Origin of the sequence: Bradyrhizobium sp. STM 3843, from assembly GCF_000239815.1 — a bacterium.
Lineage (GTDB): Bacteria > Pseudomonadota > Alphaproteobacteria > Rhizobiales > Xanthobacteraceae > Bradyrhizobium.
This window is the reverse complement of sequence record NZ_CAFK01000012.1, coordinates 1-56488: the sequence shown is the minus strand read 5'-3', so window position 1 is coordinate 56488 and position 56488 is coordinate 1. Positions and strand designations below refer to the sequence as shown.

Annotated in this window: 54 protein-coding genes, 2 tRNA genes and 1 riboswitch (1 of these 57 cut by a window edge); of the genes, 22 read left to right on the top strand and 34 right to left on the bottom strand. The window is 63.1% G+C overall.

Annotation, left to right across the window (positions count from 1 at the left end; all coding sequences use genetic code 11):
* A protein-coding gene (locus BRAS3843_RS02575) for an MFS transporter (protein WP_008967141.1) crosses the window boundary here: on the bottom strand, positions 1 to 609 show its start. Its footprint begins 2136 nt before the window's first position; 609 of the gene's 2745 nt are visible here — the first part of the coding sequence; it begins with the start codon at positions 607 to 609; its stop codon lies off the left edge, out of view.
* Between the two features lie 211 nt (positions 610 to 820).
* Here BRAS3843_RS02575 and BRAS3843_RS02570 point away from each other — a divergent pair, with 211 nt between their 5' ends.
* Complete coding sequence (locus tag BRAS3843_RS02570; protein WP_035980624.1) at positions 821 to 1519, top strand: helix-turn-helix domain-containing protein; 699 nt, start codon at positions 821 to 823, stop codon at positions 1517 to 1519.
* 147 nt (positions 1520 to 1666) lie between these two features.
* On the opposite strand, the gene BRAS3843_RS02565 is transcribed toward BRAS3843_RS02570, so the two are convergent.
* A complete protein-coding gene (locus tag BRAS3843_RS02565) occupies positions 1667 to 2878 on the bottom strand; it encodes a DUF3047 domain-containing protein (RefSeq protein ID WP_008967139.1) in 1212 nt (403 codons plus the stop codon).
* 139 nt (positions 2879 to 3017) lie between these two features.
* Between BRAS3843_RS02565 and BRAS3843_RS02560 the strand changes: the two genes are divergently transcribed.
* On the top strand, positions 3018 to 4034 hold the full coding sequence (locus BRAS3843_RS02560; protein ID WP_008967138.1) for an AraC family transcriptional regulator: 1017 nt from the start codon (positions 3018 to 3020) through the stop codon (positions 4032 to 4034).
* Positions 4035 to 4475: 441 nt separating this feature from the next.
* On the opposite strand, the gene BRAS3843_RS02555 is transcribed toward BRAS3843_RS02560, so the two are convergent.
* The 3 genes from BRAS3843_RS02555 to BRAS3843_RS02550 form a co-directional block, all read right to left on the bottom strand.
* Positions 4476 to 5432, bottom strand: coding sequence for an MBL fold metallo-hydrolase (locus BRAS3843_RS02555; RefSeq protein WP_035980609.1), 957 nt, complete (start codon positions 5430 to 5432; stop codon positions 4476 to 4478).
* A gap of 90 nt (positions 5433 to 5522) precedes the next feature.
* A complete protein-coding gene (locus BRAS3843_RS41265; RefSeq protein ID WP_175361071.1) occupies positions 5523 to 5684 on the bottom strand; it encodes a hypothetical protein in 162 nt (53 codons plus the stop codon).
* A 27-nt stretch (positions 5685 to 5711) separates the two neighbouring features.
* Positions 5712 to 6461, bottom strand: a complete 750-nt coding sequence (locus BRAS3843_RS02550) for an SDR family oxidoreductase (protein WP_008967136.1) — start codon at positions 6459 to 6461, stop codon at positions 5712 to 5714.
* A gap of 146 nt (positions 6462 to 6607) precedes the next feature.
* Here BRAS3843_RS02550 and BRAS3843_RS02545 point away from each other — a divergent pair, with 146 nt between their 5' ends.
* Positions 6608 to 8185, top strand: a complete 1578-nt coding sequence (locus BRAS3843_RS02545; RefSeq protein WP_008967135.1) for a winged helix-turn-helix domain-containing protein — start codon at positions 6608 to 6610, stop codon at positions 8183 to 8185.
* A gap of 684 nt (positions 8186 to 8869) precedes the next feature.
* On the opposite strand, the gene BRAS3843_RS02540 is transcribed toward BRAS3843_RS02545, so the two are convergent.
* Both BRAS3843_RS02540 and BRAS3843_RS02525 read right to left on the bottom strand, forming a co-directional pair.
* Positions 8870 to 9265 carry a lysozyme inhibitor LprI family protein gene (locus tag BRAS3843_RS02540; protein WP_008967133.1) on the bottom strand — a complete coding sequence of 132 codons (396 nt, stop codon included), beginning with the start codon at positions 9263 to 9265 and terminating at the stop codon, positions 8870 to 8872.
* Positions 9266 to 10832: 1567 nt separating this feature from the next.
* Entirely contained in the window at positions 10833 to 11426 is a 594-nt protein-coding gene (locus BRAS3843_RS02525) for an XRE family transcriptional regulator (protein WP_050886332.1), read from the bottom strand.
* Positions 11427 to 11671: 245 nt separating this feature from the next.
* On the opposite strand from BRAS3843_RS02525, the gene BRAS3843_RS41260 reads away from it, so the two are divergent.
* The gene (locus BRAS3843_RS41260) at positions 11672 to 11959 is read left to right on the top strand and encodes a cupin domain-containing protein (protein WP_175361069.1); all 288 of its coding nucleotides are present in this window, start codon (positions 11672 to 11674) and stop codon (positions 11957 to 11959) included.
* A 25-nt stretch (positions 11960 to 11984) separates the two neighbouring features.
* Positions 11985 to 12079, top strand: a riboswitch (TPP riboswitch).
* Positions 12070 to 12765: a GNAT family N-acetyltransferase gene (locus BRAS3843_RS39300; RefSeq protein WP_244425100.1), complete on the top strand. Its 696-nt coding sequence runs from the start codon at positions 12070 to 12072 to the stop codon at positions 12763 to 12765. Its footprint overlaps the riboswitch before it by 10 nt.
* A 45-nt stretch (positions 12766 to 12810) precedes the next feature.
* Here BRAS3843_RS39300 and BRAS3843_RS02510 read toward each other — a convergent pair.
* The 11 genes from BRAS3843_RS02510 to BRAS3843_RS02460 form a co-directional block, all read right to left on the bottom strand.
* Positions 12811 to 12886: transfer RNA gene (locus BRAS3843_RS02510), tRNA-Phe, on the bottom strand.
* Positions 12887 to 13061: 175 nt separating this feature from the next.
* Complete coding sequence (gene yacG, locus BRAS3843_RS02505; protein WP_035980604.1) at positions 13062 to 13253, bottom strand: DNA gyrase inhibitor YacG; 192 nt, start codon at positions 13251 to 13253, stop codon at positions 13062 to 13064.
* Positions 13254 to 13357: 104 nt separating this feature from the next.
* Complete coding sequence (locus tag BRAS3843_RS02500) at positions 13358 to 13987, bottom strand: Maf-like protein (protein ID WP_008967125.1); 630 nt, start codon at positions 13985 to 13987, stop codon at positions 13358 to 13360.
* A gap of 193 nt (positions 13988 to 14180) precedes the next feature.
* A complete protein-coding gene (locus tag BRAS3843_RS02495) occupies positions 14181 to 14648 on the bottom strand; it encodes an arsenate reductase ArsC (RefSeq protein WP_008967124.1) in 468 nt (155 codons plus the stop codon).
* Between the two features lie 54 nt (positions 14649 to 14702).
* Positions 14703 to 15209 (bottom strand): UPF0262 family protein, encoded by a 507-nt coding sequence (locus BRAS3843_RS02490; protein ID WP_008967123.1) that lies wholly within the window; start codon positions 15207 to 15209, stop codon positions 14703 to 14705.
* Positions 15206 to 16501 (bottom strand): histidinol dehydrogenase, encoded by a 1296-nt coding sequence (hisD, locus tag BRAS3843_RS02485; RefSeq protein ID WP_008967122.1) that lies wholly within the window; start codon positions 16499 to 16501, stop codon positions 15206 to 15208. The genes BRAS3843_RS02490 and hisD overlap by 4 nt, the downstream gene beginning before the upstream one ends.
* Before the next feature lie 68 nt (positions 16502 to 16569).
* Positions 16570 to 17022 (bottom strand): DUF2948 family protein, encoded by a 453-nt coding sequence (locus BRAS3843_RS02480; RefSeq protein WP_008967121.1) that lies wholly within the window; start codon positions 17020 to 17022, stop codon positions 16570 to 16572.
* A gap of 19 nt (positions 17023 to 17041) precedes the next feature.
* Positions 17042 to 18331: a UDP-N-acetylglucosamine 1-carboxyvinyltransferase gene (gene murA, locus BRAS3843_RS02475; RefSeq protein ID WP_008967120.1), complete on the bottom strand. Its 1290-nt coding sequence runs from the start codon at positions 18329 to 18331 to the stop codon at positions 17042 to 17044.
* A 105-nt stretch (positions 18332 to 18436) separates the two neighbouring features.
* A complete protein-coding gene (locus BRAS3843_RS02470) occupies positions 18437 to 18940 on the bottom strand; it encodes a hypothetical protein (RefSeq protein WP_008967119.1) in 504 nt (167 codons plus the stop codon).
* Positions 18941 to 19076: 136 nt separating this feature from the next.
* On the bottom strand, positions 19077 to 20792 hold the full coding sequence (locus tag BRAS3843_RS02465) for an FAD-dependent oxidoreductase (protein WP_008967118.1): 1716 nt from the start codon (positions 20790 to 20792) through the stop codon (positions 19077 to 19079).
* Between the two features lie 13 nt (positions 20793 to 20805).
* Positions 20806 to 21018 (bottom strand): hypothetical protein, encoded by a 213-nt coding sequence (locus BRAS3843_RS02460; protein WP_008967117.1) that lies wholly within the window; start codon positions 21016 to 21018, stop codon positions 20806 to 20808.
* A gap of 393 nt (positions 21019 to 21411) precedes the next feature.
* Between BRAS3843_RS02460 and BRAS3843_RS02455 the strand changes: the two genes are divergently transcribed.
* Positions 21412 to 21486 (top strand) — tRNA-Thr (locus tag BRAS3843_RS02455).
* Between the two features lie 612 nt (positions 21487 to 22098).
* On the opposite strand, the gene BRAS3843_RS39295 is transcribed toward BRAS3843_RS02455, so the two are convergent.
* Positions 22099 to 22584, bottom strand: coding sequence for a DUF1566 domain-containing protein (locus tag BRAS3843_RS39295; protein ID WP_175361068.1), 486 nt, complete (start codon positions 22582 to 22584; stop codon positions 22099 to 22101).
* A 458-nt stretch (positions 22585 to 23042) separates the two neighbouring features.
* Here BRAS3843_RS39295 and BRAS3843_RS02445 point away from each other — a divergent pair, with 458 nt between their 5' ends.
* The 3 genes from BRAS3843_RS02445 to BRAS3843_RS02435 all read left to right on the top strand — a co-directional run bounded on the left by BRAS3843_RS02445 (position 23043) and on the right by BRAS3843_RS02435 (position 27276).
* Positions 23043 to 24410 carry an alpha/beta fold hydrolase gene (locus BRAS3843_RS02445; protein WP_008967114.1) on the top strand — a complete coding sequence of 456 codons (1368 nt, stop codon included), beginning with the start codon at positions 23043 to 23045 and terminating at the stop codon, positions 24408 to 24410.
* Positions 24411 to 24452: 42 nt separating this feature from the next.
* Entirely contained in the window at positions 24453 to 25673 is a 1221-nt protein-coding gene (locus tag BRAS3843_RS02440; protein ID WP_244425099.1) for an alpha/beta hydrolase, read from the top strand.
* A 244-nt stretch (positions 25674 to 25917) separates the two neighbouring features.
* On the top strand, positions 25918 to 27276 hold the full coding sequence (locus BRAS3843_RS02435) for an LLM class flavin-dependent oxidoreductase (RefSeq protein ID WP_008967112.1): 1359 nt from the start codon (positions 25918 to 25920) through the stop codon (positions 27274 to 27276).
* A gap of 102 nt (positions 27277 to 27378) precedes the next feature.
* Here BRAS3843_RS02435 and BRAS3843_RS41255 read toward each other — a convergent pair whose 3' ends face one another.
* Both BRAS3843_RS41255 and BRAS3843_RS02430 read right to left on the bottom strand, forming a co-directional pair.
* Positions 27379 to 27747, bottom strand: coding sequence for a hypothetical protein (locus BRAS3843_RS41255; protein WP_008967111.1), 369 nt, complete (start codon positions 27745 to 27747; stop codon positions 27379 to 27381).
* A 294-nt stretch (positions 27748 to 28041) separates the two neighbouring features.
* Complete coding sequence (locus tag BRAS3843_RS02430; protein WP_008967110.1) at positions 28042 to 28296, bottom strand: hypothetical protein; 255 nt, start codon at positions 28294 to 28296, stop codon at positions 28042 to 28044.
* A gap of 435 nt (positions 28297 to 28731) precedes the next feature.
* On the opposite strand from BRAS3843_RS02430, the gene BRAS3843_RS40450 reads away from it, so the two are divergent.
* Positions 28732 to 29022 (top strand): hypothetical protein, encoded by a 291-nt coding sequence (locus BRAS3843_RS40450; protein WP_139024700.1) that lies wholly within the window; start codon positions 28732 to 28734, stop codon positions 29020 to 29022.
* A 53-nt stretch (positions 29023 to 29075) separates the two neighbouring features.
* On the opposite strand, the gene BRAS3843_RS02420 is transcribed toward BRAS3843_RS40450, so the two are convergent.
* From BRAS3843_RS02420 to BRAS3843_RS02415, 3 genes are all read right to left on the bottom strand, one after another.
* Positions 29076 to 29999, bottom strand: a complete 924-nt coding sequence (locus BRAS3843_RS02420; RefSeq protein WP_008967107.1) for a hypothetical protein — start codon at positions 29997 to 29999, stop codon at positions 29076 to 29078.
* Positions 30000 to 30228: 229 nt separating this feature from the next.
* A complete protein-coding gene (locus BRAS3843_RS39285; protein ID WP_008967106.1) occupies positions 30229 to 30441 on the bottom strand; it encodes a hypothetical protein in 213 nt (70 codons plus the stop codon).
* A 283-nt stretch (positions 30442 to 30724) separates the two neighbouring features.
* Positions 30725 to 32554: an NACHT domain-containing protein gene (locus BRAS3843_RS02415; RefSeq protein ID WP_008967105.1), complete on the bottom strand. Its 1830-nt coding sequence runs from the start codon at positions 32552 to 32554 to the stop codon at positions 30725 to 30727.
* Between the two features lie 407 nt (positions 32555 to 32961).
* On the opposite strand from BRAS3843_RS02415, the gene BRAS3843_RS02410 reads away from it, so the two are divergent.
* The 3 genes from BRAS3843_RS02410 (at position 32962) to BRAS3843_RS02400 (ending at position 36322) form a co-directional block, all read left to right on the top strand.
* Complete coding sequence (locus BRAS3843_RS02410; RefSeq protein ID WP_008967104.1) at positions 32962 to 34488, top strand: ATPase domain-containing protein; 1527 nt, start codon at positions 32962 to 32964, stop codon at positions 34486 to 34488.
* Positions 34489 to 34555: 67 nt separating this feature from the next.
* Positions 34556 to 35932 (top strand): PAS domain S-box protein, encoded by a 1377-nt coding sequence (locus BRAS3843_RS02405; RefSeq protein WP_175361067.1) that lies wholly within the window; start codon positions 34556 to 34558, stop codon positions 35930 to 35932.
* A 9-nt stretch (positions 35933 to 35941) separates the two neighbouring features.
* Positions 35942 to 36322 (top strand): response regulator, encoded by a 381-nt coding sequence (locus BRAS3843_RS02400; RefSeq protein ID WP_008967102.1) that lies wholly within the window; start codon positions 35942 to 35944, stop codon positions 36320 to 36322.
* Between the two features lie 36 nt (positions 36323 to 36358).
* Here BRAS3843_RS02400 and BRAS3843_RS02395 read toward each other — a convergent pair whose 3' ends face one another.
* Both BRAS3843_RS02395 and BRAS3843_RS02390 read right to left on the bottom strand, forming a co-directional pair.
* Positions 36359 to 37822 carry an adenylate/guanylate cyclase domain-containing protein gene (locus tag BRAS3843_RS02395; protein WP_008967101.1) on the bottom strand — a complete coding sequence of 488 codons (1464 nt, stop codon included), beginning with the start codon at positions 37820 to 37822 and terminating at the stop codon, positions 36359 to 36361.
* Positions 37823 to 37920: 98 nt separating this feature from the next.
* A complete protein-coding gene (locus tag BRAS3843_RS02390) occupies positions 37921 to 39321 on the bottom strand; it encodes a hypothetical protein (RefSeq protein ID WP_008967100.1) in 1401 nt (466 codons plus the stop codon).
* A 356-nt stretch (positions 39322 to 39677) separates the two neighbouring features.
* Between BRAS3843_RS02390 and BRAS3843_RS02385 the strand changes: the two genes are divergently transcribed.
* From BRAS3843_RS02385 to BRAS3843_RS02375, 3 genes are all read left to right on the top strand, one after another.
* Complete coding sequence (locus BRAS3843_RS02385) at positions 39678 to 40505, top strand: EfeM/EfeO family lipoprotein (RefSeq protein WP_008967099.1); 828 nt, start codon at positions 39678 to 39680, stop codon at positions 40503 to 40505.
* A gap of 84 nt (positions 40506 to 40589) precedes the next feature.
* Complete coding sequence (locus BRAS3843_RS02380) at positions 40590 to 42029, top strand: cytochrome c peroxidase (protein ID WP_139024702.1); 1440 nt, start codon at positions 40590 to 40592, stop codon at positions 42027 to 42029.
* Between the two features lie 251 nt (positions 42030 to 42280).
* Positions 42281 to 44290, top strand: coding sequence for an alkaline phosphatase family protein (locus tag BRAS3843_RS02375; protein ID WP_008967097.1), 2010 nt, complete (start codon positions 42281 to 42283; stop codon positions 44288 to 44290).
* A gap of 90 nt (positions 44291 to 44380) precedes the next feature.
* Here the strand turns inward: BRAS3843_RS02375 and BRAS3843_RS02370 are convergent, their stop codons facing one another.
* From BRAS3843_RS02370 to BRAS3843_RS02355, 4 genes are all read right to left on the bottom strand, one after another.
* Positions 44381 to 44848 (bottom strand): metallophosphoesterase family protein, encoded by a 468-nt coding sequence (locus tag BRAS3843_RS02370; protein ID WP_008967096.1) that lies wholly within the window; start codon positions 44846 to 44848, stop codon positions 44381 to 44383.
* A 204-nt stretch (positions 44849 to 45052) separates the two neighbouring features.
* Positions 45053 to 46783, bottom strand: coding sequence for a ubiquinone-dependent pyruvate dehydrogenase (gene poxB, locus BRAS3843_RS02365; RefSeq protein WP_008967095.1), 1731 nt, complete (start codon positions 46781 to 46783; stop codon positions 45053 to 45055).
* Positions 46784 to 46983: 200 nt separating this feature from the next.
* Positions 46984 to 47490 (bottom strand): lipocalin-like domain-containing protein, encoded by a 507-nt coding sequence (locus BRAS3843_RS02360; RefSeq protein ID WP_008967094.1) that lies wholly within the window; start codon positions 47488 to 47490, stop codon positions 46984 to 46986.
* A gap of 33 nt (positions 47491 to 47523) precedes the next feature.
* A complete protein-coding gene (locus BRAS3843_RS02355; RefSeq protein ID WP_008967093.1) occupies positions 47524 to 48387 on the bottom strand; it encodes an SDR family oxidoreductase in 864 nt (287 codons plus the stop codon).
* 98 nt (positions 48388 to 48485) lie between these two features.
* On the opposite strand from BRAS3843_RS02355, the gene BRAS3843_RS02350 reads away from it, so the two are divergent.
* Positions 48486 to 49388, top strand: coding sequence for a LysR family transcriptional regulator (locus BRAS3843_RS02350; RefSeq protein ID WP_008967092.1), 903 nt, complete (start codon positions 48486 to 48488; stop codon positions 49386 to 49388).
* A gap of 36 nt (positions 49389 to 49424) precedes the next feature.
* On the opposite strand, the gene BRAS3843_RS02345 is transcribed toward BRAS3843_RS02350, so the two are convergent.
* Both BRAS3843_RS02345 and BRAS3843_RS02340 read right to left on the bottom strand, forming a co-directional pair.
* Positions 49425 to 51500 carry a HAMP domain-containing methyl-accepting chemotaxis protein gene (locus tag BRAS3843_RS02345; protein WP_008967091.1) on the bottom strand — a complete coding sequence of 692 codons (2076 nt, stop codon included), beginning with the start codon at positions 51498 to 51500 and terminating at the stop codon, positions 49425 to 49427.
* A gap of 141 nt (positions 51501 to 51641) precedes the next feature.
* Positions 51642 to 52499 (bottom strand): alpha/beta hydrolase, encoded by an 858-nt coding sequence (locus tag BRAS3843_RS02340; RefSeq protein ID WP_008967090.1) that lies wholly within the window; start codon positions 52497 to 52499, stop codon positions 51642 to 51644.
* Between the two features lie 167 nt (positions 52500 to 52666).
* Between BRAS3843_RS02340 and BRAS3843_RS02335 the strand changes: the two genes are divergently transcribed.
* Genes BRAS3843_RS02335 through BRAS3843_RS02325 form a run of 3 tightly spaced genes read left to right on the top strand, consistent with a single transcriptional unit; the run spans position 52667 to position 54241 of the window.
* Positions 52667 to 53368 (top strand): alpha/beta fold hydrolase, encoded by a 702-nt coding sequence (locus tag BRAS3843_RS02335; protein WP_008967089.1) that lies wholly within the window; start codon positions 52667 to 52669, stop codon positions 53366 to 53368.
* Between the two features lie 41 nt (positions 53369 to 53409).
* Positions 53410 to 53745 (top strand): hypothetical protein, encoded by a 336-nt coding sequence (locus tag BRAS3843_RS02330; RefSeq protein ID WP_244425098.1) that lies wholly within the window; start codon positions 53410 to 53412, stop codon positions 53743 to 53745.
* On the top strand, positions 53732 to 54241 hold the full coding sequence (locus BRAS3843_RS02325) for a hypothetical protein (protein WP_008967087.1): 510 nt from the start codon (positions 53732 to 53734) through the stop codon (positions 54239 to 54241). The genes BRAS3843_RS02330 and BRAS3843_RS02325 overlap by 14 nt, the downstream gene beginning before the upstream one ends.
* Positions 54242 to 54269: 28 nt before the next feature.
* On the opposite strand, the gene BRAS3843_RS40445 is transcribed toward BRAS3843_RS02325, so the two are convergent.
* Together BRAS3843_RS40445 and BRAS3843_RS02320 are read right to left on the bottom strand one after the other, a co-directional pair.
* A complete protein-coding gene (locus tag BRAS3843_RS40445; protein WP_139024698.1) occupies positions 54270 to 54581 on the bottom strand; it encodes a hypothetical protein in 312 nt (103 codons plus the stop codon).
* A gap of 33 nt (positions 54582 to 54614) precedes the next feature.
* Complete coding sequence (locus BRAS3843_RS02320) at positions 54615 to 55196, bottom strand: TetR/AcrR family transcriptional regulator (protein WP_008967085.1); 582 nt, start codon at positions 55194 to 55196, stop codon at positions 54615 to 54617.
* 191 nt (positions 55197 to 55387) lie between these two features.
* Between BRAS3843_RS02320 and BRAS3843_RS02315 the strand changes: the two genes are divergently transcribed.
* Both BRAS3843_RS02315 and BRAS3843_RS02310 read left to right on the top strand, forming a co-directional pair.
* Entirely contained in the window at positions 55388 to 55885 is a 498-nt protein-coding gene (locus tag BRAS3843_RS02315; RefSeq protein ID WP_008967084.1) for a (2Fe-2S)-binding protein, read from the top strand.
* A partial coding sequence (locus tag BRAS3843_RS02310; RefSeq protein WP_035980599.1) for an FAD binding domain-containing protein occupies positions 55882 to 56488 on the top strand: 607 nt, incomplete at its 3' end. The genes BRAS3843_RS02315 and BRAS3843_RS02310, both read left to right, overlap by 4 nt.

Genomic DNA, 56488 nt, shown 5'->3' with positions numbered 1-56488 from the left:
CTTCGGCTTCTGATTGTTCTCGCGCCGCGCGCGAACGACAGGGTCTTCTTCCGAGAAGATCCAGAAAATGATGCCCATTGCGCCGATGGCAAATGCCCAGACCTGCGCAACCGTCTGCCAGCCATAGGCGACGAGCACGAAGGGCGCCAGGAACTTGGTCACGGCAGCGCCGACGTTGCCAGCACCGAAAATGCCAAGCGCGGTGCCTTGCTTGCCCTGCGGGTAGAATCGGGACACGTAAGCGACCCCTACCGCGAACGACCCGCCCGCGACGCCCACGAAGAGGGCGGCAAGCAGGAACTGGGGATAGTTGTGAGCCCAGGTCAGCAGATATGTCGCAACCGCTGCAGCGAGCATGACGAAGGTGTAGACGCGTCGTCCGCCATATTGGTCGGTCCAGATCCCCAAGACGAGACGGATCAACGAACCGCTGAGGATGGGCGTGCCGACCAGCAGCCCGAACTCGGTGTCGTTGAGCCCGAGTTCCTGCCTTATTCGAATCCCGATGATCGAGAAGATGGTCCAGACGGCAAAGCAAATTGTGAACGCGATGGTCGAGAGCCAAAGGGCCCGACCTCTATGCGCGGCACTTGAACCGACAACGTCCATGATAGCCCCCGACAAACTGCTTCAGCTTCGGCTGGGGGACTGGATTGCCGACTCTGTCGAGTCCTGAATTGCGATGGATCAAGAAGGCCACATCAACCAGCCAGTTCTGTATTTTGCTGCAATGCAAATTGTTTGATCCAACACAAACAGTTGACATAAGACTGATGGTTATTTGACGAAAGTCACACGGTTCCATTCGGAGGCAAGACAGTTGCGCGCCCAAGAGCTCCTTCAAGTGAAAGCCCTCCCGCTGTTTTCGGAAATGGCCCCGCAGCACCTCGAAAGCCTGCTGGACGCCGCGCTGCTCCAGCAGTTCCCAAGCCACGTGGATCTCATTCACGAAGGACGGTCCGCCGATTTCCTGCATGTGCTTGTCGACGGGCTGGTCGAAATCTTTACTGAACAGGACGACGCCGAGTGGGGAATCACGCTCGTGAAGCCAGTCTCCACCTTCATTCTCGCTGCCGTGGTCAGCGACCAGCCCTATTTGAATTCGGCCCGGACGATCCGGGAGTCACGGATCCTGCTGATCCCAGCGGAGCGGGTTCGTGCCGTGTTCGACCGGGACGTTGCGTTCGCCCGGATCGTGGCAAGGGAGCTCGCCCTCGCCTACCGAGGCGCGGTCAAGAAATTGAAAGGCTACGTGGCACGGTCGAGTGTCGAACGACTTGCGAACTGGATATTGACCGAGGCCCACAAGGATGGCGCACCGGCCCACATCCTTCTTCCCTTCGATCGGGGCACGCTGGCGTCGCATATCGGCACAACCCGCGAGAATCTATCTCGCGGTCTGACCCAATTGACCGAGCATGGCGTTCGCGTCAGAGGCCGAGAAATCCTGATTGATCGTCACGACCTGCTGGAGACATTCGCCCGACCGCAACGGCTGATTGACGACCCGAGCGCATGATGAACCCGTTCAAGCGCGACGTCGTAGCATAGTGCCACCAGACGAATCCGCCCCGCGACCGATCATCGCGTCACCTGGAGGCGCAATATCCGATTCTTGCGATGAAATAGTTCCGGGGTTCGTGGCGTGAGCAACATCGGCACTCGTCTATAGCTTGCGCACCGCGCCATCGGCCGCACCGATCCTGATGTCGGCGTAGCGGCACGCTCCCCGGCCGCGCTGGAAAGGCGTGACCGCCAACAGCCAGATGTGAGAAATCGCCTTCGCCGCCCCTCCTATATGAGCAGCGTAGTCGGAAGCGATGTCGCGCTCAACCTCGTACCATGATCCGAGATCCTTCGCGCCGGAGTGGACGACCATATGAGTTTCGACTGCGCTCCAGCCGGCCAGCGGACAGCGAAAGACTTTGCCGGTCGGCAGTGCTGCGCTCCAGAAATAAGTGAGGTCCTGTCCATCCTCGAATTTCACGCCGATCGAGAGATAGTCGTGAAAGGGCGCTTGGTCCTCCGCGACCCTCGACGGGAGCTGGTCGATCTTCCAGCGCCAGCCGAGCGTCGGGCGGGAGGCGAACGGTGTCGACAGGGGCCGCTCGATGATGGAGACGCTCCCGGAGCTCTCGCAGACGATCTCGCCATTGGCGTCTCGGCTAAAGGTTTCCGCGCCGCCGCCCAACATGAAGAAATTGGACCAGCCTTCCGGCAGCTTGCGGTCGCGCCGCAGGCGCGCGATCTCGGCGGCGATGAGACCGCCGACATCGCCATGCGCGGAGAGGCTCGCAAGACCCGCGGCGGCCTCACCACGCCACATGAGCGCGACGCCCGTGATCTTCACGTCCTGCTTCCGGTAGGCATCTTCCGGCGTCGCGAGCCTGCCGTCCTCATCGGCGAATTGCGTAGCCGAGCGCGCTGCTTCGAGGGGGCCGTCATGCGAGGCAGTCATCGTGCCTGTATCGGCCCCCGGACTGTACATCGGCCGTCGGCCGCACGTGCGGGCATGGAAAACCAGCCCGGGATTGAACCAAAGATCAGCTTGCCGGGACACCCACATTCGCCCGGTGAGCAGAAAGGTGATCTGCTGACCTCTCGCGGCCGCAAGGCCGAGATCAATCCACGGCAGGTCATTGCCATTGATCTCGAACACGCGGTAGCCGGCAAGTTCGGGCGAACGCGCCCGCGCGAGCAGGTCCTCGATGCCTTTCACGAACTCTTCCGGCGGCGGACCGCTCTGTTCGGCAGCGAAGGCAGTTTTCGAGGCGCTGCCAGCGAATGGCAGCGCCAGGCCGAGAGTTGCCGCGCTCCGCAACATGTCACGCCTGGAGACGCCGCCGCCCGAAGACAGCTGCAGACAATAGAGACACATTCGCGTTCTCCGTGATTTTTTCCCGAACTGGCCTGTCAGTTCGCGGTTCATGAGCAGAGAGCCGAATGCTATTGTTCGTGCCGGATCTCTGCATGCCACGACATGCCAAAATCGGTGCTCTTGTGGCGCGCGAGGGCAGATGCGTCGAACAGGCTACACACGCGCGAGCACGCTCGGGCCGATCGCGGAGGTCGTCACTGCGACCGGCGGATCGATCGAGCGGGTGTTTCGCCGTGCCGAGCTTCCTATCCGCCTGTTGGAATCGCCGGATACGCTCTTGCCTTTGCGCGACCATTTCCGGCTGCTTGCGGCGTCGTCACGCGAGCTGCGCGATGAGGTCTTCGCGGCACGTCTCGGCCGCCAGACTTCGATCGCGGGCCTCGGCGTCTATGGCAAATGGGTCACTCAGGCCCCCACCCTGCTCGAAGCGATCCAGCGCGCAGGGACGAGTTTGCCGCACATGCTGCAGAGCGCGACAAGGCTCCTCGTCCGACGACATGGCAAAGAGGTGCACTGGTCCTACGAACTGGCCGACACCGCGACGGATGGGCGACCGCAGAACGAGATGCTCGCGATCTGGTACATGATCGCAGTCGTCCGGCATTTTGCCGGCGCCGGCTGGCTGCCGAGCCGGATCATGATCGGCGGCCTGACGGCGCGCGCCCAGCGTTCGATCGACGAGCAGATGGGCGCCGCCACGGTGATCTGCGACGCGCCCGGCACGATCATTTTCGACCGGCGGCTGCTCGTGGCCGTCAATCCGCATCTGGATCGAACGGAAGGGCTCGACGCCGACGAACTCGCTCGGATTTTCGATATACCCGCTCCGGACGACCTACCCGGCCATGTTGCGGCCCTGATCGATCTCGAGCTACTCGGCGCTCGTCCAACCCTTTCCGGCATTGTTCGCCGAGCGGGAGTCTCAAAACGAACGTTACAGCGCCGACTCGGCGAGATCGGACTGAGCTACTCCGACCTTTTGCGGAATGCGTTGCAGCGGCAGGCGATCAGGCTGCTGTGCCAGTCGGAGCGGCCGATCACCGATATCGCGGGGATGCTCGGCTATCGCGATCCCGCCCATTTCAGCCGGGCCTTCGAAAGCTGGAGCGGAATCGCGCCGAGTCGCTGGCGTGAATTGGTGAAATCCGCCGGATGAGCATTCGAAATCGCCGAAACTTCGCTCTTTCGCGTTGCCCCCTGCGCGTTGGTGCTCACAGATCGATAGTCGGACCTCGGAAACAACGACGCCGCAATCCCAGAAAATTGCTGGGTCATTGTTAGTTGGTTACGGGGCTGGATTTGAACGCATGTCAACTTAGCGAGCCCCGGAAAGAGAAAATCCGCGAACGCCCTTCGCGCCGATCATCCAGCGAACGCAATCGTACAAGATCGTGCTCTAGCGTGGAAAAGCGCAGTTATGATGCCCAGGGGGGACGCATACGCAACCACCGACACGAGGAACTGCTGTTTGTCCTTAGCATGGTGGCGTGAGGAGGGTAAATTGGGTCGGGACCCCAATCGGCGGCGCGGAAACCAGGGCGCGAACCCACAAACGCTATGAGTGCGCGCCCCAGTTGGTGCCTAATTCAGCACGCGGTCAGTAGTCCCAGAAGATCGGTACAAAGCGAAAGGCGTCGCCATCAACAGCGACCCGGCCGACGGACGGGAACGGCATATGAGTGGCCACGAGCATCTCGCCGGTCTCGGCAAGCTCCCGCAAGAGTCGGACCCGAACGCGGGCCGCCTCTTCGGGATCGTGTTCGAAGCCATTGTGCCAGTCGGGGTGGTCGAAACCGACCGTAAACACGGCGTCGCCGGCGAACGTCAGCGCGTCGGCGCCGGACGTCAGGCGGACCACGCTGTGGCCGGGGGTATGACCGCCGGTGCGACGCACGACCACGCCCGGCGCCACCTCGTGCACCTCGTCGAACTGCCGCAGGTGATTGTGGTACTCTTTCGTGAACCGCTTGGCGGCCGCCCGAAGCGCGTCCGGGAACCCCTGCGGCATGTTGGTTTGGGTGAAATCGGGCGACTCCCAGAATTTGACCTCGGCGGCTGCCACGTGAATCTGGAGGTCCGGACGCAGCCGCTCCTTCACCCCGTCGACGAGCAGCCCGCCAACGTGGTCCATGTGCATGTGGGTCAGCACCACGTCGGTCACGGACGCGAGATCGATGCCGGCGGCATCCAATCGTCTGATCAACTGCCCCGCCCGCGGCAAGTGCAAGTCCGGATCGGACCCAAGTCCAGCGTCAATAAGTATGGTTTTGCCGCCGCTACGCACCAAAACCGCGTTCAGCGCCCAATCGAAGGCATCCGGCGGCAGGAACATGTTGTCCAGCCAGGCCGCCCGGACGCGCGGGGCGGCATTGTGTGCCAACATCGCGGTTGGAAGCGGCAGCACCCCATCGCTTATCACCAGCACGTCAATCTCGCCGACCTTCAGTGCGTATCGCGACGGGACCAGCTCTTCGGGCCTCGATCCGACGGCGCGTGAGGTGTTGTGTAAATTCATGTTTATCTCCTGTTGAGTGTTGTGGATCATCTGATTCATCTTTGAAAACTTCTGCGCTCGTTGTTGGCGTTCGATCCCAGGCGGGGCGCGCTTCCCGCGGCGGAAACGTTGTCAATGCCGCTGAAGTGTTCAGAGATCGGTGACACGTTGCGGATCGGCCGACGCCAGCCGCGATCGTCCCTTTGCAAGTGATCTTCCCGACCGTCGCTCCATTCGCTGCATCGCGACGGTGTAAGTCGTGACGACGTGCTCGGTCATGGGCAAGGAATCGCGCAAGATCGGCTTGCTCATGGATCTGTCCTCGCAATGCGACAGCGTTTACGCTGCGGGCCGGGCCAGCCAGTCCTCGAAACGCACCAAGCCAAGTCGCGGATTGCTGCCGGGCGTGAGAGACCGATCGTCCAGTTCTGCGCCGAAATAGCGGGCGTGAACGTCGGCCACGACCTTGCGCGGGTCCTTTTTCGTGGTCAGATATTTTCGGCCGAACTCGTCGAGACTGAATCGGTCCGGTCCTGCCAATTCCACCACACCGTTGACCGGTGCGCCGAGCGTGACGCCCGCCAGCGCGGCGGCGACATCGTCCGAAGCCACGGGCTGAAACAAAGCGGGCGACAACCGGACGGTCTGCCCATCGGAAGAGGAATCGACGATCCCGCCGATGAACTCGAAGAACTGCGTGGCGCGCAGGATGGTGTAGGGAATCTTCGAGGTCCTGATCAGGTTCTCCTGTGCCAGCTTGGCGCGGAAGTAACCGCATTCCGGAAGCCGATCGGTCCCGACAACCGACAGAGCTACGTGATGTCGCACGCCGGCGGCGGCCTCGGCCGCCAGAAGATTACGGCCTGACGTTTCGAAGAATTTCAGGGCTGCGCTGTCCTCGAATGAAGGCGAATTCGCGACGTCCACGACAATCTCGGCACCGGAGAGGGCCATGCCGAGACCTTCACCCGTGATCGTGTTGACGCTTGTTCTGGGAGATGCTGGAACCACGTCGTGGCCCTTCTGACGGAGTTTGCCAGCAAGCTTCGTTCCGATGAGACCTGTACCGCCGATAATGACAATCTTCATGGCTTTTCCTCCATTGCTCGCCGCCGATGACCAGGCTGCGTCTGAAAGCAGCAGGGAGGGTGCGCCCATGCGAACCGAAAAGCCTTGCGGCTACGGTGAATCGGCATTGAATTTTTCTTGGCTTTTTGTCCAAGCGGAGCGCGGCAGTGCAATTCTCATTTGAAGATTATTGTCTGGATGTCGACCGGCGCGAACTCAGGCGAGGCGCCGAGCTCATCGCTATTGGACCGAAGGTATTCGATCTGTTGCTTTACCTGGTCCGCAACCGCGAACAGGTGGTGACGAGAGACGATCTCCTGCAAGCCGTGTGGGAAGGACGGATCGTCTCCGAATCGACGCTGACGAGCCACATCAACGCGGTACGCAGGGCGATCGGCGACACCGGCAAGGAGCAGCGCCTGATCCGGACGGTTGCGCGCAAAGGCATTCGATTTGTCGGCAAGATTGCAGAACAGGCGCTCACCGCGAGCGCGGTGGCGACCGACGCGGACATCATGGATGGAAAGCTGGCACCCAATCCGGCCCTGCCGGATTCTCCGTCGATCGCGGTCCTGCCATTTCGCAACCTTAGTGGCGACGTCGAGCAGGACTATTTTGCCGATGGCATCGTCGAGGACGTCATCACGGCCCTGTCACGGCTCCGCTGGCTGTTCGTGATCGGCCGCAACTCGAGCTTCACCTACAAGGGCAAGACGGTAGACGAGAAACAGGTGGGTCGCGAGCTTGGCGTGCGTTATGTCGTTGAAGGCAGTGTGCGACAGTCCGAAAACCGGATTCGTATCACAGGCCAGCTCATCGATGCCGCAAGCGGCACCCACCTTTGGGCCGAGAGGTTCGAAGGGACGCTTGAGGACATTTTCGAGCTCCAGGATCAGATCGCGACCAGCATCGTCGGAGCGATTGCCTCTCAACTCGAGCGAGCCGAGATCGAGCGCGCCCGCCGGAAACCGACCGGCAGCCTCAGCGCCTACGACAATTATCTGCGCGCCATGCCTCATTTGCATCGGGGGACGCGAGAGGCAATCGAACAGGCGCTGCCGCTGTTCTACAAGGCCATACAACTCGATCCGGAGTTTGCCGCTGCCCACGCCATGGCCGCGTGGTGTCATTTCTGGCGCAAGGTAAATGGCTGGATGGCCAATCGGGCGCAAGAAACCGTGGAAGGTGTTCGACTGGCCCGCCTCGCGGTGGAATTGGGCAAGGACGACGCCGTCGCGCTCACCAGGGGCGGGCATGCCCTCGCCCATCTCGCCGGCGACGTGGAGGGCGCAATCGCGCTGGTCGACAAAGCGCTGTTGCTGAATCCCAACCTGGCGTCGGCCTGGTTCCTGGGGGGCTTCCTCAGAGCGGAGCGCGGGGACGCCGACGCCGCGATCGAGTTCTTTGCGCGCGCGATGCGTTTCAGCCCGCTGGATCCGGAGATGTTCCGGATGCAGGCGGGCGTGGCCCTCTCGCATCTGTTTGCCGGACGCTTTGACATGGCCTCGACCTGGGCCGAACAATCCTTCAGACAATTGCCGAGCTTTTTGCTGGCCGTCGCCATCATCGCAGCGAGTCACGCGCTCGCCGACCGCACCGAGCAGGCGCGCATCGCGATCAAACATTTGCGGGTGCTAGACCCCACGTTTCGCGTCAGCAGTCTCGCAGACTGGATTCCGATCCGGCGGCCGGAGCATCTCGCCCGCTTCGAAACCGGCCTGCGGATGGCGGGCCTGCCCGAGTGATATTCCTTCGGACTCGCAGCTGGATTCGTCATTAGTTAATCGTCCGAGCCGCGCATCTCCGACCGCTATCTCCAAGAAGCCCTAAGCCGTATCCCCGTGCGAGAAATCCGCGCGCGCTCCCCGCCACGAACCCTCCAAGCGAATGTCAAATCCAAAGCCACACTAGAAAATTGATATTTTGCTAGTGTCGCTTTGGTTCTGACATTCGTAAACGAAGCTGCCGCACCAGGATACGAATGTCAGAACCGGGACACCTGCGGGTGCGCTTGAGCATTCGGCTTTCCCTGCGCCTCTGTTTTTCGAGGGACACCATGTTGGGCACAGCCCGGGCAAGAGTTGCCGCGGGAAGGAAGACGCGCGGGCGGTCCATCCTTCGAGACGCCCGCCGGGCCTAATTGATTCACACATTGCGAGCGATCCTCCAGCCGCTGAGCATGGCCCTAAGGGCCAGGAGGCCCTGGAGGATTACGATGGGCCCGGGTTTGCCGTAGCGATTGCATCCCGAAACCCAATCGCGGGAGCCCCGCTTCGCTATTGGCTGGCAGCCTGGCTCGCTGGGAAGCAACGCTTATGGCCAACCGGAACCCGCCGCTTGTTCGCCCCCTACGAGGTTCAAATCCTGGAGGCGCAACTACCGATACCGATATCCGCTTCAAGTGCTGATTTGACGAAGGTGTCGACCGCTCAAGGCTTCTCGTTGACGCACTTTTCGAGCGCCAACGTTCGCTCGACCAAGTCATCCAGTTCAAAAGACTGCGATTCGAGGAATGCGACGGACCCATTGTTGGGGTCGACAGCCAGACGGTGAGTCTCGCTCAAATGATGTTTGAGCCAGGCGCGCTGCTCTTGTTGCAATTGCGCTCGCTGCTTGCCCTCGGACCTATGCAGAAGCGTCTGATAGGCGGCATTCAGCCTCGGGTCCCACTTATCGATTTCGGCTTTGCCGCAATCCAACATTTTCGAGGAAACACCGTCGGCTTTGGCTATGCACGCGTCGATCTCCGCGCCCTGCTGCGCGCTTGCAGGAAATGCGGCGATATAGAAGGCGGCCCCCAAAACGCGAGATGATTTCCAGAACATCGTAGCAGTCCTATGCCTTTTCCGACCCGAGTAGAATTTGACCTACCTGTTGTGGCTATTTCGCGATGAGACCAGGAAGGTTGCTGGCGGCCACCACGGAAGATGCACAGCGAGGGAACCTCGAAAAAGCCGTAGGCGACCGGCGGCGGGGCTGCTGTCAGTTGGTGACGTGCTGATCAGTGAGAGAGACGTGACAGCGAGATCGAAACCCGTACCGCGCAATTTTGATCATCGCGACCCGAGCGCTTGCTCCCAGATGACTGGCACGAGGCAGTCTACGGCCGCTTGCCTGATCCACAGCGCGACGCCCGGGCCGTGACGGAGCGAATTGTGCACGAGGGTGAACGCGTTGGACAGATCGACCACCGCTTCGCCGGCTGCAATCATCCCGAAAGAGGCAGCGGCTAGCTCAAATGGAGCGCTTTTCGTCACGTGACAAGCGCTATTCGTCCCAGCACTCATTCTCTCATCCCTGTTTCCGTGCCGGTGATCCCCCAATACTTGTCCGCCCAGACGGTCCAATCATAGTCGGGCTTCACCCTCCGGGAAATGCCGGCGGTAAGACCAAACGGTTTGACCAACAATAAGCGGTCAGGTGTGAGACAGATGCAGAAGAGATGCATGCCCCGAATTGGGCGGGCCATCATGGTCATGCTCGCCACAGTCGTAGCCGCGCAGTCCTTGCGATACTACGCCGCGCTGGGAAATGTGTGGTTCGGCATCGATCCGAATATTAAGGCAGTCATACTGCAAGTGCCTCTGCAAGCGCTAATGCACATGCTCGTAGCTCCTGCCGCTTTGGTCCTAGGACCGCTCCAATTCTTTCCGGGGCTACGAGCGCGCCATCCAGCGCTGCATCGTTGTTCCGGCCGAGTTTACGTCCTAGCGTGCGTTATAGGTGGCACAGGAGCGTTGGCTACGTCACCATTTGCTTCGGGTGGCTGGGTAGCTGGTCTCGGCTTCGGGATTCTCGCGGGATTGTGGATCGGCACTACTATGGCCGCTTGGATTTCGGTCGTACGGGGAAGGCTTGAGTGGCATCGGCTACTTATGCGATTCAGCTACGCGATGACCTTCGGAGCCGTTGTCCTTCGCCTGCAGATTCCGATCGGTTTCGTGTTGGGGTACGGCAGCTATTCCAGCATGTCTCCGATTCTGGCGTTTACCTCGTGGATACCCAACGTCTTAATAGTTGCCCTGTATTCGACGTTAGAAGCTCGGTGGCGTTCTCGTGGATTCAATGAACCCTCTGTACCCAGCGCGCCGAACATGGCCGGTCAACGAGTCCGCAATTGTGGACGCTAATCGCCTAGCTTAGGAGGTCAATCTTGCAGGGCCGATGACAGAGAAGAGCACGGTCGGACACAGGACCACGGCGATCTGCACGCTTACGAGCGCGTCGGGAGAGAAATTCGCGAGCACCCTTCGCGCCGATCATCCAGCGAACGCAATCCTGCAAGATCGTGCTCTAGCGTGGAAAAACGCGGTTATGGTGCCCAGGGGCGGAATCACACGCAACCACCGACAAGAGGAACCCCTGTTTATCCTTCGTATGATGGCGTGAGCGTCATCGGCCTCTCTCGTGGCGCCTTCCCCGATCCGACATCGATGCGCGGGGCGGTTCGACGACGATGATGAGTTCGGCCGGCGTTTTACCGTCACGATTGTCAAAACCGTGCGGCAAATCGGCGTAGCATGAGCAGCTATCGCCTGCCTCTAGGTCTGCGACATCGTTGCCGAGGGTTATCTGAAGCGCACCCGACACCAGATAAACGTGCTCTATTGTGCCCGGCGCGTGAGCAGGAAATGGTCCCGCCAAGGTTCTTGGCGGCACCACATAACGCAGGAATTCGACTTCGCTGCCGGCAACGGCAGGCATGAAGCAATCACGCTTTGCGCCAGTGCCTGACTCGACGAGCCACTGCCGCTCTGTTGCCTTCAGGACGCGTAGTCGGGACGGCTCCCGGCTCTCAACCAGGGTTGAGAGCGGCATCTCGAGCGCCTCGGAAAGGGCGGCAAGCGTCGAAATCGTCGGTGACTTGGCGGCGCGCTCCACATCCGAGATCATCGAAGAGGAGACCCCGCTCCTGCCCGCGAGTGCGCGCACCGATAAACTCAACTCCTCCCGCCGCCTGCGGATCGTCAGGGCGATCCGGTTCAAAAGTTTGTCATCTATAGAGGACAAAAATCCAACTCCATATCTTTATAGTGGACAAGGCTTCTTTGTCCGCAATAGAGTACACACATTCGCTTTCGTGGACAAAAGCTGGAGTTCGATTTGTGGGTGTCAGAGATTGGCGAAACGACGGTGTGAAAGTCGTGCGTGCAGCCGCGACTTCGCAGGAGGGACGGGCGACAGCCTTTGAGTTTGCGGGTACGGGCGGTGCCAACATCTGGATAGGAACCGTGACCCTGCCGCCAAATGGGCGAACGGGCGCACATCACCACGGAACGCACGAAGTCGCGGTCTATGTCAGCAAGGGCCGCAGCCGGATCCGGTGGGGCGAACGGTTGGAGTTCACCGCGGACGTCGGCTCTGGCGATTTTGTCTATTTTGCTCCTAACGTGCCCCATCAAGAAATCAATCTCGACCCCGGTCAGCCCGTGCATTTCGTCGTCGTGCGCAACGACAACTCGGGAATTCGCATCGACCTCGACATCGAGCCTTTGGTGCAACCGGAAACGGTTTATTGACGGCCTCCATTCAGGGGCTTGTAACATCACCGAGCCGGGGTGTCCGCGACGGTCGGACCGAGATCAAACCCGTAGAACCTGCCTGGATCATGCCAGCGAAGGAGCGAGGCGTGAGTTCAATCGAAGATCCAATGCTGGATCGTCTCCATCGACCCGATCTGAATTCGCCCCCGAATGATCATCGAATGCGAGCACTCGAAATCAGACAATTCAGGTCAGCCGATCTTGAAGCTGTCTATGCGATCTCTCTTGCTACCGGCCACAACGGTGGCGATGCCTCGCACCTCTGTCAGGACGGCAAGCTGATCGGTCACATTTACTCTGCGCCATACACCGCTCTTGAAGCACGCCTGGCGCTCGTCATTGAAGATGATGAGGGAGTCGCCGGTTTCGTCGTTGGCACTTCCGACACCGAACGATGGCACAACAGGCTCGAGGCCGAATGGTGGCCGCAGCTTCGTCGAGAATACGACGACCCAAGTACTATACCGTCAGCCCAATGGTCAGCGGATCAGCGCCGGGCATTTGCGATTCATCATCCAGAACAACCTCCCAAAGAGGTCGTTGAAGCCTATCCGGCACACTTGCATCTGAACTTGTCCCCGAGGCTTCAGGGACGCGGAGCTGGAGTCTTGCTTTTCTCGGAGTGGGTGGCCCGGGCCTCACGGCTGGGCATCAAGGCCATGCATGTCGGCGTCAACCGCGCGAATGGACGAGCTGTTTGGTTCTGGGCAAAGCTAGGCTTCGAACAGTTGCAACTGGCGGATGACTGTCCGAGCAGAACCATCTGGATGGGCCGCTCTTGAGAGTGCTTCGTACGAGATCGTGCCCGAGCGTGGAAACGCAAAGCGTGGTGCCCAGGGGCGGAATCGAACCACCGACACTGCGATTTTCAGTCGCATGCTCTACCAACTGAGCTACCTGGGCGAGGTCTCTTAGGGGCGAAAAAGGCCCGACGAGCCGGCGGGTTATAGTGGGCCGGGACGGCGATGTCTACCGCCTGGAGGCGGATTGTTTCCACAATGCTGGGACTTCAGGTCCGACCGCATCGGGGCAGCCGGGCAGCGTGCCGCCATCGACCTTAAACCATTGAAAGGCTGAGTTATTCGACGTCATCCGCGTCGTCGGAGGCCGGGATGACATAGGCGCCGGCGAGCCAGCGATGGAGGTCGACATCGCGGCAGCGGGCTGAGCAGAACGGACGCAGGTCCTCCGCCGCGGCGCGGCCGCAGATCGGGCAACGGCGGACGGATTTGGCGGCGTCCTTGGGCCTGACGGGCGATTCGTTCGACATCGGCGCTTATCTAGGCACGATTGCCGGCCAGCGCACCCCCAGAACGGCCTTCGGCTGACAGGACAATCCCGCGAGAAACCGGTCCCGCGTTGCCGTGTCGAGCGTCACACGGCGACCGCGTTGAGCCAGCCAAAACGGATTGGAAACCCCTCGCCGGCGAGCAGGCTCACCGTCTCATAGAGCGGCAGCCCCACCACATTGGTGTAGGAGCCGACCAGCTTGACCACGAACGAGCCGGCAATGCCCTGCACCGCATAACCGCCGGCCTTCCCGCGCCATTCGCCGGAGCCGATATAGGCCTGAATGTCTTCCTCGCCCAAGCGCTTGAAGCGGACCCGGGTCTCGACCAGCCTTTGACGAAAGGCCTCCCGCGGCGTCACCAGGGTGATCGCGGTGTAGACGCGGTGGTTGCGGCCTGAGAGCAGCCGCAGGCACTGCGCCGCCTCATCAACCAGATTGGCCTTGGGCAGGATGCGGCGGCCAACCGCAACCACGGTATCGGCGGCGAGGATGAAGGAGCCGCGCAGCTCATCATCGAGCTGGATCGATTTCAGCGCCGCCTCGGCCTTGACCCGCGCCAGCCGATTGGCACATGCGCGCGGCAGCTCGCCGCGCTTGGGAGTCTCGTCGACATCAGCCGGACGCAGCGCGTCGGGCTCGATGCCGGCCTGATTGAGCAGCGCCAGACGCCGCGGCGAACCGGAAGCAAGAACGATTTTGGGGCGGCCGAGCATGCGTGAGGTGGCTGAGGGATTCGGAATGGGAAGGGCGCGCGGAACCTATCGGATGGGCTGTCATTCCACAACCCGAAGCCGGCGCTGCGGGTGGGGCGGTCGGCGGTTCGTCTAAGACGGTAACGTGAGCAGGACGCGACGGGGATGTTTCGGTTCGATGACAGCTGTGCGCAACTTGGCATCTCCAGCGCCCTCATAGCCCCGCGGGACCAGGCTTGGCAAAGCGTTTCCGGATCCGGGCATAGAGCGCGTCACAGACCTCGCGATAGGCGGCGAGCTTCTGCTCGCGATTGCCGTCGGTGCCGGTCGGATCCGGCGTCGGCCAATATTCGACATCGGCGGCGACCGTCCGGGTCAGCTCCAGCGCCTTGTGATGCGCCTCCGGCGACAGGGTGATGATGAGGTCGAAATTCAGCCCCTCCCAGTCCTCCAGCTCCGCGAAAGTGGTCGGCTTATGGCCGGATATGTCCTGGCCGAGCTCGGCCATGACAGAAACCGCGAACGGGTCGAGCTCGCCCTTCTTGACCCCGGCGGAGCGGACATAAAGGGCTTGCGGGAACATATGCTGCAGGAGGCTCTCGGCCATCGGCGAGCGAACGCTGTTCTGGCCACAGGCGAACAGCACCGCCTGCGGATTGCGCGCACGCGGAGCCTCCGCCATGCGCTTACGGGCCCTCGGCCCGGAGGGCGGCCGCGATATGCGGAATCACATGCCTCATGCGCCCTCACCTTTCCAGTGCAGGACGGTGATCAGGGTGAACAGCCGCCGCGCGGTCTCGAAATCGATCCGCACCTTGCCCTTGAGCCGCTCCTGCAGCGTCCGCGAGCCCTCATCGTGAATGCCGCGGCGGCCCATGTCGATCGCCTCGATCTTGTCGGGGGTCGCGGTGCGGATCGCCTGGTAATAGCTGTCGCAGATCATGAAATAGTCCTTCACGATCCGGCGGAACGGCGTCAGTGACAACAGATGCGTCACCACCGGCGTGCCGTCCTGGCGTTTGATGTCGAACATCAGCCGGTTGGCGGTGATGCCGAGGTGCAGCGTGAACGGGCCGGTGCCTTCAGCGCCTTCGGGCGCGAACACGTTCTGCTCGATCAGGTCGTAGATCGCGATCGCCCGCTCGTGCTCGATATCGGGGCCTGACCGGCCGATCGACTCCTCGTCGAGCGTCACCGCGACGATCTGGTTGGTCGCATCATCGCCTGGCGGGTGCTGGGTCATGGCAAATTGAGGCGTAATCCCACCGAGCGTGAATGGGCCTCCAGGCCTTCCGCCTGGCCAAGCGTCATCGCCGCGGGGCCGAGCGCGCGCAGCTGCTCAGGCCCGCATTTCAGCAGCGAGGTCCGCTTCATGAAGTCGAGCACCCCGAGGCCGGACGAGAACCGCGCCGAACGCGCGGTCGGCAGCACGTGATTGGAGCCGCCGACATAGTCGCCGATCGCCTCCGGCGTATGGGCGCCAAGGAAGATCGCCCCGGCATTGCGGACCTTGGCGGCGAAGGCGTCGGGATCGCGCGTCATGATCTCCAGGTGCTCGGCGGCGATGGCGTCCGCCAGCGGCACCGCCTGATCCAGATGCTCGACCTCGATGATGGCGCCGAAATCGGCCCAGGAGGCGCCGGCGATCTGAGCGCGCGGCAGCGTCTTGAGCTGACCTTCGACCGCCCGGGCGACGTCGTCCGCGAGCCGCCGGCTATCGGTGATCAGGATCGATTGCGCGCTGGTATCATGCTCGGCCTGAGCCAGCAGGTCGGCCGCGATCCAGTCGGCGTTGCCGGTGTCGTCGGCGATCACTAGCACCTCGGAGGGGCCGGCGATCATGTCGATGCCGACCCTGCCGAACACGAGCCGTTTGGCGGCGGCGACATAGGCGTTACCGGGGCCGACGATCTTGGCGACCGCCGCGATGGTCGCGGTGCCATGGGCCAGCGCGGCCACGGCCTGAGCGCCGCCGACGCGGTAGATCTCGGAGACGCCGCCGAGCTGAGCCGCGGCCAGCACCAGCGGATTGAGCTTGCCGTCCGGAGCCGGCACCACCATCACCAGGCGCGCAACGCCTGCCACCTTGGCCGGGACAGCATTCATCAGCACCGAGGACGGATAGGCGGCGGTCCCGCCCGGGACATAGAGGCCGGCGGATTCGATCGCGCTCCAGCGCCAGCCGAGCTCGACGCCGGCGTCGTCGACGAACAGCTGGTCTTTCGGCAGCTGCTTCAGGTGAAAAGTCTCTATGCGGTCGCGGGCGAATCGCAATGCGTCGACCGTTGCGGGATCACACGCCTTCACGGCCGCGTCGATCTCCGCAGGGGTGACCCGCAGACCGGCGGCATCGAGCGCGAGCCGGTCGAACTTTTTCGTCGCCTCGATCAGCGCCGTATCACCGCGCCTGGCGACGTCGTCGACGATTGCGCGGGCGGCGGCCTCGACATCGGCGGAGACCTCGCGTTTGGCGGCGAGAAACTGCCGGAACGTCTCGTCAAAATCGGCGCTGCTGCGGGTCAGTCGAATCGGCATCTGGAGCTTTCCGGCGTGCTTCGGGCATACCGCCCATGCCTGCTCAATGGCGCGGCCGCGAGAGGCCGTCAACCCTTCGCGCCCGGCCCTGCCTCCTCGCCAAGATCAGCGGCGCCCAGATCGTCCGGCCCCAGATCGGTCAGCTCGCATTCCAGGCATTCGAGGTCGAGCCGGAGCGCACCGCCGTGGGAAAACAACAACAGCGCGCTCCCTCCGGGCGGCTCGGAGGAATGGAATTCGATCCCGATCAGCTCCAGCACCGCATCGGGTGCCTCAAGATCGATCTTGCGGGATTTGCAGGCCAGCACCCGGTCGAACCGAAGCGCCGCCACCAGCCGGCGCGGCTTGGCCTCGCCAGCCAGGGTCTGCTCCCAATCCAGCCGGTTCATGCCGATCACCAGCCGCTTCTCGGCCTGCCGCCAGAGGATGTCGGCGATCTGCACCCGCGCGTCCTGCACATGGGTGGAGATGACGGCGAGATCGTCGGCGTCGAGCGCGATCAGTTTGAGCGGGTCGGTCACAGCATCCCGTCCTCATTCCCTAATCGCGGATGCGCTCAATCGCAGCGCCGCAGGCCTTGAGCTTCTCCTCGAGCCGCTCGAAGCCGCGGTCGAGATGGTAGACGCGATTGACCATGGTTTCGCCTTCGGCGGCAAGTCCGGCAATGACAAGGGATACGGACGCCCGCAGATCGGTCGCCATGACCGGCGCCCCGCGCAAGGTCGAAATCCCCTCGATCCGGGCCGTCTCGCCGTCGAGGCTGATCCTGGCGCCGAATCGGGCGAGCTCCTGCACATGCATGAAGCGGTTCTCGAAGATGGTTTCGGTGATCGCGGATGCCCCTTGCGCCCGCACCATCAAGGCCATCAGTTGCGCCTGCAGATCGGTCGGAAAGCCGGGAAATGGTGCGGTCGTGACCTGAACCGGCTTGATGCCATTGCCATTGCGGGCGATGCGAATGCCCTCGTGGTTGACCGTGATCTCGGCGCCGGCTTCCGCCAGCACGTCTAGCGCGGATTGCAGCAATTCGGGCCGGGCGCCCGCGAGCTGAACATTGCCGCCGGTCATCGCGGTCGCAATCGCATAGGTCCCGGCCTCGATCCGGTCGGGCAGCACTGTGTGGCGCGCGCCATGCAGCGCCGCGACGCCCTCCACGACGATGCGCGGCGTGCCCGCGCCCTCGATCCGCGCCCCCATCTTGTTGAGGCACTCAGCCAGATCCTTGACCTCGGGCTCACAGGCCGCGTTGCTGATCACGCTCGTGCCCTTGGCGAGGGTCGCGGCCATGAGTGCGACATGGGTGCCTCCCACGGTCACCTTGGGAAAGATGATCTCCGCCCCGCGCAGGCCGCCGGGCGCCTTGGCCACCGCATAGCCGCCGTCGATCTCGATTTGCGCGCCGAGCCGTTCCAGCGCCATGATCAAGAGATCGACCGGCCGGGTCCCGATCGCGCATCCGCCGGGTAAGGACACGCGCGCCTCGTGCATCCGCGCCACCAGCGGCGCGATCACCCAGAAGCTGGCCCGCATCCGCGACACCAGCTCGTAGGGCGCCGTGGTGTCGATGATCTCGGCGGCCGAGATCTGCAGCGTCTGGCCCTGATATTCGCCGTCGCCGAGCCGCTTGCCGACCGCGGTGATGTCGACGCCGTGATTGCCGAGGATGCGCTGCAGCTGCGCGACGTCGGCCAGCCGCGGCACATTGTCCAGAATCAGCGTCTCCGGGGTCAAAAGACCTGCGATCATCAACGGCAGCGCGGCGTTCTTCGCCCCCGAAATCGGAATGGTGCCATTGAGCGGGTTGCCGCCGACGATGCGAATGCGATCCATGCTGATCCTGCTGAGACTGCCGGAAAGGGAGAAGAGGTTCCGGCAACAGTCCCGAGATTACGGCGATTTCATGGGATCGCAAACTGGCCCGGCGACGCGCCCCCGTCACGCCGCCAACGGCTTCGGCCTGAACCGCCACAAGACGCCGGCGACCAGGCCGACGAAGAACAGCAAGAGAATCCCCTGGACGATGAGAAAGACGGTGCCATCCGGCGGATTGCCCGGCGCCAGCGCATGCAGGGTCGGAACCTTCAGGAAGCCCTGAACCACCAGCACGACCACGTTGAGATAGAGCGCGAGCAGCGCGGTCAACAGATAGATCGGACGCCACAGGCCGTTCAGCTTCATCGCATAGAGCGCGACGCAGGCCACCGCGAGCAGCACCAGCGAGGCGATGCCGAACATGTGCGACAGCAGGAGCTGAGTGAACGGAAACATGAAGCCCGTCACGCTGGTCAGAATCGTAGTTAACAGGAAGATCGCCGTCAGCACGGGCAGCCGCGCGGATGTGAGCATGCCGAACATCACGACCAATCCGGTGACGATCGCGATCAGGCTGACGACGACATGAAGGGTAGTGAAAGCAGATAGACTCAAACCCAACATCATGGCGCAGGCTCCCCCCTTTTAAGAGCGCGCCACAATGCCACAACTGATGTGGCGAAATTACCGACGAAGCGTGGAACCCAGAGCAGTTCCACATGGTACGTCACCACCTCATTCGCCTAGCTAATCAGTTCCCAAGCTAACTCGCCGGCTTCAACGTGTCGGAGAGGAACCCATGCAGTGCAGCGACGACCTGCGCGCCTTCGCCGATCGCGCCGCCCACCCGCTTGACGGAACCCGACCTCACATCGCCGACGGCGTAGACGCCGGGAACCGAGGTCTCCAGCTGTGACACCATCCGTCCGGCGTTCTGCTCTGATTGCGCGCCGGTCACGACGAAACCCGCGCGATCGAGCGTGACGCCGCAGCCGTCGAGCCAGCCCGTCGCGGGATCGGCGCCGACGAACAGGAACATATTGCGGATCTCGGCCGTGGTCTGCTCGGCCGACAGCCGGCTCTTCCAGGTGATTCGCTCCAGTCCCGTCTCGGCACCGCCGTCGAGCGCGGTGATCTCGGTGTTGAACATCAGCTCGATGTTCGGCGTCGCCTCGATGCGCTCGATCAGATAGCGCGACATGCTGGCGGCAAGCCCGCCGCCGCGGATGATCATCCGCACCTTCTTGACGTGGCCCGACAAAAAGACCGCCGCCTGGCCTGCCGAGTTGCCGCCGCCGACCAGCGCGACCTCCTGTCCCGCGCACAGCCGCGCCTCGATCGGCGAGGCCCAGTACCAGACGCCGCGGCCCTCGAAATCCTTCAGGCGGTCGATGTCGGGACGCCGGTAGCGCGCCCCGCTCGCCACCACGATCGAGCGCGCCCGCACCTCGTCGCCGCAATCGAGCGACAGCACGAAAGCGCCGTTCTTGCGCTCGCAGTCGAGCGCAGTCACCGAAACCGGGATCATGATTTCGGCGCCGAATTTCTGCGCCTGGTTGAAGGCGCGCGCCGTAAGCGCCAGCCCGGTGATCCCGGTGGGAAAGCCGAAATAGTTTTCGATGCGCGCGCTGGCGCCGGCCTGGCCGCCGAAGGCGCGGGAATCCAGCACCGTGACCGACAGCCCTTCCGAAGCGCCATACACGGCGGTGGCCAGCCCCGCCGGCCCACAGCCGACGATCGCGACGTCGTAGATCTTCTCGCCGCGCGGCCCGCCGATCATGCCGATGGCATGCGCAAGCTCGGTCTCGCTCGGATTGCGCAGCACGCTGCCGTCGGAGACGACGACCAGGGGCAGGTCGGACGGTTGCGGCGAATAGCGCGCGATCAGCTCGGCGGCGTCGTGATCGGTGGCGGGATCGATCAGATGGTGCGGAAAACCGTTGCGGGTGAGAAAGCTCTGCAGCCGCGCCGTCGCGGCCGATTGCGGCGGCCCGATCATCACCGGTCCGCCGGCGCCGCCCTGGATCAGGTTGACCCGGCGCAGGATCAGCGCGCGCATGATCCGCTCGCCAAGCTCAGCCTCGGCGATCAGGAGCGCGCGCAGCCGCTCCGGCGGAATCAGAATCACCTCGACATCACCCTCGGCATGGCCATCGACCAGCGCGACGCGGCCGGAGAGCTGGGCGATCTCGGCCAGGAACTGGCCGGGGCCCTGGTCGATGACGGGCGTGACCCGGCCAAGGCCATCGCGCTGGGTGATCGCGACCTGGCCGGACAGGATCACGAACATGCCGGGACCCGGCTTGCCGGTCGCAAACAGCTGCTCGCCGTCGCGATAGGACCGGAGCTCGCCAAAGCCGCGCAGCCGCTCGATCTCCTGGACGGTCAGCTCCGGAAAGGTCTGCTCGAAGCGCGGCATGGTCTTGGCGAGCTCGGCACGCCTCGTGGCGGCATTGTCCAAACCGTTGTCCGCACTCATCGCTGTCCCCTCGTCACTCAATGTCCACACCTCCCGCGGGACCGTCCGGCCCGCCGTCGGCGGTATCATCTAATGCAGCTTCGTGAAGGTTGGTAGGCACCGCCGACCCCGGCTTGCGCCCCCGCTCCTGCGCCTTGCGACGCTTCAGATTCTCGCGCAGCGCCTGCTTCAGCCGGTCCTGCCGCGATCCCTTGGCCGGCGTGGCGTCCCTCTTCTGCTCCGTCATCCCCAATCCCCGCGCTTCCGGGTCCTCGCGAATCCAGGACCCGCGCTCTCGGGTCCCGTCGGGTCGTTTCACGGCACAATTGGGGGCCAATCCGTCGAAAGCCAAGGCCGAAACAGGCGGCGAACGTAAGTTCCGTCAGGCCTCCGGTCTCCTGCCCGGATGGGGAGGGTGCAGCCGGCCACAGATCGCCCCGTTTCGGCAGCAAAGCCGGCAGCAGGCCGAAGCTGGGCTTTTGGTCCGGCAAGGCAGTGATTTTCGTCGATTTGCCCCCAACAGCTCGGCCTTTCCTGGCCCGAACACCCCGCCGCGCGCTTGCGCCTGGGAAGACCTTGTGGCAAGAACCGCCCGCGCTTGGTCGCGGCCCCGAGGGCCGATTCTCGCGACGTCCCGTCTGCTGCCGTAGCTCAGTGGTAGAGCACTCCCTTGGTAAGGGAGAGGTCGACAGTTCAATCCTGTCCGGCAGCACCATGGGAGCCAAGTTTTCCTCCTTCAGGGCTCCTTTCCTTTCGCGATATCGAATTGGATGGAGCGCGCAGCTTCGCGTTCTCGCGGCGCGTGTTGCGCCCGAGCTGTGCTGGTCGATCACCCTCGCGAAACGGAGGGCGCAGGGAAGGCCGGGCGCTGGCCGCGCCCGTGGCCCGCCTGCAGAAAGAAAAGCAGGCGGCAGTCACCACAGGTCTGGCCGAAAACACCCGGCCCTCCCTGCGCGATGGGTTTACGACTTATACGTGATCTCCCCGGGGACCGGCTGTCTTGCCCCCGTCCCGCGCGAAGCGAAGCTTCGTCGCGTCAGCGACAACGCGCAGGCGCGTTGCGCTGGGCGCCAGCACCGGGGCGCCAGGACCACACGATTTCGCCGTCCGCACGAGCCCGTTCGTCCGCATCCAATAAAGAATGCTGCGCGCCCACACGGCCACCGCTCCCCGCCTCCACGTTCGTGACGACCGCGATACGCCCCTCGCACCGAGGCGGGATGTGAGGGTTATAACATGATTTCTGAAAAAACGAAAGATGAATTTTGCCGTCGCGGCGAATGTTATTTCCTCAGTCTCGCGATACTCTCCGTCCGGAGCGCCGCAGTCATCGGCCGGTTCGCACCATGCGAACGGCAAACCGGGACGTCTTCAGAAAATTCCACGTTGGCATTCCGGTTCGGAAGAACACGACCCATGCATAGGAGGGGCCGCTTGCGGTGCTTGTCCAGAACTGCATCGACGGTGTCGCTGGAAACACCGTCTCGTCGATCGCCGGTCTCTTGCAGTTCTGCGCCACGATGCTCTGCAGTTCGTCTCGCTCCGGAAGCCGCCAGTTTGCGTCATCCGGCAAATGAAGTCCCACTGCGCTTTCCCAGTCCAACAGTTCGACCGATCCAAGACAGCCACCGGCTTCTGTCCACTGCTGGCCATAGCTGCACCGCATCCAGGTAAGATCGGTGCTGGTGTCATAGGCTGTTTCACCGTGGACCTCAAAGCGTGAAACCAACGGCTGAACTGGCTTAGCTCGGTCGCATTCGGCCCGAGCGATATCGGGTGTGGCAACAAGACTGGCGCCGAACACTGCAGCCACCACAACGCACCTGCGTCGTCCCATCTGCCACCTCCATGTTCCAGGATCGGGCTGGCCGACCGCGCCCCAGGGGATGCAGCGACGTATTACCACGACAGCAGATTTAATTCGATTGCAGCACCGATGGGACACGCGCGCTATACGATCTGCGCTCAGCTAGGCGGCTACCGCGCCTCCGCTATTGCACAGTGGACCAAGGCCAATCCACGACGGCCGGAATGACCAGCCGACCGAGAATGAGTTGAAAGCACCTCATCTCCGGGGTGTCACGCCCGATCAGACGCGCGAGATCGGCCGATTATCCGGTAAGCTGCCTGCGAACGGTGAAACGTTTTGAATCGTCATCTCAAACACAAGCATTGATCGCGCCGTTGTCGCTTTAGGCGCGAGCCGCCGAAACTTGTCGGCATTGCCCAGTTCGGGCAGATTGAGCCACTGCGGGAACGGAGGGCTTGAGGATGCTGTCGCGGAAGGTCACCATCCGGACGTGGACTACAGCGCGCTGTGTCTTTCTCTTTTTTGTTCTGTCCTGCGTTTCGGCGACTGCCGCGCGCGACTTGCCGCGGCGCCCGTTTCTGGGCGTGACTGGCCAGCCTGCGCCCGACAAGCACGTACGTGTCGGCAAGATCTTTCCTGAGAGCCCTGCCGCGCGATCCGAGCTCGCGGTCGGCGACATTCTGCTTGCACTCAACGGCGCCCCGATCACGTCTGTCGACGACTTCCTAGCCGGGGTGAAATCCCTCAAATCCAAGGACCGCGCCGTTTATCAGGTGCAGCGAGGCGGCAATGAATTGGATGTCGAGGTGACGGCGGGGGAATTTCCTCGCGAACAGCCGAGCGGCATTCAAGTCCTCTACGACTCCGTCGAAACGCCCAAGGCCGAGGTGCGAAGCATCCTGACGCTGCCAATCGGCAACACGGGCAAGCTGCCGACCATCTTCTACGTCCAAGGGTGGGACTGTTCTTCGGTTGACTGGCCGTTACCCGATCCAAATCTTGCCCGTGAGCTGGTCTACGGGCTGACAAGGGCCGGATTTGCCGTCATGCGGGCCGAAAAGAGCGGCACTGGCGACAGCACAGGCACGCCTTGTCGCGACGTAGATTTTCACGACGAAGTTGCGCTGTTCACGAGCGCGCTGAAAAAGCTGAAGACATATGATTTCGTGGACACCGGAAATGTCTTCATCTTCGGACACAGCGCCGGTGGCTGGGTTGCCCCGTTGATGGCGGAACAGGAGCCGGTCAAGGGCATCGTTGTCTACGGCACGGTGGTGCGGCCCTTCGCGGAGTATCTCGTCGAAAATTGGCGACGCAATCGTTGGCTCAGATCGCAATCTGACTTGTCGCAATTTGACTTGGCCAAGGTCGAGGACGAACAGCGTCTTTACGCACAACTTCTCCACTACCTTCTCGTGGAGAAGAGCTCCGTGCACAACGCCACAATCAAGCACCCTGAGCTCTCGGCAATGGCAAAGAGGCTGTTCCCGCAGGACGATGAGCACTTCGACAATCTGAGAACGTTGCAGCACGTACGGCAACTGAATGACCAGAACGTCGCACGCGTCTGGGCATCCTTGGACGCTCACGTGCTCGCCCTCTTTGGCGAATACGACATCAGGACGCTCGCGATGGATCACGAATACATTGCGGCCATCATCAACGCTCGGCACCCGAGCATGGGGTCCTGGCGGCTGCTGCCGAAGATGGACCACGGTTTTGCCCTGCATGATTCACTGCACGACAGCGCTGTGCACGAATTTGCAGGACCATTTGGCGATCAGGTCCTGCAGGAAACCGTGACTTGGATACGCGGTATCGTCGGATAAGCTATGCGCAGAGCTCTTGCGATCTTTTCGATAGTGTCCTTGATGTCCATGTCGAATGCTCAGAGCCAGCCGCTCACGGTCGACCCCGAATCGATCGTTCCGTTACCCGACAAGTTCGATATGGAGACGCCGGCGACGGACGTTCCGCCCAACATCGCCCGCTTTCAGGGCGCGTGGATCGGCACCTGGCACGACGATAGGCATATTCTTGTCGTTGAGCGAGTCTCAGCCGACGGGCATGCAAACGTCGTTTTCGCACAGTCGGACTCATCCTTCTACGGCATGAACCGGGAGTGGTGGCGGGACGAAGCGCAAGTGGTCGACGGCGTTCTGACCATGACGGGCTTTCGGATCTTCCGCTACGCCTTTGATGGTCCAGACCGGTTGTATCTGACTGCTACGCTCAAGTCCGGCGATGTCAGCTCCGGCGTTCTGATCCGGACCGATGCCGCACGACTTGCGGCGGGCGATCGACCGGTCGAATGGCCTTGGCCCGGCGAGCGGGTGTGGATTCCGCATCTGACGCTTCGGACTCCCGACGGCACGCGGCCGATCATGCTTGAAGGGACCTTCTATCCGCCTGCTGGCCCTGGGCTTGCTCCGCTCGCGATCTTCACCCACGGCTCCGACGTTGGCCGCAGCCAATTGAGGAGCTGGTCGTTCTCGACCGAGGCGCACTGGCTTCGCGACAACGGCTTTGCCGTACTGGCGCTGATGCGCCGAGGGCGCGGCAGGTCTGAGGGAATCAATGGAGAGGAGGATTTCGGGCGCGCTCACGATGGGAGCCTCATCGATGTTTCGGCGGGAATAGCTCAGGCGGTCGATGACCTGGACTCCGCAATTGCCTATGGCCGGACACTGCCCGGCATACGGCCGGGGCCGGTGCTGCTCGCCGGTCAGTCACGCGGCGGGTTTCTCGGTGTGCACTATGCCGGCCTGAAGCCCGGCGAGGTGATGGGCGTGGTGAATTTCTCCGGCGGGTGGTACCCCTACGGACCGGTGACGACGCCTTACTACGCGAACGCGGGCCACGGCGCGGCCGACAAGGTCCCGCAGCTCTGGCTCTATGCGGATAACGACCACCTTTATAGCGAGGCCTTGATCCGTGAATATGACCAAGCGTTCACTGCGGCCGGCGGCCGCGCGCATTTCGAGCTGCTCCACGGCGTCCCTGGCGACGGCCATTTGCTTCGGCTCTACCCCGAGCGGTGGCGAGCGATCGCCGACGAATTCTTGGCCTCACTCATTCGGCAACATCCGTGATGCGCTCAATCGCGCCGGTGGAAGCCTGACATGGGTCAATTCGCGACTGAGCAATCGCTGGTGTCGTCAGGCCCAGAGCATCGGCATCTCGAGATTCCGGGTTCAGCCCTGATGGGCTGCCCCGGAATGACGGCGGTTAGGTCTGAGGCTGAGCGCGCCTTAAGCGACCGTGCGCGCATGCGCGATTGAAAACCACCGCCGAAGCATGCCATCTGAGCGGCCTGGACGTATCGAGGGAAGCACCATGGCTGCGGACATCCGGCTGAATGCGTTTGCGATGAACTGCGTCGGGCACCAGTCGCCCGGCCTGTGGCGGCATCCGCGCGACCGCTCCAGCGAATATCATCGCCTGCCCTACTGGCTCGATCTCGCCAGGACGCTAGAGCGCGGCCGCTTCGACGGGCTTTTTTTGGCCGACGTGCTCGGCGTCTACGACGTCTATGGCGGCAATCCGGACGCGGCGCTGCGCCACGCGATACAGGTGCCGGTCAATGATCCGATGATGCTGATCTCGGCGATGGCCGCGGTCACGGAGCATCTCGGCTTCGGCGTCACCTGCACCCTGTCCTACGAGCCGCCCTACCCGTTCGCGCGGCGCATGTCGACGCTCGATCACCTGACGGAGGGACGGATCGGCTGGAACATCGTGACCGGCTATCTCGACAGCGCGGCGCGCGGCATGGGCCGCGACCGGCAGGCGGCGCATGACGACCGCTACGACGTGGCCGACGAGTACATGGAGGTGGTCTACAAATTGTGGGAAGGCAGCTGGGAGGACGACGCGGTCAAGCGCGACCGCATCAGCGGCATCTTCACCGATCCGGCCAAGGTGCACCGCGTCACGCACCAGGGCCCGAACTATCAGCTCGACGCCATTCATCTGTGCGAGCCGTCGCCGCAGCGGACGCCGGTGCTGTATCAGGCCGGCACCTCGCCGCGCGGCCGCGTGTTCGCCGGCCGCCATGCCGAATGCGTGTTCATGTCCGGCCCCTCGGCCAGGATCATCGCGCCGCGCGTCGCCGCGATCCGCCAGGCTGCGCTCGAGGCCGGGCGCGCGGGTGACGACATCATCATCTTCAGCATCGCCACCGTCGTGCTCGGCGCGACCGATGCGGAAGCGGAAGCCAAGTTTGCCGACGATCGGCGCTACATCGATCACGAGGCTTCGCTGACCCTGATGTCGGGCTGGACCGGCGTCGACTTCTCGACCTACGACCTCGACCAGCAGGTCCGCCACGTGCTCAACGATGCCGGCCGCAGCGCCATGGACAACGTCACCCGCGCCGATCCGGACCGGGTGTGGACCGTGCGCGAGGTCGCCGAGCATGTGGGCATCGGCGGGATCGGCCCGGTGTTCGTCGGCTCGCCGGCGAAGGTCGCCGACGCTATCGAGAGCTGGATCGCGCAGACCGGCGTCGACGGCCTCAATCTCGCCTTTGCTTTGTCGCCCGAGAGCTTTGCCGACGTCGCCGACATGCTGGTGCCGGAGCTGACGCGGCGCGGCCGCTATAAGAAGGCCTATCAGCCCGGCACCTTGCGCGAGAAGATGTTCGGCCGTGCGCGACTCGCCGCGCCGCATCCGGCCGCGCGCTATCGGCCGTGACGGACGATCTCGCTCCGTCGCGGCGCGCTCATAAGTCTACGGCCTCACTGACTCTCAATTGGTAGCGTCGGGCCGGACGTCGCCGGCCCGATCATGCGGCTGCTACCAGCACGCGTTCACCCGCACCAGGCGCCAACCCCAGCCGGTCCAGACCCGGCGCCATCGCGTGCAGTCATCCCAGCCGGCATATCCCCACCCCGGCCCACCCCATCCCCAGCCGGGAGCGCCCCAGCCTGGACCCCAGGCCGCGGCGCTGGCGAGCCCCAATCCGAGGCCGATCCCGACCGCGGGTGCGCCCCAGCCCCAGCCGCCGCCCCGCCAGCCGCCACCACGCCAACCACCGCCACCCCAACCGCCCCCAAATCCGCGGCTGAACCCGCCGCCGTGAAAGCCGCGCTGCGCGGAAGCAACGCTCGGTGCGAGCGCGAGGACCGCGGCAACGCCGAGGGCGAAAAGCGTCTTTCTGACCATGAAGAATTCCTCCTTTGGATGGACCGCTCATGAGAGCCGCAGTGCCATCCCCCAAGAGCCACCGGGTTCGAGCTATCTATTGGGGTAATTGCCCTTGCTCAGGAACAACATCCGACGAAACCCTGAGCAGCAGGCGGAGATATCCCCCCGGCTCGCGGGGTGGATTCTCGGGCGCGAATTTTGCGCTGGGTTAGCAACACCGCGCCGCGAACCTACCCCCCGGGCCTGCGCGAAACGTAGCAGCGGCCTTCCGACGCCATCGGCAGGTGTTGCATTTGACGATGGACGAGCAGTTCAGCTTGGCCTCTGCCGCGGTCTCGCGCGCACAGGCTTGGCAGCCGGCCAAGTGCTGGAACCGGCGAGATCATCTGCCAGCTTCTGCAATTCGCGCGTCGCGCGGCGCTTGGTGGTGTTTGATACAAAGCGAACCTGGCCCCTGCCCTTGCGGAACGGAAACACCACGAGAACGAAGCCAAACTTGCGGCGCTTCGGTCCGTCAATCGCCTTGCCGTTGAACAACTGGTCGACCCCGTCAGCGACCGCCTTCATCTCTCTTTGGAACCACGACTCATTGAGCATCTCGGCCGACCTTGTTGTCTCGACAGAGTCCCCCGAAAGTGCAGCGACGCGATCAGGCGCAGGGGACAGGACGGATTGCGCCGGGATCGCTCAGTCGCCGAAACCATTGGCTCGCCGCAAGGACGTAGCCCCATCCTCCCGAATTGCATCTATGCTGTCGCACAACCTCAACGGATGCAAGAGAATCGCGGTTGAATCGCGGTTGATATGTCGAGCGACGGTTAACCCTGAAAAATTGCGGCCAATCGTATCGATGCGGAACAAACTCACCGCAGCCCGCATCGCGGTTATCTAACTTCACGTGATGTTGTTGGATTAAGACGACGACAATTCGATCTCCGAAGATGAGCGAGCCCGTCAGCGCCGCATCATCGTATGCCGCGCCCCTCGGCACGGAGACCTGCAATGACAGCTGATAGATTACGACGTGCTATTCTCGTCTATGCACTGCTTGCGACAAGGACGATCGCACTTGGCGCGCCCACCGCACTTGCGGCTGAGGCGCCCCCACCGCTTCACAGCGGACCCTGGCCGATCCACAACGGTCGGACTCATCAGCCAACCGAGGATGAGCTGAGAGCGCTGCACCTGCAGGATGTCACGCCCGATCAGACGCGCGAGATCGACAGATTGTACGACCAGCTGCTGGCTGACAGCCAGAAAGGTCTGAACCGGCATCTCACGCGCAAACGCTAGACCGCGGTGTTGCCCAACAGCATATGGCCGTTGCCCAGCGAGTCGACGTCAGTTCAGAGAACAGCGGCCACGACCTTGGCCCGCTCGGCAGCGAAACGCGCCTTCAAGTCCGTTGCGGCCAGCTTGGCTGCGGTAACCTCGGCATCGCCGATTGCGCGCGCCGCGCCGTCGGCATCGCCCAAGGCGGCAAGCGACACCGCCCGCGCCAAATGAAGCAGCGCGGCATCGAGCGGGCGCTCGCCATTGGCAGCGATGATCGCGAGCGCCGTGTCAGCATGCACCAGACCCGGCTCGGGATTGCCGGTGACATTGGCGACCAGCGCGTTGAGATAGTGCCCGCGCTCGGCATTGGTCCAGTTGCCGCATTTGAGCCAGAACTTGAGACTGGTCTCGGCCGAGAGTTGCATCAAGGCGCTCTCATCCGCCGTGCGCGGCGACATCTCATAGAGCTCCCAAGCGAGATTATTGCTGGCGACCGCGATGGTGCGGTCCAAACGCGCCGACGGCTGGACTTGGCCGACGACATCCAGCGCGCGACGATAAAGTCGTGCGCCTTCACCAACGCGTTTCGAGCCGATTAAGGCCTCGGCCAGCATGAAGCGCAGCTCCAGCAAGGCTGCACCGAAATCGTCCCCGGCGGCTTTGAGATAAGAAAGTTCGACGTCCGCCGCTTCGACCAAATCGCCGCTGAGGACGGCGGCAACATAGAGCCACCCCCAGGCCTTCATCGTTTCGAGGTCGGGCGCATGGCCTGCGGCAATACGTTTGCCCAGGATGAGCGCGCGCGGCCAATCGCCCAAATGCGTCCCGAGCGTGTGGATGGAGAGATGGATGAAGGGCGCAAGCAGGCGGGGTAATACGGCCGCCGGGCTCACCGCTTCGAGCTCGCACGCAAGACGTGCACTCTCCTGGTCGTGATAGTTCCAGCTGTCATTGAGCAGCTGTTCCAGCAAGCGGGATTCGTCACTTTCAATCATCTGAAGTCCTTCGCAGGGCTCCCGAGCACGGGCGAGTTTGGGGCTGGGTTGGCGCGCGAAATTTAGCCGCGCCCTCAGCTCGGCCGGAAGTGAAGGCGCGTGATTGTGCGCCATCCGTGCAGGCCGGTGGCCGCAGTCGAGCATCCCGCGGAGGGTCGATCGTATGGCCGGTTGCGCTACAACTACGTAATCGGGCTGGCAATGTATGCCAGCCCGATCGTCGTAATTATCAGTTGGAACTGGCGGGCATGCAAGGAGGTTCGGTGTAGGGAGCCGTGGCATACGCGCCCACATTCGGAGCCCGCACGCAATCGGTGGTGATGGTATGGCTCTTGTTCGTGGCGTGCCGCGCCGCGGCATTGCTGCTGCGGGCGGCCTGAGCTTGAGTGGTGACTGCGAGTGCCGCGATCAGCGCGACCGATGCAAAGGTAACTCTGGTCATTTGTCTTCTCCCTATGACAGGAGCCGAGCGGGCTCAGCTCCATGCTGTCTGGAGCGTCGGGCCATGAGAGAAATGTCATCACGAGCTATCAACAAAGCGCGACCAACGAGCGATGATCGATCAATCGAGCGGGCGCGCCCCTTCACCGAATCATGATCGTGCCATTGGCGAAAAAGGTCTGGCCGGACTGTCGGGCATTGTGACGAGATGACAATATCGCCGTGACTCTGGGACGGCATCACACCGATCAAGCTTCATCACACTGACCCGAACGACTCAAAACTCACTTAAGTAGCAGCAAGGTTTTTCCGGACTTTTCGGCTTCCTTCACCGATCTCTCAACGTGCCGACCAACGGCCAAAAGGGCTCTCCTGAACCGTTCGAAGTGGTGGCCGATACTCGTTTCCGCAAGCCACTCATCATCTTCGCCGGAAAGGTTAAGAGTCCCATTACCGAAAATCTGTTGCGCCTCTCCCTTCGCCTTCTTGCGGCGCGGTCGCAAACTTATTCGCCGCTGCACTTCCTCCACATCAATAAAGTCGTTTGACATCAGCGGATCAAATACACCCTTGAAGAATTCCGGATAAAGTTGTCCCACCAAGATCGGAAACCGATTGAACCGTTCATTTCGCACGCTCAATACAGGACGCAAACGGCTCTTGTTTCCCATTGTAGAGAGAAAGAAATCGCCAATCGCCTCGGAAGCGAAAGTAATAGGCTGTTTAGCATTGTATTTCTGCGCGATGAGTAAGATATTTCTGAGCCTCGGAGCAATCCAGGTTCGCTCGATCAGCGGGCGGTTGATGTCCAGAACCATCGAGATAACGTTGTCCTGAGGCTGAAGCGATAGCTTATCGAGGAGATCTGCAAGATCAATCGAAGGACTTCTCGATATGAAGCAAGCACTGAAGTACTCTTGAAACGAACGGTGCGTAAATGTTATCAGCGTGCCATCGCGCTGCATAATGCAGACGGATTCTATGAGGTCACGGAGAAAGTCCGCCGGCCTGACATCCAACTTCTCATGGCGACAAGCTGCAGTGATTGCATCTAGAACTTCCGATTCCGTGAACTGGTATTTTGCCTTCACATAAGTGGAGATACAAAAGGCCGAAAGGCAATTCTTAAACTCATTGATAGCCAAATCGACGTAGCGCTTTCGCTCAAATCCCGCCTCCTTCAAAGTATCGTGACGAAAGAAGAGCGTTTCAAAAGCTTGCTCATAAAAGATGTGAATCTTGTCAGGGATTTGCGCGAACTGCTCATATGTGATGAGCATCATCGTCGCCAGGAGCGGGTTTGAGAGAAAACTCTCGTGTTTGTCGTACAGCGATGTACGCACCGCCTCCGCAAACTTATTACGTATTACTTTCTGGTACGGCAACTTCCGTAGCAGCTCAACCACCTCCTTCTTGGCCATTGGAAGAACCGAAAAGCGAACAAAGTTCTGCCACGAAGAGAAGCGTTCATCTTCTCGACTAGTAACAATCAGAACCATATTTGGATTGTTGCGCTGCAGTTCGATCAGCTCCTTCTCAAGTGATGAGCGGATTTCGGGGGCAACCTCGTCGAAGCCGTCTAGAATTAGGTATATGGCGCCAGTCTTCACCGCAGCTTCGAACTGTCTTTCGGAGATAACTGAACCCGGTCCCAGCACAAGCGAGTGATAGACGTACGGGAGTATCTTCGAGCTAACAAGAGTATTGATGCCACGCAGTTCAACGAGAATCGGAAGAGCGGCATGCGTGCCATGCGCCAAAGCTAGGAACAAACGGCGCATGAAGACAGATTTACCGGAACCACCGCTGCCGCACACAATAATGGCTTTGTCGCGCGGGATTCGTTCGATGAATTCGTCCTCGTTTATGGTCTTGCGCTCGGCCGATAGATAAGTTGGAACGTAGATCAAATCGATAGGAATGGATTGGTCGCGGCTGATCAGCGTTCTAATGTTCGAGCAGCGCGCAATTGTAGTCTCGTAATACGGCGCCAGATTTAGACTGAGCGTTTCGGCAAGCCTCACTTTTGCTCGACCGGCAAGTCCAAAAATGGGTTCAGCGAATTTCTCTGCAAATTTGGCAAGTAAGGTGGCAGTCTGAGGCTCTATCGTCATCTGTTCTCTAATCCGAACAAAATATGGAGTCTCTGATTAAGAGATTGAACCAAATCGAGTCTACACCTTATACGAGCCATCCCCTTGATTTTGGTCGGATACGCAGTGACCTGATGCACTGCAGCAGACGGGAAGCCCTTCCGCGCAAGGCAACTTCTGTCGAGCTGCCCCGCTATGCGCGTTTCGAGCGTTCGGAAATCGAGATCCGCGATTTACCTATGAGAATGCGACGCTAGCCAAGCGGGTGCCAAGGTCTTGCGCCACCTGGATGAATCCCTGGTCCCCGATGCAAGACTTGGCGGGACGTGTTCCAATGAGATGCGGGCGTGAGGCTCGGGTGGCCTGTTCGCAGCCTGGGCGGAACGACGTCACCGGCTCTTGTGAGCCCGGGCATCGGGAGTGGCGAGATGGCAAGCGACGACCTGGGGAGCGACCCGGAAGAAACCGGTTTCGAACGCGTATCCACCGGCAGTGAGGGCCTGGACGACATCCTGGGCGGCGGGTTCGATCCCAATCGGATGTATCTGTATGAAGGCCGTCCCGGCACCGGCAAGACCACGATCGCGCTTCAGTTCCTGCTCGCGGGCGTACGGCGCGGTGAGCGGGTGCTCTACATCACCCTTTCGGAAACCCGTCGCGAATTGGCCCTGGTCGCGAAGCGCCATGGCTGGACGCTCGACGGCATCGAGGTCTTCGAGCTGGTGCCGCCGGAAACCTCCCTCGATCCTGACCAGCAACTGACGATCCTGCACCCCGCCGAGATCGAGCTCAGCGAGACCACCAACCTCGTGTTCGAGAAGGTCACGGCGCTCGACCCCTCCAGGGTGGTGTTCGACAGCCTCTCCGAGCTGCGGCTCTTGGCACAGAATCCGCTGCGATACCGCCGCCAGGTCCTTGCGCTCAAGCATTTCTTCGCCGCACGCAACTGCACCGTGGTCGTCTTGGACGACCTCTCATCGGCGGACACCGACCTTCAACTGCACTCGATCGCGCACGGGGTCATCAGTCTCGAGCAGCTGGCCATCGACTATGGCGCCGAGCGCCGACGTATTCGCGTGGTGAAGATGCGGGGCATCAAGTTCCGCGGCGGCTATCACGACTTCACGATTCGGACAGGTGGGCTCAAGATCTTCCCGCGCCTGATCGCCGCCGAGCATCATACGGACTTCCGTGGCGACTTCACGCCGAGTGGTAATTCCGAACTGGACAGGCTGCTGGGTGGCGGCCTCGAGCGCGGCACCAATGCCTTGTTCATCGGGGCGGCGGGCGTCGGCAAATCATCGGTCGCATTGTCCTTTGCACTGGCGGCAGCGGATCGCGGCGAGCACGCGGTCTATTTCGCCTTCGACGAGGGCCGCGGCACGCTGGAGGCGCGCGCCCGCACGCTCGGCCTGCCGCTCGACCGGGCGATGGCATCGGGCAAGTTGCGGTTCCAGCAGATCGATCCCGCCGAGCTCTCGCCCGGAGAATTCGCCGCCAACGTGCGTTCCAGCGTCGAGAGCGATGGTGCGCGGGTCATCGTCATCGACAGTCTCAACGGCTATCTCGCCGCCATGCCGGACGAACGTTTTCTGGTTCTGCAGATGCATGAACTGCTGACTTATCTCGGGCAGAAGGGTGTGCTGACCATTCTCGTGCTGGCACAGCACGGCCTGGTCGGCCCGATGGATACGCCGCTCGACATCAGCTACCTGAGTGATGCCGTGGTGATGCTCAGATATTTCGAAGTTGGCGGTTCGGTTCGGCGCGCGCTTTCGGTGGTCAAGAAGCGGAGCGGGAACCATGAGCACACGATACGTGAGTTCCAGCTCACCAGGAGTGGCATCGCGCTCGGTCCGCCGCTGACCCAATTCTCCGGGATATTCTCAGGCACGCCGGTCTACCGCGGCGAGCAGGAACTACCAACGATACCTGAGCCGGGCAAGCGGGGCTGACATGGATGGCGGCACAGTCTTGATCCTCGCTCCGGTCGGCCGAGATGGGCCGGCCACGGCAGACCTATTGGCGCGGATCGGCATCACCGCGACGATATGCGCCGACCATGCGACACTGGTCGATCGACTGAGCGCGGACTGCCTGGCCGTGGTCGCGACCGAAGAGGGACTGTTCGGCCGCGATCTCGCGCCCTTGACCGCGTGGGTCCGGAACCAGCCGGCGTGGTCGGATCTGCCCTTCGTCATTCTCACAAGTCATCTGCCGCAGCGGCGCGTCGCCGTCTGGCGGACGGAGCTGGTGGCATCGCTCCACAACGTGACGCTGCTCGAGCGGCCGGTTCAAGTGATCACCTTGACCAGCTCGATCCGCGCGGCGGTGCGTGCACGAAACCGGCAGTATGAGCTTCAGGCGCTGCTCGGCGAGTTGGAGACCGGCAACGAGCGCCTCCGTCTCATCGCCGAGAACGCCAGCGACTATGCGATCATGTTCAGCGATGCCGAGGACAACATCGTCAGCTGGCTGCCTGGCGCGGCCGCCGTCTTCGGCTGGGACCAGCAGGAGATGCTGGGGAAGCCGGCCTCCACGATCTTCACGCCTGAAGATCGCGCGAAGGGCGTGCCGGAACAGGAGCTGAGCCGCGCCCGCGCGGACGGCGAGGCGCCCAACACGCGCTGGCACGTGCGGAAGGACGGCGGGCTCGTCTTTCTCGACGGGAAAACGGTGGCCTTGCGCAACGTTGACGGCACCATCCGCGGCTTCCTCAAGATCGGGCAGGATGTGACCGAGCGGCAACGCAATGAGGAGCGCCAGGCGGTGCTGCTCGCCGAATTGCAGCACCGGGTCCGCAACGTTCTCGCGATGGTCGGATCATTGGTCAACCGCGGCGACAGCGGCAGCACAACGCGGGAGTTCCGCGAACGGCTGGGTGGCCGAATTGCCGCCCTGGCGCGAACCCAGGCGCTGCTCACGCGTGGAGCAGGGGTCGGCGTGGACCTGGAGAGCTTGATCCATGACGAACTGCTGAGTCAGGCGGCCGACGCAGCACGCGTGACGATCGGCGGCCCCCGGCTCACGCTCGCGCCCAAGGCCGCTGAGGTGCTGACGCTCGCCATCCATGAACTCGCGACCAATGCCGCGAAATATGGCGCACTCCGCGTCCCCACCGGCCGGATTGCCTCGCGGTGGAAAGTTGAGCCGGTCAACGGCCAGAGCTGGCTCGAACTGGATTGGCAGGAGAGCGGCGTTGAGATCGCGCCACAGCAGAACCGCCGTAAGGGTTTCGGGACCGAGCTGATCACCCGACGCGTTCCCTACGAGCTGAAAGGCCGGGGTGCGTTGGATCTCGATGCCGGCGGACTTCGTTGTCATATTGCGTTCCCGCTCAAGGCCGGGGAAAGCATCCTGCAAACTGATCGTCCCCCCCCCCCCCGCCAGCGCAGATAGGAAACCCGCATGAGCAGTATGCTGCTAGCCGGCCGATCCGTGCTCGTGATCGAGGATGATTATTACCTCGCCGATGATGCACGGCAGACGCTGGAGGACGCCGGCGCGAGCGTCTTGGGACCGGTCAGCAGCATGGAGGATGCGCTGGGCCTGCTCGATCAGACCAGCCCTGACTGTGCACTGGTGGACATCAACCTCGGCGCCGGTCCCAGCTTTGCGTCGGCCCAGGCGATCAGGTCCCGGAACATCCCGCTGATCTTCCTGACCGGCTATGACGCGAGCACCATTCCGTCTGAGTTCGCCGACGCGCCACGCCTGCAGAAGCCCGTGGAAGCGCGAAAGCTCCTGGCTGCCGTCGCCGCACTTGTGGCCTCACTCGACCGGCGATGAATTCATCGTCCCCCGACAACAGCGGCAGGGTTCCGACTAGGATGTCCGCCGCGCCAGACGATAGACCGACATCGGCTTGCTGACGCCCTTGAGCTCGGCCTCGCTCCTTGTCACCGGATATGGCGCGATGATCTCGGCCACATCAGGCGCACGAAAGACGTCTTCGGTGAGGCAGATCTCGTCGCCATCGGCAAGGTTCTGCACCCGCGCCGCGATGTTCACCGTCTGACCGAAATAATCCAGCCGCTCGTTGAGCGTGACCGCGATCGAGGCGCCGCGATGCACGCCGATCTTGAGGATGAAATCGCGCTGCGGACGGTCGCGATTGAGCTGATCCACCGCCTCCTGCATCTCGAGCGCCGCCCGCACCGCATCGGCCGAGGTCGAAAACGCGGCCATCACGGCGTCACCGATCGTCTTGGTGACGGCGCCATTGTGCCGCACGGTGACGTCGAGCAGATGCTGGAAATGCCGCTGTACCTGGATGTAGGCATTGAGATCGCCGATCCGCTCGTAGAGCGCCGTCGAGCCCTTCAGATCGGTGAAGACCAGGGTGACGTCGAGCACCGCGATGCCCTCGGTCGCGCTGATCACCTCCGAGCGGAAGAAATCGCGGAAGGTCTGCGTCATCAACAGCCGCTTGCCGGACAAAGACGGCGTGAAGCGGAGCTTCGGGCGCTGATCCGTCGCCGACGGAAGCTGCAGGATGCCGAACACGACCGGCAGCTTGTTCGAGTTGCTGATCTCGAACACGACCTTGCCGGGCGCGATGTTCGCCACGGCGAGCACGCATGTGCCGGGGTCGAGCATGACCGGCACATGGGACGGCGTGACACTCGCCTCTCGCGTGACCGGGACAACAAACTGCGCGTCGCTGTCGAAATCCTGGCCAAGCAGCGCGCCTTCGCTCGCATCGATCTCAAGACTGGCTGCAGCGCCCGGCTCGATGCGGACGAGCGACCGCACCAACCCTTTGGCGGTCTCGCTCCAGGGCACGCCGTCGGGCATCAGGCCGCCCGGTGTCATCTTATAATGAAAGACGTAATCCCAGGCCGACAGCGTGTCGGGTTCATGGAAACGGATGCGGCGCACGGCAGGCGAAACCGTAAACGTCACCGTGATGTAGTCGTCGAGCGCGGCATCGTAGTCGCTTTGGCAGAGATGGCAGTGGAAATGGGTGTGCAGTTTGCGAAGAGTGCGGAAGCTCTCGACCACGTCGGAGCACATCGGACAGACCAGCAGCCAGTCCATGTCGAACAGCCCGGCCACGCAGGCATGGAGGAAAAGATCGATCGCTTCAGCCTCGGCAATCGATTTCTCGGTGGCGAACTGGATCGGATTGATGCGGTAGAGCGCCTCGTCCGCGCCCGAGCGCAGCAGCGTCTCCAGCCGCGAGACGACGCGCGGGCTCCAGGATTTGGCCGCTTCGAGCGCGACCAGGCGCTCCTCGAGCTTCTTCTCGTCGATCATCGCATGGGCGCCGCGACAAAGACCCAGCATTTTGAGTCCGAAGTTCGCATCATATCGCGGCAAGGTTCGTAAACAAGAGGGCGGCCAGCGCTTTGCCGGCCGCCCCCGCTTGCTGATCGTCTCGCGCGTTACTTCTGCGTCACCACGGCGGTGTTGTGCGAGCCGTATTGTGCGGTGAACGAGGCGTTGGACACGTTGGCGCCGGTGGCCTGGGAGATCGTGGCCATGTTGCCGTAACCGGCCTGGAGCGCGACCTGGGTGTTGTTGCCGGCCACCGCCTGCTGGCCGGTGGTCTGGGCGGCGTTGACCACGTTCGAACCGCCGATCTGGCTGATGAACGAGTTGTTCGTACCGACCGACAGCGGCACCGCCATGGCCTGCGCAACGCTGGCCTTGTTGTCGGCGCCGTGCTGGAAGGTCAGCGCGTTGTTGCTGCCATTGCCGGTGCCGAGCGGCTGCGTCTTCTGCGCGACGGTCACCTGGTTGTCATAGCCGGTCTGGAACGTCGCCTGGGTGTTGCCGCCGTTCTTCTGGTTGATGTCGGCGTTGTTCAGCGCGCCGCGCTGTCCCACGAACGAGGCGTTGGTGTCGTTGGCGGCCTGGTCGGCGGGGGTCGCACCGAAGTTTCCAGCGGTGCTGCCGCCCTGCTTCACCGTGACCGAGTTGGCCTCGCCGATCTGGACCGTCGCGGAGGCGTTGAACACGCCGGGGCTCGCCGAGAAGTCGCCCGCTTTCGCCGAGCCCTTCTGGTCGATCGTGGCGATGTTGTCGGCACCACGTTGCAGCGCCGCCGACGCGTTGCCGTAACCATTGGCGAAGCCGCCATAGGTGCCGCTCGCATCCGCGGTCTTCTGCGACGCCGTGATCATGTTGTTGTCACCGAACTGCGCGGTGAAGGAGGTGTTGGCGCCGCCGACCACCGGCGCTGACGCGGGCGTGATCGCCTTGTTCGATTGCGTCACGACCGCCATGTTGCCGCTGCCGCCCTGAACCGCGGCCTGGTTGTTCTGACCGCCGGTCTGCGTGGCGTAGGTGCTGTTGCCGGCTCCGAACTGCGCGCTGAACGCATTGTTGGCGTAGGCGACGCCGGTCGCCTGCGGATTCGGGGCCGAATTGGTCTGGGTGGTGACGGCGGAGTTGTAGTCGCCGACCTGGACGTTACGCGAGTTGTTTTGGCCGTTGGCGAGGTGGCTCACCTGGGTGGTGACCACGCCGTTGGCGTGACCAACCTGGAAGGTGCCCTGGGTGTTGTTGCCGTTGGTCTGCGTGATCAGCGCGGTGTTGTCGGTGCCGGTCTGGACGTTGGCCGAATTGTTGCTGCCCGGCTTGCCGCCGGTCTGCGTGCTCAGGACCGAATTGTACTGGCCGGCCTGCAGCGTCGCCTGGTTATTGTTGCCTTTCTTCTGCGAGACTGTCGCGCTGTTGTAGGAGCCGACCTGCTTGATGAACGACTCATTGTCGAGATTGCCTGCGGCATAGGCCGCCGGCGCGCTCGCCAGCACGAGCGCGAGGGCAGTAAGTGTTTTCATGGGAAGGATGTACTCTCGTTGTCCAAGGCGGGACGGCGACAATCGCCGCCCTCGGGCGGCGTTTAAACATCGTTAACCTATCGGCCAGATGACAGATCGGTCTTTCATCGCGACGGGATCTGCGGCCGTGCGTCGACGCGTCCGGCAACCGGACAAGCCCCTTTGTCTGACCAACTCATGCAAGTGGTTCCATGCAGCCGCACTTGGCCGCATGTCGTGCCGCACCGGACGACAAAAGGTCGCAGTCGACATAATAGTGATAAGGTCCGCGAAGTAGTTTGCCGCGCGTTATCGATCGTTCGCGAGGTGCCCCATGCGCCGGCCGGCGATGCGAGAGGCAGCTGGGAACATTGACGATGCGCGGTCATCGCCTTCACGCCATCCGATCCATCCACGTGCTTTCGGTCTTGAGCGCCGCCGTGCTGTGCACGGCAGTGGCCGGGCCCGGCCCGGTCGCAGCCGACACCACGCCGACCGCCTCGTTCGATGCGGCGGTCGAGCGCTATCGCACGCAGCTCGTCGCAGATGTCGATGGCAGCATCGCCAGCGTCGAGAAGCTGCGTGACAGCGTCGCCGGCGGTGATCTCGCCCTGGCGAAACAAGCCTGGATCGAAGCCCGGGTCGGGTGGGAACGTGCCGAGGTCTTCACCAGCGGCTTTGCGCCCGAGCTCGACCGCGACATCGATGCCTGGCCGAACGGCCCCACCGGATTTCACGCCATCGAAGTCACGCTGTTCGGCGCCGGCCGCGCCGACGTCTCGCCGCAGATCGAGGCGCTGCTGCGCGACCTGACGGCGATGGCGGCCAAGGCCCGCCAGACCCGATTGACGCCGCAGGGACTGCTCGACGGCCTCTCCCGCCTGGCTTACGAAGTCGGCGAAAGCAAGCTCGACGGCGGCGAGTCGCGTGTCAGCGGCACCTCCCTCAACGACATCAGGCACAACGTCGAGGGCATCGAACAGGCCTACACCACGATCTTCGCCGGCGTGATCGAAAGCCGCGACCCCAAGCTCGACGGAACGGTGCACGGCCGGATCGACGAGCTGAAGCGCATGCTGGTGGCGAGCGATCTCCGGCAGATCGATCAGGATCGGCTTCGCGTCGTCAGCGAAGAGCTCGTGATGACGCTGCAAGCCGCGGCGCCCGAGATCGGCCTGACGCCGCCGACGCTTGAACTCCAATAGAGGCGCCGACGGCCTGCCGGACACAGCGGCGGCGCTGCCCGCAAAAACATGGCCAATCGACATAATTCAGGGACCGGTCTGGTGATGGTACGACGAGCGATGTTCGCGGTTGCGATCAATCTGGTCCTGGCGTCGGGAATTGGCCCGGTAGCCGCGTTTCCGCTCAGCGGTGATCAGAGCGTGCTGCCGGCCGGCACCGAGCTGAACGAAGACGCGATGTATCGGCCGACCGAGGTGTTTCACTCCGAAGCCAGCGGCGGCTTCAAGTCCTACCAAGTCGACCTTGGCGATCTCGCCTTCAACTCCCCGACCCTGCTGGGCGGTCCGGCGCGACGCACGGGCATGAGCTGCGGCACCTGCCACGTCAACGGTGCCGGCAATGCCAGACTCTATGTACCGGGGATGTCGACCCGGCCGGGCAACTTCGACACCACGGGTCCGCTGTTCAATCCCAAGGCCCATAATGGTGTGCTCGACCCGGTCCGGATTCCGAGCCTGCGTGGCGCGCGCTATCTCGCCCCTTACGGCCATGACGGGCGGATCGCCTCGCTGCGCGAGTTCGTCCGCAACGTCATCGTCAACGAATTTGCCGGCGACGAGCCCTCGCCCGCCGTCCTCGACGCCGTGGTCGCCTATATCGAGGACATCGATTTCCTGCGCAACACGAGCCTCGACGCGCGCGGCCGCCTGACCTCGCAATCGAGCGAAGCGGAACGGCGCGGCGAGGCGATCTTCGCGCGGCCGTTTCCGCATGACCCGAACATGAGCTGCGCAACCTGCCATGTTCCATCCGAAGGCTTCGTCGATCACAAGCAGCACAACGTCGGCTCCGGCGGCCTGTTCAAGACCCCGACGCTGCTGAACGCCGATTTCAATGCGCCCTACTTCCACGATGGCCGCTTCGACCGGCTGGACCAGGTCGTCGGGCATTTCGAACGGACCTATGAGCTGGCGCTGACGCCGCAGGATCGCTCCGACCTCATCGCCTATCTCGTCGCCGTCGGCGATGGCTTGGTTCCGCTGGACAGAGAGGGCGTGACGGCGCGGCTCAAGGAGATCAATGATTTCGCGACCGTGCTGGACACCGCCATTCCGGCCCATGATGTCGCCGTCATCGATCTTGCGGTGGACACCATCGGCCGCGAACTGCGCGATCTGACCGAACAGTTTCCGGATCGCCGCGACCCCACGGTGAGCGATGGCCTGCACGAACGCCTCGCCGCGCGCGCGATCCTCAAGGACACGGTGATCCTGTTCCGGCGCATCGGCACCGCTGCTGCAGCCGGACGTTTCGACGACGCCGCGGCGGAATTCGCCAGATATCGCAAACTATCCGTCGTGGCATTGCCGCAGCTGCTCTCCAACGCGCAGCAATGGTCGCTGTTCAATCCCATGGTCCACCGGGCGCATTATGCGGCGCTCTGGCAGAATCTCAGGCAGGCCGGAAAGCCGGCGCCAGTGCCGACCGCTCTTGCTGTTCCGATTGCCGAGACCACAGCGAAGCCGGCTCCGGCGGAACGCTGAGCGCAACTACAACTTAATCGAAAGATCGTGCGCGTGACACGCGCAATCGACGATGCGCAAGATCGACGCTGACACGAACTAAGTAGTCCGGAGCGTTACGTCCGCCCGGTTGAAGTGCTGCGCGATTTCGACCGAATGTGTCTGAATGCATAAAAATGTATTTCAAGTGTTACATATCTCCAGGGCGTGCGTCATAATGTCCTGCAATGAAGGTATTCCTGAACGATTTGCGTTCACGGAGAAGACCTTCAATGAGTTACGCGCATTCAGGTCGTCGTCGCAGCTGGCGATCGACCACAGCTCTCTATGTCACGGTGGCAACATCGATTCTTGCCATCGCAAATGGTGCAATTGCAGCCACGACGGACCCGGCCGACGCGGTGCGGACCACGAGCCCGATCAAGCATGTCATCATCCTGATCGGTGAAAACCGCGGCTTCGACCACACCTTTGCGACCTACACGCCGAAGGGCAAAGGGCAGACCATCAGCAACCTGCTGTCGAAGGGCATCGTCAATGCCGACGGCAGCCCAGGTCCGAACTACGCGCTGGCTCAGCAATATTCGGTCACACCGCAGCCGAGCTACTACATCGGCGCGCCGAAGATCGCCAAGATTCCCTACAACAAGTCGCTGCATCCGATGCCGCAGCCGACCACCGGCGGCGCGCCCTCGGGACCGAATGCGTTCTATCCTTACGGCGTCGGCTACTCCGCTCCGTTCTACGGGCCCGATGGCGATCCGAATTGGGCCCAGGAGGCGCAGCTGGTCCATTCCGAGGATCCGGACATCCAGGTCAGCCAGTTCGGTCTGTTGAGCGAAGGCTGGAGCAACCTGCCGCAGGGCGTGCTTGATACCCGCATTCCCGGCGCCGGCTCGCTCGCCGGCCCGTTCCCGTTCCAGGGTCCGGATATCAGCGAGCACGACTACACCGGTGACCAGACGCATCGCTTCTTCCAGGCTGCCCAGCAGCAGGATTGCAGCCTGGAGAACGCGACCCAGGCCAATCCGACCGGCTGCCTGAACGACCTGTTCCCGTTCACGATGCTGGCGACCAACCAGACCTGGGCGCTCGGCAACCCGATGGGCTTCTACAACATGGCCCAGGGACAGGTTCCGTATTTCAAGACGCTGGCCGATCGCTTCACCTTGAGCGACAACTTCCATCAGTCGTTCCTCGGCGGCACCTATCCGAACCACATGATGCTCGCCACCGGCGACGCCCTGTATTTTTCCGACGGCCAGGGCCACGCGACGGCGCCGAATCCGTCCTGGGTTGCCAATCCGAACCCCTCGCCGACGCTGCCGGATCCGAACGCGATCAACAACTTCACCAATGACCAGAATTTCGTGAACTGCGCCGACAGCACCCAGCCGGGCGTGGCGCCGATCGTGAACTATCTGGCCAGGCTGCCTTATCCCGCCAAGTCGAACTGCGAAGCCGGTCACTACTACCTGATCAACAACTCGAACCCCGGCTATAACCCGAACGGCGCGTTGAGCGGCAGCGTGCCGCCGTCGTCGCTGCGCAGCATCGGCGACGAGCTCAACGAGCACCAGATCACCTGGGCCTGGTTCGGCGCGGGCCTGAAGGATGCCGCCGTCGCGGCGGACAAGAACGAATGGGCCGGCAGCGATCCCGATCATGCTTGGGGCGCCGTCTACTGCGCGATCTGCAACCCATTCCAGTATCTCAGCGCGATCATGGGCGATGCCACCCAGCGCGCGGCACACATGAAGGACACCCGCGACCTGATCGCCGGGATCCAGAACGACACGCTGCCCTCGGTGTCGTTCGGCAAGCCCGACGGCTATATGGACGGTCATCCGCAGTCCTCGAAGATCGACCTGTTCGAGGCCTATGTGCAGAACATCCTGACCGAGTTGCAGAAGAACCCCCGCCTCGCCGCGGAAACCGCCGTGTTCATCACCTTCGACGAGGCCGGCGGCTACTACGATTCCGGCTTCGTGCAGCCGATCGACTTCTTCGGCGACGGACCGCGGATTCCGCTGCTGGTGCTGTCGGCCTATTCGAACGGCGGCAAGATTCACCATTCCTACGGTGACCACGTGTCGCTGCTGAAGTTCATCGAGCGCAATTGGATGTTGAGGCCGCTGACCAACCGCAGCCGCGACAACCTGCCGAACCCGCTGAGCATGCCGGCCAATCCCTATGTGCCGGTCAACATGCCCGCGATCGACGATCTGTTCGATGCGTTCGACTTCACGCATGGGCCGACGGCGCCGAACTATCTTCCCTAAACCGCATCATCGCGAGCCCGACGGGACGACTGCCGTCCCGTCGGAGCCGCCGCGCGGAGCGGCGGAATCTTGCAGAATGGACTTCCGGCCTCAGCCAGCACCGAGATCGTGGATCACGGGCTGCAGATCGCCGGGCCCAAGGTCGAGTGTCGCCAGCGTAATCGGAAGCCGAAACCGGCGCGGGCCGGCGCTGCCGGGATTCAGATAGAGCACACCGCCGATCGTCTCGATCCTGACCTTGTGCGAATGGCCTGAAATCACGGCGTCGATACCGAGCGCCATGGGATCGATGCCGAGCGCGCCGAGATCGTGCAAGACATAGAACGACCGCCCCTCAAGCTGCACTGTCGTCGTCTCGGGATAGTCCCTTGCCCATTCGCCGACATCGACATTGCCCCTGATCGCCGTGACCGGCGCGAACCGGCGCAGTCCGTCCAGCACGTCGGCGCGTCCGATATCGCCGGCGTGAATGATGTGATCGACACCTGCGAGACGATGCACCGCCTCCGGCCTCAGCAGACCGTGCGTATCGGAGATGATGCCTAGTTTGAAGACCATCCCTAAATCACCTCAGAGGCTGTGCGGGAAGAACGCCGGGCCTCATGGTTCGAGACGCGCGGCCTTGCCGCGCCCTCACCATGAGGGTCTACAATCTTGCAGCTGAAAATGCCTCATCCTGAGGAGCCCGCCGGAGGCGGGCGTCTCGAAGGATGGCCACAAAAGATGCTGCCCATGTTCTCTTCATTATGCGCTCGCTCCGCATCACCGCGGCAGCAGGTTCTCCTTGGCGAGATCGATCACCTCGTCGCCGCGACCGCTCATGACGGCGCGGATCACCCAGACGGAAAAGCCCTTGACCTGCTCAAGCCCAATGGTCGGCGGCATCGACAGCTCCTGCTTGGCGGTGACCACGTCCAGCACCGCCGGGCCGTTATGGTTGAGAAACTCGGAGACAGCGCCCGGCAGATCGCCGGGATCCTCGACCCGCCGCCCGTGAATGCCCATCGCGTTCGCCATGGCGGCGAAATCGGGGTTCTCCAAATCGGTGCCACTCTCGACGAAGCCCGCCGCCTTCATCTCCAGCGCGACGAAGCCGAGCGTGCCGTTGTTGTAGATCACCACCTTCACCGGCAGCTTCATCTGCTTCAGGGTGATGAGATCGCCCATCAGCATCGCAAAGCCACCATCGCCGGACAGCGAGATCACTTGGCGGCCGGCCTGCGCGGCCTGGATGCCGATCGCCTGCGACATCGCGTTCGCCATCGAGCCATGCACCAGCGATCCGACCAGGCGGCGCTTACCGTTGACCGCGACATAGCGCGCCGCCCAGATGGTGGGCATGCCGACATCGAAGGTGAAGACCGCATCGTCCGTGGCGGCCTCGCTGAGCAGGCGCGTCAGGTATTGCGGATGGATCGGCGGCCGGCCGGGCGTGCCCACCGCGAGGTCGTCCAACCCGCGCCGCGCCGATTTGTAGCGCGCAAGACCCTCGTCGAGATGGCGGCGGTCGGATTTGTTGCTGAGCTTCGGCAGCAGCGCGCGAATGGTCTCGCCGACATCGCCGACCACGCCGAGGTCGAGCCTGGCGCGGCGCCCGAGCTGGCTCGGCCGGATGTCGACCTGGGCGATGCGCACATCGGTCGGGAAGAACTGCTTGTAGGGAAAATCAGTGCCGAGCATCAGCAGCATGTCGCAGGCATGCATCGCCGCGTAGCCGGAGGAGAAGCCGATGAAGCCGGTGAGCCCGACATCGTAAGGATTCTCGTATTCGACATATTCCTTGCCACCGAGCGCGTGCACGATCGGGCTCTGCAGCGCGCCGGCCAGCGCCATCAGCTCGGCATGGGCGCCGGCGCAGCCGCGGCCGCAGAACAACGTCACGCGCTGCGCGCTGTTCAACAGCTTGGCCAACGCATCGAGCTCGGCTTCGGCCGGACGCACCACCGGTTTCGGCGGTAGCAGGCCGGCTGCGGCCGCGGCCGGGCGCTTCGGCGCTGGTTTCAACGCAACATCGCCGGGAATGACGATCACGGCCACACCACGCTCGCCGAGCGCTGAGCGGATCGCATTCTCCAGCACGAACGGCATCTGCGAGGCATCGGAGATCAGCTCGCAATAGACGCTGCATTCCCGGAACAGGTTTTGCGGATGCGTCTCCTGGAAATAGCCGCCGCCGATCTCGCTGGACGGGATATGCGCCGCGATCGCCAGCACCGGCGTGCGGCTGCGCTGCGCGTCGTAAAGGCCGTTGATCAGATGCAGATTGCCGGGACCGCAGGAGCCGGCGCACACCGCCAGCCGCCCGGTGATCTGCGACTCGCCCGAGGCCGCGAACGCCGCGGCCTCCTCGTGACGGACGTGAATCCAGTCGATGGTCTGCCGCCGGCGCAGCGACTCCGTCAGCCCATTCAGGCTATCGCCGACGACGCCATAGATCCGCTCGACGCCGGCAAGCTCCAGGGTCTCGACGATATGGTCTGCTATCGTGGCCATCGCGCGGGGTCCTTCTGAATGGGGGTAAAGCTGCGGCAATCGAGATAGTTCGTGAAATCGTAGCTACCGCCGCTGAAACGCCCTAGTCAAAATCCCGTGCCGCACAAAGTTCCTGGACTGCAATGGTCAAAACGTGAGCAGAGCGTTCAATTCCGATTTCGGAGCACGCGATGTGTGCAGCCCTGTGATGTCTCGAAGTCTCACCGCACCCGCTGCCAGGTGATGACGATCCTGGTCCCTTCCGGCCGCAGGAAATTCTCAGACATGCGATCGCCGTCCACGTCGAGCCGCAGCTGCTTGCGCGTCCTGATGTCACCGACCCAGTTTGGGAAGGTCGAACCCTCGACACGATTGCCACTGAACTCGCCGTTCTCGTCCACCTCATAGGTGCCGAAAAAGCCGATGCTTCCCGCCATCGCCGCCTGGTTCTCCTCCGCGGTGCCGTGGCCGCGGGCATTCGACGCGAATTTCGGAATCGTGGAGTCGGTGAGGACCTCCACGAAATGCATGTCGGCGGTGAAAACCAGCAGGCCGTTCGGCACAGGGCCATAGGCCGGCACGTTGCGGCCATCCGGATCGATCTGCGCCGATATCATCCGCCACGTGCCCAGCACCTTGTTGGCCGGGGCAGACTGCGCGGATGTGGCCATGAGCACGAGCCCGAGCGAGATGATGATGCGGCGTGACATTGGCATCGATACTGACATGGGTTGCTCCTGGATTCGTACGCGATACTTGACTCAAGTCGCCGTGTGAGACGCGCCGGCCGACGACGCCGCATCGCGGTCGGCGGACAATGCCACATCGCGCTGCGCTTCGATCTCGGTGAGACGGCGCCTCAGTTCGCGGGTGAGATTGACGAAAGCCGTGCTGCCAAGAGCGAGCCGGAACGGCGGCTTGGCGCTGTCGGCAGCAGCGATGATCGCCACGACCGTCCGCCCTGCGTCACCCTTCAGCTCGAAGCTGCGTTCGTTGACCGCGCGTCGCACCGCGCCGGCCGGCGTCGCTTCGTAGGCGGGGATGGGCGGCGCCATGACGAGGGCCGCGCCGAAATTGGTCGCTGTAGGCCCAGGCTCGGCGATCATGAAGTTAATGCCGAGCGGGGCGACCTCCTGGGCCACGCTCTCGACGAAGCCTTCGATGCCCCATTTGGTGGCGTGGTAAAGGCTGAAGGCAGGATAGGCGATCTGGCCTCCCTCCGACGAGATCTGAACGATCCGGCCACCGCCCTGCCGGCGCAGATGCGGCAACACCGCCCGGATGAACTGAATGCCGCCGGTGAGATTGGTTGCGATCTGGCGCTCGATCTGCGCGTCCGACAGTTCCTCGGCGGCGCCGACCAGACCGTAGCCCGCATTGCTGACGACGACATCGATCCGCTCCCAGCGCCGGAACGCCGCATCAACCGCCATGCGGATGCTGTCCGTGTCCGTGAGATCGAGCCTGACGACGGTCAGACTGTCCCGATGCTGAAGCCGCAGATCGGCGAGCGCATCGTCACGCCGGACCGTCGCCACGACGCGGTCGCCGCGATCCAGCAGCTGCTCCACCATTGTACGGCCGAGGCCGGATGAGGCGCCGGTGACAAGCCATGTCTTGTTCATCCCTATCTCCATGATCTCTCAACATCTGCGAGATAGGCGGGACCAACTGACGCTATAAGGCATTCGGTGTTGGATGACTCCGTGAGGAAATTTCACCAGTGGCCAAGCCGACGTTCAACGAACTTGCCGCCTTTGCCGCCGTCGCCGAACATCTCAGCTTCCGCAAGGCCGCCGACGCCCTTGGCGTGTCGCGCTCGGCCCTGAGCCATACGCTGCTGGGCCTGGAGCAAAGTGTCGGCGTGCGGCTGTTGAACCGGACCACGCGCAGCGTGTCGCTGACGGAAGCCGGTGCTCAGCTGCTCGCCGGCATTCGCCCGGTGCTGCTGGACCTGGACGCGGCGCTCGACAGGCTCGCCGAGGCGCGGGGCGCGCCGGCAGGAAAGCTGCGCGTCAACGCCAACAAAAGCGCAACGCGGCTGCTGCTGGGCCGGGTGGTTCCGCGGTTCCTAGCGAAATTCCCTGCCGTCGAACTGGATCTCGTCTCTGACGGGCGCCTCGTCGACATTGTCGAGACCGGCTTTGACGCCGGCGTCCGCCTGGCCGAGGACGTGCCTCAAGACATGGTGGCCGTGAGGCTCGGCGGCGACGTCCGCTTCGTTGCCGTTGCTTCGCCGGCCTACCTGGCGCAACAGCCGGTCCCGAACACACCCGACGATCTCCAGGCGCATCGCTGCATTCGTCATCGGCTGCCGAGCGGCAAGCTGTATCGCTGGGAATTCAGCAAACATGGTGAGGAGATGACGGTGGATGTGCCGGGCGCTCTGACGCTCGATGACAATGATTTCATGGCTCACGCGGCGGCGGATGGATTGGGCATTGCCTATGTGCCGCAGTCGGCCGCGCAACATTGGCTCGACGCCGGGCAGCTCGTCCTGGTTCTCGCCGATTGGTGTCCGCCGATCCCAGGGCTTGCGCTCTATTATCCCCGCAACCGTCACGTTCCGTCGGCGCTGCGCGCGTTCATCGACACCGTGAAAGAGACCAACGCACAGCGCGATTGACCGCGAAGCCTTGCGATCCCCGCGACCGGCTCCCGCTCACGCCGCGCGCACGGAATCCAGGAAGCGCGCGACCTCGCTACGCAGGCGGCTGCTCTGGCCCGCGAGCGATTTGGCCGCCGACAACACCTGCGACGAGGCCGACCCGGTCTGGTCGGCGCCCTGCCGCACATTGGCGATATTGGCCGAGACCTCCTGGGTGCCGTGCGCGGCCTGCTGCACGTTGCGGGAGATTTCGCGCGTCGCGGAGCTCTGCTCCTCGACGGCGGACGCGATCGCCGACGCAATCTCCGACATGCGCGCGATGGTCTCGCCGATCTCCTTGATCGAGCTGACCGACTCCTGGGTCGCGCCCTGGATGCCGCCGATCTGCTGGCCGATTTCGCCGGTCGCCTTCGCGGTCTGCTCGGCCAGTGCCTTCACTTCCGAGGCGACCACGGCAAAGCCGCGGCCGGCCTCGCCGGCGCGGGCGGCCTCGATGGTGGCGTTGAGCGCCAGCAGGTTGGTCTGGCCGGCGATCGCGTTGATCAGCTCGACGACGTCGCCGATCCGCGCCGCCGCCTTGGCGAGCTCGCCGACGCGCTCATTGGTCCGGCGGGCCTGCTCCATCGCCTCGCCGGCGATCTTCGCCGAATCGTGCACCTGGCGGCTGATCTCGTCGACCGACGATGTCATCTGCTCGGCGGCGGCGGCGACCGAATGCACATTGGTCGACGCCTCCTCGGAAGCGCCGGCAACCACGGTGGCAAGCTCCAGCGAGCGGCCGGCCGTCGTGGTCAGCATGCCGGCGGAGCGCTCCAACTCGCCCGCGGCCTCCGAGACCACGCTGATGACCTCGCCGATCGCGGTCTCGAACTCGCGCGTGAAGCGCTCGACCCGCTGGCCGCGCTCGATCTTCGCCTGCGCGTCCTGCGCAGCGGCAGCCTCGGCGGCCTTCTTCGCCAGCAAGGCTTCCTTGAACGTCTCCAGCGACCCCGCCATGGCCGCAATCTCGTCGTCGCGACCACTCGCGGGGATCGCGACATCGTCGCGGCCGTTGGCCATCTCGCCGATCACCTTGGTGAGGTTCACGATCGGATTGATGACGCGCCGGCGCAACAGCATGGTGACGCCGACCAAGAGACCAAGCAAGGCGGCCACGACGGTGGCCGCAAGTGCCAGCATGATTCGCGCCCGGTCGCGCGAGGCGCTGGCGCGCTCGAGCGCATCCGCGGTCGCGGCATCGCGCACGACAAAGAATTTCTGAATCGGGGGCACCACCACGTCAGCCAGCTGACCGGCGTCGAGCGAAAAATTGGCGTCGCCGAGCCCCGTTGCGATCTCCTTGTCCACGATGACGGCGGCGCGGTCGAAATAGGCCTGCTTGGCGTCCTTCAGCGCATCCGCAAGCCGCGCTGGACTGCCGAGCTGTTCGACTCCGGCCTCGATCCGATCGCGATCGGACTCGATGCGCCCTTGAGCGCGGTCCATGATGGCCTTCTCGGCGGCCACCACCTGCCGGCGTGCGCTGATCGCCGGCGACAGCGTCGCGGCGCGAGCCCCCGCGGTGACGCGCAAATCCTGAGCCGTGCGGGCGACATCGAGCAGCGTCGTCAATGAAGCGTCGGTGCTTGCGACATCATTTTGCAGGCGGTTCAGGATCGGCTCGATGATCGCCACCACCTGGGCAACCCCAGGCAGGAAGCCTTTCACAACGGCCTGGTCCCGCGCGCTCATCGGCTGCGAGAGCACCCTGTCGGTCGCAGCACGAACCTCGTTCAGCTTCGCCGCGGCCTTGTTGAGGCTGTCGGAGACCGCCTGGGCATCGCTGAGTTCGGCCACCGCGCTCTGCGCCTTGGCCAAAGCCGCGTCGGTCGACTGCTTGATCTTGGTGATGGCGGCGAGCTGCGCTTCGCTGGCGGGCGGTTCGGCAAACAAAGGCGTGATATAGGGCGCGCGATTGCCGACCACGTTCTGCGAAAACAGCAGGATGGCCTCGAACGCCCCCACCGTCTTGATCGCGTCCGACTTGTCGGCAAGCGTCCGATATTGCCCGACCACGACCTGCGCCGCCGGCAACACCGCCAGCGCCGTCACCGACAGCATCGACACCGCAAAGAGCTGACCGATCTTCATGAGCCCGGCTTCCACCACATGCTTATTGTTGTTTTGAACATGTGACCAGGACAGCTAATTTTTGGCTAAGCGTCCGCCCGACCCGTAATTTTGCGGGCCGGCCGGCGGCGTCTGAACGTCGGTCAGTGCTGAGCGCGGCTGCTATTTGCCGTCGAGGAAGCGCAGCATCGCGGCATTGAACAGCTCCGGATCCTGCAGGAAGGCGAAATGGCTCGCATTCGGCAGGATCAGGAGCCCCGCGTGTGGAATGGTGGATGCCAGATATTCGGTGTGCTCGCGCTTGATCGCCTCGTCATGGTCGCCGTCGACGATCCAGACCGGTGAGGTGATCGACTGCAGCTGCGCGTCGGTCCAGTTCGGCTGCTCGGCCCACATCTTGCTGATCTGGGCGACGAAATCGTCATAGGCCTTGGGCGTGGCGGAGTTGGCCTCGTACTCATGTCCGGCGCGTTCGATGAAGGCCGCGAAGGTCGGGTTCTTCTCGACGCCGTCCTTGACGCCTGACGTGACAGAATTGGCGGCAAAGGCAAACACCTTGCCGACGCGATCCTTGTGGCGAAGCGCGAGATCGAGCCCGATGATGCCGCCGTCGCTCCAGCCGACGATATCGGCCTTGGCGATCTTGAGCTCGTCCATTAGCGCCACGACGTCGTCGGCCATCAGATCGTAGCCATACGGGCGGGCATCGCGGGTGCTCCGGCCATGGCCGCGGCTGTCCATCACCACCACCCTATGATGCGGCGCCAGCGCCTCGACCTGATGGCCCCAATAATCGGCATTCGCGAGCCCGCCATGCAGCAGGATGACGGGCGTGCCGCCCTGAACCGGGGCGTCGCCATAGACGCGATAATAGATGCTGATGCCGTTGACCGCCGCATGGCCCGCGCGCTGGGTCGCGACCGGCTGCGGCGTCGGCGGCAGCGTCTCCCATCGCTCGGCGGCGAGCGCCGGCAGCGACGCGGCAACACAGAAGAAGAACACGAGGAACAGGCGGTGCATGGCGATTTCCCGAACTGGCTATGATAGGCTTTCTGCAACATGCGATATTGCGACAGAATGTCCGCGGAATGACGCTAGAGTTGCGGCCGTAACACGCCGCCGCATTGCGTCAGAAGCTAGGCCTCTGTCGCCGCCGGATCAAATGGCTCGTGCAAGGGGGAACGCTCATGCCGGATATGCTGCCGATCGTGCTGGTGCCTGGGCTGATCTCATCCCCCCGCATCTATACGCCCGTGATCCCGCCGCTCTGGCAGCTCGGGCCGGTGACGGTGGCGAACCACATCCGCGACGACAGCATGGGCGCGATCGCGCGCCGCATTCTCAAGGAAGCGCCGCCGCGCTTTGCGCTCGCCGGACATTCGATGGGCGGCTACATCGCCTTCGAGATCATGCGCCAGGCGCCGGAGCGTGTGGCAAGGCTGGCCCTGATCAACACCCAGGCGCGACCGGACACGCCGGAGGCCAGCGCGCGCCGCCGCGACATGATCGCGCGGGCGCACGCCGGCGGCTATCACGCCATCGTCGACGAATTGTTCGCCGGCTTCGTGCATCCGTCGCGCCGTGACGAGGCCGCGCATCGCCGGCTGGTGCACGACATGGCCGACGACGTCGGCGTCGACGGCTTTCTCAAACAGCAGGCCGCGATCATGGCACGGCCGGATTCGCGGCCCACGCTGACTGCGATCCGCTGCCCGACATTGGTGCTGACGAGCGATACCGACAACACCATCCCGAACAGCCTGTCGCAGGAGATGGCCGACGAGATCGCCGGCTCCTGGCTCGTGATGCTGGAGAATTGCGGCCACCTGCCGCAGGTCGAGCGGCCGGAGGCCACGGCGAAGGCGCTGGTGGAGTGGTTAAGGGGCTAATTAGCCATCGCATGCGAGGAACTGTGGAAAGGACCGCCCTCGTGCCGGTGGCAAACCGATCGAATGCGGCATACAATGCGATGATGTTGGAAAATTCGCAGATCGCAAAGATTGCACGTCAGGTGGCTACCGCGAACCTGAGCAGCTCGGCTGTGGTCACAACCGTCACAACTGCGCCTTTCACGGACTCCGAAGGCCGCGACGCGTTGCGAATCACGATCGTTCTGAGCCCCGTTGAGGGGGCCAAGATCGAAGGGGACGCGACCCTCGATACCCTCGTTCAGATTCAAGAACATCTTCTGGCGGCGGGTGAAGAGCGCTTTCCACTCTTGGAATATGCGACGGAGAACGAGGTCACCGCCGGTGGCGATTCTTAATCCGGAGCATTTGCTTGAACAGGCGGAGCAATTGATCGTGCCGCCGGCTGCAGGGCCACCGCGCCAAGTCAATATCAGGCGCGCCATCTCCGCGGCCTACTATGGGCTGTTTCATGCTACGTTGATCGCGGCTGCGGATCAATTCATCGGCGTGACCAAACAGACGACTCCATTGTACTCGCTGGTCTATCGGGCGGTGGACCATCGAGCTCTGAGATCGCTATGCGAAGAGATCAAGAAGTCGAAGCTATCGGCCAAATACTTGCCCTATGAACCCTCGGGAGGTTTTGGATCGAACTTGATGGCGTTCGCACTCGCGGTGCTGGAACTCCAGGAGAAGCGCCACGAAGCCGATTACAATCCGATGATCCGAATGAAAAGCTTGGACGCTCAGTTGGCTATCGCGACAGCAAGAGCTGCGCTGACAAGGTTCGAAGCTGCGCGCGGGCAAAGCCGGGAAGCGTTTCTCACGTTGTTGCTATTCCCGCCGCGGTAAGCATCGCGGCCAATCTACCGTTAGACTTCTATTGGCTCGAACTCGGCTCAATCTGGAGAAGCGAGCGCGCTTGGCCCGATTGGACAAGAAATGCCGCCGCACGCTCCATCGCCGAGCGGGTCACAGATCGAACAACAATGAGATTCTGTTCAAAGAAGCAATCATTGCCGCAGCTAAATTCGTCTCGAATTTCTTGAGAAAGGCGTACCGGATCATAGAATGTAAGAGAATAGGTCTTGCCTGAGACGGTCAGCTGTGCGCCGGTAAACCATCCTTTTGCAGTCGTTGCCCATTCATGCCTGTCGAAATCTTCCGGCAACGTGAGAAGGAAATCTGACATAACGCTCTCCGACGCGGATGCACATCGCACGGGCTAATTCGTCACCCTCAACCCGTCCACGAACACATCCAGCAGCCGTAGCACGCTCTGCTGCCAGCCGGTCTGGTCGTGCATGTAGCACATGCCGATGAGGGCGCGGAGCAGGTCGTCGGCGGTGACGTCGCTGCGGACGTCGCCGGCTTCAACGGCGCGCGCGAGCAGGGCGTTGATCGACGCGGTGAGATGCGCGTGGGAATAGGCGGCAAGCTCGGAGTTCGCATTCATGACGATCGCCAGTGCGGCCATCATGCCCTTCTTGGTGGCCACGAACTGCACGGTCGAGCGCAGCCAGTGCCGGAGCGCCTCGACCGGAGAAGGCTCGCTCTTCAGCGCCTCGGCCAGCTCGGAGAGCTGCTCGACCTCGCGACGATAGACCGCCTCGAACAGGTCCTCGCGGGTCGGGAAATGCCGATAGAGCGTGCCGATGCCGACGCCGGCCTGCCGCGCCACCGCTTCGAGGCTCGCGCCCGCGCCGCCGGCCGAGAACACGGTCTTGGCCGCCTCCAGCACGCGGTCGCGGTTGCGGAGCGCATCGGCCCGCGGCTTGCGCAGCCGCTCTTGTGATTTGGTCGACATCTCACCAGCTCTTGATTGCTCGTTCCTAATGTCCCCTTGATAAACGGAGGCATCCTCCGTATAAACGGACACGTCACCCGGGGCCAGCCACTCCCTGCCCAGCTCCGCGGGTGCCGGATCGGACGGACCGACAGCCCGTAAGGCGTTTCCGTTGCGATCCGATTAGGCCATAGCTTCGATCGGAACAACGCATGAATTGGACTGTCAGACTCACCGTCAACGGTGAGCCGCGAACCCTTGCGCTCGACGACCCCCGTGTCACGCTGCTCGACCTCCTGCGTGAACGCCTCCATCTCACCGGGACCAAGAAGGGCTGCGACCGCGGCCAATGCGGCGCCTGCACCGTGCTGGTCGACGGCCGCCGCATCAACTCCTGCCTGACCTTGGCCGCGAGCCTCGACGGCGCCGAGATCACCACCATCGAAGGCGTGGCGGATGGCGACCACCTGCACCCGGTGCAGGAGGCCTTCATCGCCCATGACGCGCTGCAATGCGGCTTCTGCACGCCGGGCCAGATCATGAGCGCGATTGGCCTGATCAACGAAGGCCAGGCCGGCGACGACGCTGAGCGCATCCGTGAGGGTATGAGCGGCAATCTGTGCCGCTGCAGCGCCTATGTCGGCATCGTCGAGGCGGTGCAGAACGCGCAGCAGACCCTGGCGAGCAAGAAGACGGAGCGCGCGGCATGAACCGGTTCGACTATGTGAAGCCGGCCAGCATCGCGGAGGCGATCGCCGCCGCGAGCCAGCCCGGCGCTGCCTATCTCGCCTCCGGCACCAATCTTCTGGACCTGATGAAAGGCAATGTGGTCAGGCCGGCACGGCTGGTCGACATTTCCCGCCTGCCCGAGCTCAACCGGATCGAACAGCTCGCCAATGGCGACGTCAGGATCGGCGCGCTGCTGCGCAATGCCGATCTGGCGCATCATCCCGACGTCGCACGGGATTTTCCGGCAGTGGCGGAAGCGCTGCTGTCGGGCGCCTCGGCGCAGTTGCGCAACGCGGCGACGGTCGGCGGCAACCTGCTGCAGCGGACCCGCTGCGCCTATTTCTACGACCCGGCCTCCGCCTGCAACAAGCGCAAGCCCGGCGCGGGCTGCGATGCGCTGGACGGCGAGAACAGCCAGCACGCCGTGCTCGGATGGAGCGAGGCCTGCATCGCCACCAACCCGTCCGATTTCTGCGTGCCGCTCGCGGCGTTCGATGCCGTCGTCGAAATCGAGGGCAACGCTGGAAAACGCGAGGTCGCGCTCGAAGCCCTGCATCTGTTGCCCGGCACGACCCCGGAGCGCG

Bases quoted from the DNA above. Each gene is read 5' to 3' on its own strand.
- BRAS3843_RS02565 (WP_008967139.1), bottom strand. From the start codon at position 2,878: ATGTGTCTCTATTGTCTGCAGCTGTCTTCGGGCGGCGGCGTCTCCAGG.
- BRAS3843_RS02560 (WP_008967138.1), top strand. From the start codon at position 3,018: ATGCGTCGAACAGGCTACACACGCGCGAGCACGCTCGGGCCGATCGCG.
- BRAS3843_RS02555 (WP_035980609.1), bottom strand. From the start codon at position 5,432: ATGAATCAGATGATCCACAACACTCAACAGGAGATAAACATGAATTTA.
- BRAS3843_RS41265 (WP_175361071.1), bottom strand. From the start codon at position 5,684: ATGAGCAAGCCGATCTTGCGCGATTCCTTGCCCATGACCGAGCACGTC.
- BRAS3843_RS02550 (WP_008967136.1), bottom strand. From the start codon at position 6,461: ATGAAGATTGTCATTATCGGCGGTACAGGTCTCATCGGAACGAAGCTT.
- BRAS3843_RS02540 (WP_008967133.1), bottom strand. From the start codon at position 9,265: ATGTTCTGGAAATCATCTCGCGTTTTGGGGGCCGCCTTCTATATCGCC.
- yacG (WP_035980604.1), bottom strand. From the start codon at position 13,253: ATGTCGAACGAATCGCCCGTCAGGCCCAAGGACGCCGCCAAATCCGTC.
- BRAS3843_RS02500 (WP_008967125.1), bottom strand. From the start codon at position 13,987: ATGCTCGGCCGCCCCAAAATCGTTCTTGCTTCCGGTTCGCCGCGGCGT.
- BRAS3843_RS02495 (WP_008967124.1), bottom strand. From the start codon at position 14,648: ATGGCGGAGGCTCCGCGTGCGCGCAATCCGCAGGCGGTGCTGTTCGCC.
- BRAS3843_RS02490 (WP_008967123.1), bottom strand. From the start codon at position 15,209: ATGACCCAGCACCCGCCAGGCGATGATGCGACCAACCAGATCGTCGCG.
- hisD (WP_008967122.1), bottom strand. From the start codon at position 16,501: ATGCCGATTCGACTGACCCGCAGCAGCGCCGATTTTGACGAGACGTTC.
- murA (WP_008967120.1), bottom strand. From the start codon at position 18,331: ATGGATCGCATTCGCATCGTCGGCGGCAACCCGCTCAATGGCACCATT.
- BRAS3843_RS02470 (WP_008967119.1), bottom strand. From the start codon at position 18,940: ATGATGTTGGGTTTGAGTCTATCTGCTTTCACTACCCTTCATGTCGTC.
- BRAS3843_RS02465 (WP_008967118.1), bottom strand. From the start codon at position 20,792: ATGAGTGCGGACAACGGTTTGGACAATGCCGCCACGAGGCGTGCCGAG.
- BRAS3843_RS02460 (WP_008967117.1), bottom strand. From the start codon at position 21,018: ATGACGGAGCAGAAGAGGGACGCCACGCCGGCCAAGGGATCGCGGCAG.
- BRAS3843_RS02445 (WP_008967114.1), top strand. From the start codon at position 23,043: ATGCTGTCGCGGAAGGTCACCATCCGGACGTGGACTACAGCGCGCTGT.
- BRAS3843_RS02440 (WP_244425099.1), top strand. From the start codon at position 24,453: ATGTCCATGTCGAATGCTCAGAGCCAGCCGCTCACGGTCGACCCCGAA.
- BRAS3843_RS02435 (WP_008967112.1), top strand. From the start codon at position 25,918: ATGGCTGCGGACATCCGGCTGAATGCGTTTGCGATGAACTGCGTCGGG.
- BRAS3843_RS41255 (WP_008967111.1), bottom strand. From the start codon at position 27,747: ATGGTCAGAAAGACGCTTTTCGCCCTCGGCGTTGCCGCGGTCCTCGCG.
- BRAS3843_RS02430 (WP_008967110.1), bottom strand. From the start codon at position 28,296: ATGAAGGCGGTCGCTGACGGGGTCGACCAGTTGTTCAACGGCAAGGCG.
- BRAS3843_RS40450 (WP_139024700.1), top strand. From the start codon at position 28,732: ATGACAGCTGATAGATTACGACGTGCTATTCTCGTCTATGCACTGCTT.
- BRAS3843_RS02420 (WP_008967107.1), bottom strand. From the start codon at position 29,999: ATGATTGAAAGTGACGAATCCCGCTTGCTGGAACAGCTGCTCAATGAC.
- BRAS3843_RS39285 (WP_008967106.1), bottom strand. From the start codon at position 30,441: ATGACCAGAGTTACCTTTGCATCGGTCGCGCTGATCGCGGCACTCGCA.
- BRAS3843_RS02415 (WP_008967105.1), bottom strand. From the start codon at position 32,554: ATGACGATAGAGCCTCAGACTGCCACCTTACTTGCCAAATTTGCAGAG.
- BRAS3843_RS02410 (WP_008967104.1), top strand. From the start codon at position 32,962: ATGGCAAGCGACGACCTGGGGAGCGACCCGGAAGAAACCGGTTTCGAA.
- BRAS3843_RS02400 (WP_008967102.1), top strand. From the start codon at position 35,942: ATGAGCAGTATGCTGCTAGCCGGCCGATCCGTGCTCGTGATCGAGGAT.
- BRAS3843_RS02395 (WP_008967101.1), bottom strand. From the start codon at position 37,822: ATGCTGGGTCTTTGTCGCGGCGCCCATGCGATGATCGACGAGAAGAAG.
- BRAS3843_RS02390 (WP_008967100.1), bottom strand. From the start codon at position 39,321: ATGAAAACACTTACTGCCCTCGCGCTCGTGCTGGCGAGCGCGCCGGCG.
- BRAS3843_RS02385 (WP_008967099.1), top strand. From the start codon at position 39,678: ATGCGCGGTCATCGCCTTCACGCCATCCGATCCATCCACGTGCTTTCG.
- BRAS3843_RS02380 (WP_139024702.1), top strand. From the start codon at position 40,590: ATGGTACGACGAGCGATGTTCGCGGTTGCGATCAATCTGGTCCTGGCG.
- BRAS3843_RS02375 (WP_008967097.1), top strand. From the start codon at position 42,281: ATGAGTTACGCGCATTCAGGTCGTCGTCGCAGCTGGCGATCGACCACA.
- BRAS3843_RS02370 (WP_008967096.1), bottom strand. From the start codon at position 44,848: ATGGTCTTCAAACTAGGCATCATCTCCGATACGCACGGTCTGCTGAGG.
- poxB (WP_008967095.1), bottom strand. From the start codon at position 46,783: ATGGCCACGATAGCAGACCATATCGTCGAGACCCTGGAGCTTGCCGGC.
- BRAS3843_RS02360 (WP_008967094.1), bottom strand. From the start codon at position 47,490: ATGTCAGTATCGATGCCAATGTCACGCCGCATCATCATCTCGCTCGGG.
- BRAS3843_RS02355 (WP_008967093.1), bottom strand. From the start codon at position 48,387: ATGAACAAGACATGGCTTGTCACCGGCGCCTCATCCGGCCTCGGCCGT.
- BRAS3843_RS02345 (WP_008967091.1), bottom strand. From the start codon at position 51,500: ATGAAGATCGGTCAGCTCTTTGCGGTGTCGATGCTGTCGGTGACGGCG.
- BRAS3843_RS02340 (WP_008967090.1), bottom strand. From the start codon at position 52,499: ATGCACCGCCTGTTCCTCGTGTTCTTCTTCTGTGTTGCCGCGTCGCTG.
- BRAS3843_RS02335 (WP_008967089.1), top strand. From the start codon at position 52,667: ATGCCGGATATGCTGCCGATCGTGCTGGTGCCTGGGCTGATCTCATCC.
- BRAS3843_RS40445 (WP_139024698.1), bottom strand. From the start codon at position 54,581: ATGTCAGATTTCCTTCTCACGTTGCCGGAAGATTTCGACAGGCATGAA.
- BRAS3843_RS02320 (WP_008967085.1), bottom strand. From the start codon at position 55,196: ATGTCGACCAAATCACAAGAGCGGCTGCGCAAGCCGCGGGCCGATGCG.
- BRAS3843_RS02315 (WP_008967084.1), top strand. From the start codon at position 55,388: ATGAATTGGACTGTCAGACTCACCGTCAACGGTGAGCCGCGAACCCTT.